This is a genomic window from Actinomycetospora sp. 2LY8.5, assembly GCF_057180585.1.
In genome coordinates this window covers 114404-169974 of record NZ_JBXUHE010000009.1, presented here as the reverse complement: position 1 = coordinate 169974, position 55571 = coordinate 114404, and the positions used below count along the sequence as shown (strand labels likewise).

Below are 55571 nucleotides of genomic sequence, written 5' to 3'. Positions count from 1 at the left end.
GTGGGCGAGCATGCGGGGATAGCCGCCCAGCTCGGCGGTGTAGTCCGCGGGGCCGCCGAACACTTCGACCCACCACAGCGTCACGTGGGCTCGGTGCTCCTCGGAGACGCCGCCCGGGAACAGCGGGCCGAGGAGGTCGTCCTTCTCCACGCGATCGTAGAAGGCGTCGATCAAGCGACGGAACGCCACTCGCTCACCCGCCCACTCGTACAGGGTCGGAGTCATCGCAACACTGTAATCACGCCGCTGGCAGAGCGGCTAGCGTCTGGGTTGCGGGCTTATGAACTCGCACGGGTCCGGCTCGGGGTCTCTCCCTCGGCGGCGCGGGCTCTGCCCTGCCGGGCTGCTCGTGCGGGTGCAAGCGCCCCTGTCCACGCTGGCGGGCGCGGGTGCTGTCAACTGGCGCTTGCGGTCGTGCGGGCGGTCTGGCAGCCCTGGGGCGCGTCGTCGTGGGTGAGACCCCGCCCCGACCACCACCACCGCCCCGCCACCCGTGAGCTCGTCGCTGGAAGGGGCTCTCCTGAGGTCGGTGCCCTGGTCCAGGGCGGAGCGCCTGGCCGCCGGAGGCCGACACCCCTACCGCTCCCGGTCACCCCTGGCGTGGTTGGGTCCGCCGCTTCGCACCGTTCGCGGCCAGGCGGCCGGGTAGCGCCCGCCGCACGGGTCGAAGACAGGAGTGCGGCGAGGCGCGGACCGGCAACGCCGGGCCGCGCCGGCGCGCCAGCGCCGGCCCCGACACTGGCTGGTGGTGCCCGGTGAGCGGGCGGGTTCTCGGTAACTGGCGAACAACTCTTCCGACCGGACTCCGGGACCCGTCTCAAAGCCAGACCCCCGGCCAGGCGGTCGAGGTCGTCGGGGTCGATGAGGTGGTTCGTCGGGAGGGTCGGGCCGCTCGCTGGCGTCGTCGCTCGCAGGTGCAGCGGATCAGCTCGATCGGCCGGGTCCGCCGGTGTGGTCTCCAGCGCGACCCCGACGCGGGGACGGTGCTGGCGGTCTCGCAGCGCCCGGAGGGTCGCCGCGCGGGGATCGAGGGCATGGTCACCTGCGGGTCGGTGTGGGCGTGCCCGGTGTGCGCGGCCAAGGTCGCCGCCAAGCGCGCCGACGAACTCGCGACGGTGCTCGACGCCGTCCATGCGGCGGGCGGCTCGGCGTTCATGGGCACGTTCACGATCAGCCACCAGGCCGGGGACCGGCTCGGGCTGTCTCGCGAGGAGCGGGAACGTCGCTACGTGCTCGATCGGCGCCGCAAGTGGCGCAACCGCCTCGACAAGATCGACCAGCGGCGGATGGGCCGGGAGCTAGCCGAGGAGCGCGGTTGGGACGTCGACGAGCACCAGGCCGAGGCCGACGACATCGAAGAGGCCAGCATCCGCAAGAAGATCGCCGACAAGGACGACGCGTTCATCTCGGTCGGGGCTCAGGCCCGGCAGCAGCGCGAGACCGATACCCGCGACCTCGCCGAGCTGAACGCCCGGCAGGGCTGCTGGGACGCGGTGACCGCCTGCTGGCAGGCGGCCACCGGCGGCCGCGACTGGGGCCCCGACCAGGACGACGCGGGGATGCTCGGGTGGGCGAAGGTCACCGAGGTCACCGACGGCGCCACCCCCACCATCCTGGCCGCCCAGCCGGCCGGGCACGGCTACTCCGGCAACGGGTGGCACGTGCATGTCCACGTCCTGCTGTGCTTCCAAGACGACCTGTCCGAGGAGTACGTGGCCGCGAAGATCGTGAGCGGGATGCACGCCCGCTGGGCGCGCAAGGCCCGCGCGCTCGGGTTCGACTCCTCGGACGAGCACGGCTGGGACCTACGCAAAACCTACCGCGGTGGCGGGGACAACCTGCACTCCTACTTCGTCAAGCAGGCCCACGAGATCACCGGCGCACACCGCAAGGAAGGCCGCCGCCGCGGTGGCCGCACCCCGATGCAGCTCCTCGCCGAAGCCGTCGACACCTACCGGACCGAGGACGTCGCCCGCTGGTGGGAATGGGAGTCCGCCTCCGAACGCCGTGAACAGCTCACCTGGTCCCAGGGCCGCCGCTCCCTGCGCGCGTTCGCGCAGCTCGGCGTCGAGAAGAACGACCAGGAAGTCGCCGACGAAACCCTCGACGCAGAGGAGCGCCTCGGGCTGCCCGACGACACCGCCCGCTGGCTGCGCGCCAACAACCAGTACCCCGCGCTGCTCGACGCCGCCGAGACGGGCGGCCTCGACGCCGCCCGCCACTGGCTCTCCCTGCGTGATCTTGACTGGGACGACAGCCCGCCGCCGCGCGCAGCCGAGACTCCGTCACGGCCTAGGGACCCCTGACTGTCGGTAGACAGTCGGCCTCGGAGTGGGCGTCGTCATGCACTCCGAGGCTTCTCCTTCTCAGCCCGGCCCGCGACAGGCACCGGGCGCGGTTGGATCGGTGCCTGCGTCACGCTCAGCCCACTCGCGCGAGCGGCTATGACGCGTTGCAGCGCCACCTGCCGTCCAGCGACGCTGCGTTGTTGCGATTCGGGTGTGCGGGACATCTGACCAGGGTGCTGTCGGTAGAGCCATGTGACGAGTGGCTCGTGGTAGCCAAAGGCGATCTCTGAGAGTCCCGCGAACATCGCGATGTCATCGTCGCCGTAGGACGCAACCCACCCACCGATGGCGCGGAGGACGGTCGCGCGGAGCATGAGTCCGGCGCAGTGAATCTGCCAGTTCCCGTCGTGCTCGATGGCTTGCGCGTTCACCACACCCGGCGGGAGGACACCGAATGGCAGTGCAGCTGGCCACGACGTGCGGCCGCCGTCGGGGTGGAGATCATCCGCTTGAGCGACAGCCCAATGGATACGCGCGTCGTCAAAGTGTGGGAGCAGAGCGGCAAGTGCTCCAGGCAGCAGGACGTCGTCTTGGTCCAGCACCTGGATTAATGAACCGGACGCCCGCGCAAGCGCAGCGTTCCGGGTGGCTGCCACCCCGAGGTGGCGGCTGTTGCACTCGTACCGGATCGCCTCATGAGTAGGCAGCAGATCGTGGGAGCGATTGACATCGTCGTCCTCTTGGATAATCCACTCCAGCGACCACTCGGCGGGCAGGGTCTGGTCGAGGACGGACCTGGCTGCCTCGATGAGGTGCTCGGGAAGCGGGCGATGGACGGCTGTCAAGACTGAGATGGTGGGCACGTCAGGCGTCCTCGCTCCAAGGCCGCAGCGGCGTGACGAAGTCGAGTCGGGTGCGATCAGCGGGATACTCGGCGTCGGAGATTTCGACACGCCGACCGTGCTGATCAACTGAAATGCGGCGGCAGCGCAAGATCGGCACTCCTGGTTGAAGCTCCCAGAGCTGGGCATCGGCGGTCGTAGGCATCCGAGCAGTCACTTCATCGATCATCTTCATAATCTCTATACCGACGGTGTAGAGCTGATGCTGAGTGCCGCCAGGCCAGGGCTCGTTGCCCGGGTCATACAGCGCGCGGTTCGAGGACACATATTCGTCAGGAATGTGGGAGACGCTCCATGCTTCGCGGCGGCCGGTAGCGGGATCGGCAAGTTCCCACGCGCGACGAAGGACGCGAGTACCGGCCGGGATGCGAAGGGCTGTAGCGACGTCGTCGTTTGCCTCGACAACCGCGTAGTGCGGCCTGAAGTCGAGCGCTTCGATCGGGACTTGTGACTCGACCTCGGCGGTGCCTTGCTTCGCGCGTTCCGTCTCGGGGCGACGGACCATGTCTTTCTCTTCTTGGTGGCGTTCGGAGGAACGGACGACCTGGCGTGGGGGGGTTCGGACCGTTGGAGCCTTCCCGCGTCCACCGGTGATGAGCCCCTGTTGCTTGAGCAGCTCGACGGCAGAGCGGACCGGGTTCATCGAGCAGCCCCAGCGCTGCTGAAGCTCGGCGAGGGTCGGCAGTGCGTCGCCCGGCCGAAGCTCACCGACCTCGATGCGGATGCGGAGGTCGTCGGCGATCTGAACCTGAAGCGGTGGCAGAGCAGTCGTGACCTGGGGTTCCACTCCGCAAGGCTACGAGCGCCACGGTTCGCATGCAAACCCACTACCGGCCCACGTGACGGCGTGCTACCTTGCTCACACCTCGCAGGTTTGCATGCAAACCTGCGAACGACCAACGGGGAGAGGACCCAGTCATGGCTGAGCCGGTGTGGGAGTTCGTGAGCCGGGTGGAGCTGGAGGAAGCCGCCCGGGCGACCGGGCATGTGGTCACGAAGATGGCGTGGGAGGACCGGCCGGACGGTAAGCGGCGTCCGTCGGAGAACCCGGAGCTGGATGAGTTCAACCGCCCGCAGCACGTGCTGGACGTGGTGCTGCCCTTCGGTCGCGACGGGCAGCCGTTGGTGTTCGGGGTGACGGTGGCCTCGCACGAGGTCCCGGCGCCGGAGCCCTACAGCTTCGTGGAGTTCGACGGGCTGCGTGCTCGGGTCAAGCAGCACAAGTCCGGGCGGGGCGTGGAGATCAGCTTCACCGCCGAGGGTGTGCGCCCGGCGGCGGGTGGTCCGCAGCGCCAGTCCCGGCGCCAGGCCGACTCTCAGACCAGCTCTGAGGCCGCCTGATGCCCCCGCAGTCCACGCCGGGACTGGCACCCCGCGGCGGGTCTACCCGTCCGTCGAGCGTCAAAACCGGGTTGACGATGCACCGGCTGCGGCCGGTGGTGGAGAACGACGAGTTCGCCCGCTTCGCCCGCCGGGTCGTGACCGCGCACAGCCGCCGAGTCGCTACCGGCGACATCGAGGGCCTGCGCGACCTCGACGCCCTCGGGAAGGCGTGGGAGACCGCGATGCGCCGCGCCATCGGTGGGCTACGCGAGGCCGGCTACTCGTGGGCCGAGGTCGCCCGCCAGCTCGACGTGACCCGCCAGGGCGCGCAGCAGCGCTGGGGCGGTGAGCGGTGATGGCGCCCAACGGTTCCACGGGGTCCGGTTCGGCGGGCAGTCGGGCCCCGTGGGGGCAACGGACCTGCCGGGACTGCGCCCAGCTCTACCCGCTCACCACCAGCCACCGCGACCCACGGTGGTGCCCGGCCTGCGCCACCGGCCACCTCGCGCGCTGCACCCAATGCACCCGGGCGTTCGACCGCGACGGCCAGAGCCGGCTCTGCCCGTCGTGCCGCGACCAACACGCCCTGTTCGACGTGGTCGAGGTCGTCGGGGGTGGTCGGTGATGGGCGCCCCGACCCGCCCGTCCGGCTCCGCAGTGCGGGTCGACACCACCGCGGCGCTCGATCTGCTGGTGCTGACCTGCCGGGACGGCGACTGCCTGGCCCAGTGGACCCCCACCCCGGTCACCAAGGACGGCCCTGGCGGTCCGCCGGTGATCGCCCTGTCGGTCGAGGTCTGCCCAGCGTGCGGCTCCTCGGTCTGGGAGGTCACCGAGTGCCAGGTCGCCGGCTCCCCCTCCGCGCAGGTGCGCCGCCGCCGCGCCTCGCGCCGTTCCCACCGCTCATCCCACTCCGGAAGAGGTTTCTGACCATGGCCCGTCCGATGCGCGCCCCCGGCCTGTCGACCGGCGGCTACCACCTCTGCACCGCCTGCCAGGGCACCGGCTCCTGCACCACCCGCACCTGGACCCACCGCGGCTGGGAGCGCTCCCACGGCCGCTGCGCGGCCTGCAAGGGCAAGGGCGGCAAGTTCGCCAACCACGCCCCCCGCGAGCGCATCACCCGCGGCGGCCTCGGCAGCCGCGCCCGCACCACCGGCACCGACACCACCAGCCGTAGCGACACGGGGAGGACCCGATGAGAGAGATCAGCACCGCGCGGCTGTGGCGCGGCCAGACCATCCGCACCCGCGCCGATGTGATGCGCACCGAACGCCTCCACGAGCGCTCCCGGCTGGTGCGCTGGGCCCTGACCGCCGGATGGTGGGCCGGCTGGCTCACCCTGGTCACCGCCTGGTTCACCGTCTACGTCCCCGCCGCTGGCGCCAGCCTCGCCGCCGCCGCGCTGGCGTTCCTGGCGCTCGGGCCGTGGGGCCTTCTCGCCGTCCTCGTCGTCGGGGCCCTGGTGGGCCGGCTGTGGTCACGGCTGCGCCCGGCCACCTGGAACCGCGCGGTGGTCTCCCGGGTGGCGCGGTTCGCCCGCCGCACCCGGTATCGCTGGTCGTGGGACGACGTGTGCGCCGCCACCGGGGTGAAGGCCACCGACGCCTCGCACCGCGTCATCGTGCCCCGCCTGTTGTGGGTCGCCCTGGGCGAGCACGCCGACGAGCTGCACGTGCAGCTCTGCCCCGGGGTCACCCCTGGCGTGCTCGCCCGCCAGGCCGACGCGCTGGCGTGTGAGTGGAACGCCCTGGAGGTCCGGGTCCTGGCCCACCCGCATCGCGCCGGCTGGGTGCTGCTGCGCGTGGTCTACCGCGACGTGCTGGCCGACGACCCCACCGAGGACGAGCCGCTGGTGACCCCGGATTTCCGCTGGGTCCGCGTCGGGCGCCGCGAGGACGGCGCCCCGTGGTGGCTGCGCCTGATGGGCACCCACGTCCTGATCGCCGGGCTGACCGGCGCCGGGAAGTCCGGACTGGTCGCCGCGATCATCCGCGCTCTCGCCCCGGCCATTCACACCGGGACGGTGCGGCTGATCGGGATCGATCCCAAGGGCGGCATGGAGTACCGCATGTGCTCCGAGCTGTTCTACATGCTCGCCTACGGCGACGACGAACACCTCGTGGCCGCCCTCGAGTTCGCCGCCGACCTCATGCGTCAGCGCGCCGAAGCCCTGGGTGGCAACGTCCGCAAGCTGCTCGCGCGGATGTTCGGGGACTACCCGCTCTACGTGATCCTCGTCGATGAGCTGCTCGCGCTCACCACCTACATCGCCAACCGCGAGCTGCGCGACCGGGCCAACGCCGCCGTGCGCCGGATGCTCTCCCAGGGCCGCGCGCCCGGGGTCGTGGTCATCGGGTGCGTGCAGGACCCCCGCAAGGAAGTCCTCTCGTTCCGCGACATGTTCGGCTACCGGGTCGGTCTGCGGCTGGACTCCGACGTCGAGACCCGCATGGTGCTCACCGACTCCGCCTACGAGCGCGGCGCGCACTGCGACCTCATCGGTGAGGACTGCCCCGGGATGGGCTTCGTCGTCGACGAGGACGGCGGCAAGCGCCAGCCGGTCAAGGTCCGCGGCAACTGGGTCTCCGACACCGAACTCGGCTACCTCGCCGCCACCTATCCCGCACCCGAACAGGTCGAGGTCCCCGCGCTCGCCACCCGCAACAAGCGCCCCGGCACCAGCAACGGCCGCGGCGAGAGCGGAGGGCAGGCCGCATGAACGCCCCCACTGCGCTGCTGGCAGCTCTCCTGACCGCCGACACGCCGCGCTGGCTCGTGCTCGCCGGGCTCGGGCTCCTCGCCGCCGCCTACGGCCTCTGCGGGCTGCTCACCCTCGCCGGACGCCACCAAGCACGCCACAGATGCCAGTTCGAGTCCCCGCCCACCACCGACCACCGCACCGAACACAACCCCCGACAGGTCGTCGCCACGCGGCCCGAACGCCGGGAGCTCCACCACGTCGCTGCGGCCCGCCTTGATCAACCAACGACCAAACGGGGGCAGAAGTGATCGCCGCCGTGATCATCACCGCCCTGCTCACCGTGATCGCCGCGCAGACCCGCGCCGTCGGTGCCGCGGTCGTCCTCGGCGTCATCACCGTCGCCCTGCTCGCCGCCCTCGCCCCCGACGTCGTCACCGGCGTCGGCCACGTTCTGGCCGCCATCGCCAGCGGCATCGGCGACGCCCTCACCGACGCCAGTACCGGAGCCACCTGATGAACCCCACCCTCACCCGGCACGTCGACCAGGCCTCCGAGTCGATCCGCGTCGCCAACCACGCCGCCCTCGGTCCCGTCACCGGCCACGACGCCTACGTCGTCGTCGGCAACCTGGCCGAGCTCGTCCACCGCCTGCCCCAACTCCTCGACTACCTCGGTCGCGGGCTGCGCCGTGCCGACCCCGCCGCGCACTACGACGACCGCGGCGCCGACCCGATCAACACGCTCCACGCCGCCGCCTACGCGATCGCCGCCGCCACCGGCGACCTCGACCTCGTCGCCTTTCAGCTCGACAACGCCCACAACCACCTCGGCCACCTCGGTCGCCGACTCCCGGAGGACTGATCCCATGGCTGCCAGCGCAAAGGTCGACCGCGACGAGCTGCTGACCGTGCGCCAGGTCCTCGCTGAACTGGGGGACGTCTCGCGGGACACGTTCTACGAGTGGCGGGAGCGCCGAGTCGCCCCGCCGTGCCTGCGGCTCCCGAACGGGCACCTTCGGGTCCGCCGGGGCGATCTCCTCGACTGGCTCGACGCACTACGGGACGACGCCGCATGAGCGAGGAAACCACCTTCCAGGTGCGCTTCTGGTCGATCCGCAAGACCGACAGGGCGTCCCGGCCGTGGCGAGTTCGGTGGGTCACGGCGGGCAAGCCGCACTCGGAGTCCTACATCACCAAGCCGCTCGCCGAAGCGTTCAGGGCGGACCTCGTCAAGGCGGCGCGGGCCGGGGAGGCATTCGACATCGACTCCGGTCTCCCGGCTTCGATGCTCCGCAAGCGAGCGTCGCGGACGTTCCTCGAGCTGGCGGTCGCCTACATCGACCACATCTGGGCGACTGCGCCGCCGAACACCCGGCGGGCCGCGGTGGTCAACCTCGCCGCGATCACCCCGAAGTTCGTCAACCCGCTCGACAACGCTCCCGACGAGACCGACCTCCAGCGCATCGCCAGCACGCATCTTCTGCCGCCGCCCCTGCGGAGCCGTGAGCTGAGCACCCGGGACCGCGCCGTGGCGTCCTGGCTGCGTCGCGCATCCCGACCGACCACCGACCTTGCCGACTCCCTCGCCCTGGGCGCGCTCCTGCACGACCTCGGCAACGCGGCCGACGGACGAGCCGTCACCTCGTCAACTCTGGACAAGCGCCGCGCGGTGCTGCACCGGGTGGCCGGCTACGCGGTGGACACCAGCGTCCTGGCCGCCAACCCCGTCACGGGCCGGCGCACCGGGACAGCGCAGGCCACCGGGGGCGTCGACCCGCGAGTGGTGGTCAATCCTGCCCAGGCGCGTCAGCTTCTCGCCGCGGTCACGTACGTCTCCGGGCATCGGCGCACCGAGCGAGACCGTGGCTGGAGGCTGCGGGCGTTCTTCGCCTGCCTGTACTACGCCGGCCTACGTCCCGGCGAGGCCCAGCAACTCCGCGACACCGACGCGAAGCTCCCAGTCGCCGGCTGGGGCGAGCTGGTCCTCTCCGGGTCGCTGACCGGTGTCTCGGGCGAGCACTACAACGACGGCCTGCGTGACCCCGACGCCCGCCCGCTCAAGCGTCGCCGCCGCGAGGCCGTCCGCCGCGTCCCCGCCCCGCCAGCTCTCGTAGCGATCCTGCGCGGGCACCTCGACCTCTACGGCGCAGCGCCCGACGGCCGGCTGTTCCCGGCGTTGACGACCGGCGGACGCATCCGGGAGTCGGTCTACACACGGACTTGGAAGCAGGCCCGGGAGATCGGCCTGAGCCCGACGCAGGCGGCCTCACCGCTGGCGGCCCGCCCGTACGACCTCCGGCACGCGGCGCTGTCCTCCTGGCTCAACGCCGGGGTGCCGCCCACCGACGTCGCCGAGCGGGCCGGCCACTCGGTCAAGGTCCTGCTCTCGGTCTATGCCGCGTGCCTCGACGGCGAGCGCGACGCCTACAACACCCGTATCCAGAACCTGCTCGACGGGGAGAACTGATGATCACCAACCGCCGAGTGTGTCGTGCCTGTGCCGCGAATCCCGCCGTAGGACCACGCACGACCACAGTGGCTCACAGAGACTTCACATCGGTCATTCAGCGTCGTCGCAGGTCAGAGGCCCGAAGGAGCGGGTCGACGCCCCTACGCGGGGGCCTGTTCGCGAGCACGAAGATCCTTGCGCAGGATCTTGCCCGATGCCGACTTCGGGATCTGCTCGATGAACTCGACGACGCGGACCTTCTTGTGCGGGGCGATGCGGTCGGCCACGAACGCGATCACGTCGTCGCCGGAGAGCTCCGCGCCCTGCTGCAGCACGACGAACGCCTTCGGGATCTCCTCGCCCTCGGCGTCCTTGACGCCGATCACAGCGGCGTCGGCGATGCCCTCGTTGGTCAGCAGCAGCGCCTCGAGCTCCGCCGGCGGGACCTGGTAGCCCTTGTACTTGATCAGCTCCTTGACCCGGTCGACGATGTAGAACACGCCCTCGTCGGTGACGGTGGCGACGTCGCCGGTGTGCAGGAAGCCGTCGGCGTCCAGCGTCGAGGCGGTGGCCTCGGCGTTGTTGAGGTACTCCCGCATGACGTTCGGACCGCGGACCCACAGCTCGCCGCGCTCGACGCCCTCCTGCCCGGTCTCCGGGTCGACGAGCTTGCACTCGACGCTCGGCAGCGCGACGCCGATCGAGCCGAGGTCGATGTCGGGCCGGTCGTCGGGCATGCAGTGGCTGACGGGGCTGAGCTCGGTCATGCCGTAGCCCTGGAGCACCGTACAGTTGAGGCGCCGGCCGACCGCCGCCCCCAGCTCGGCGTCGAGGGCCGCGGCCCCGGAGAACACGATGTCGACGCAGTCGATGTCGTACTGGTCGACCATCGGGTGCTTCGCCAGCGCGACGGCGATCGGGGGCGCGATGTAGACGCGGTCGACGCGGTGCTCGGAGACGATCCGCAGGAACTCGGCCAGGTCGAACTTCGGCATGGTCACGACCGTGGCGCGGGCGTGCAGGCCCTGGTTCATCATCACGGTCATGCCGTAGATGTGGAAGAACGGCAGCACCGCCAGGATCCTCGTGTCCGGCGAGACGTGGGTGCCCATCTTCTCGATCTGCAGCAGGTTCGCGAGCAGGTTGCGGTGGGTCAGCACGACGCCCTTGGCCCGCCCCGTGGTGCCCGACGAGTACGGCAGCGCGGCGACGTCGTCACCGGACAGCGTCACCGAGGGCCGCTCGGCGGTCGTCGCCAGCACGTCGGACAGCGAGGTCTCGGTGATGACGCCGGAGACGCTCGGCGCCCCGTCGATCACGATGATCTCGGTGACCACGAGGCCCTCCTCGTCGAGCGCCGCGCGCGCCCGGTCGAGGAAGGCGGACACGGTGACGAGCACCTTCGACCCGGAGTCGCGCAGCTGGAAGGCGAGCTCGTCGGGCGTGTAGAGCGCGTTGACCGTCGAGACCGCGACCCCGGCGGCCAGCGCGCCGTGGAACACCACGGGGTAGTACGGGTTGTTGGGCGCGAACAGCGCGATCACGTCGCCCGGCCCGAGGCCGCGCTCGCCGATGCCCGCGGCGAAGCGCTCGACCGCGGCGGCCAGCTCACCGAAGGTCGTCTCCGTACCGGAGGGTCCGTCGATGATCGCCACGCGCCCGGCCGCATCACCCAGGTCGCCGAAGAGGAACTCCGGCAGGCCCATGTCGGGGACATCGATGTCGTCGTACGGGCTGCGAACGATCATGCGGGAGCGTCTCCTCGTCGGGCCGCGGGGTGAGGTGCGGTCAACCTAACCTGCCACGACAGACCTCGCGCGCGTTCCCTGAGTGATCGTGGACGACCGAACGACCGGCTTCCTGTCACCCGTTCGACTGCCGACGATGCCTTGTCCTGTGCTTTGCGTGGTGGGAGGCTTCGGAACCGGACGCCGATCCACTTTCGTCGGATCGGTCACGAGTCGGCCGCCCCGAGCGGCTCCCTTACGCCCGTCGCCGGCGTCGGATGCCCCCCGTCCCACGCCGGCGGCGTGGCCCCTGCCTCAGGCCGGGTCAGGCCGGTCGTCCACCAGGTGCGCGAACGCCGACAGGTTCGCCAGCGACTCGCCCCGCGACTCCCGCCAGGCCCATTCGCGGCGGATCGAGGTGACGAAGCCGAGCTCGAGCAGGGTGTTGAAGTCGCCGTCCGCGGCCTCGAGCACCTGGCCCAGGACCTTGTCGATCTCCTCGTCCACCACGGCCACGAGCGGCACCCGACCGACGAGGTGGATGTCGCCGGCGCGGTCGATCGTGTAGTGCACGCCGTAGAGCCGGGCGTTGCGCTGCAGGAGGAAGCGGTAGACCCCCTCGAGGTTCTCGTCCGGGTGCCGGCACACGAACGCCTCGACCAGCAGCGCGTGCGGCGTGAGCACCAGCCAGCAGTGCGTCGCGAGCTTCTTGGTGCCGGGCAGGGTGACGAACAGCCGCCCGGGCCCGCGCCGCAGGTAGGTCAGCTCGCGCTCGTCGAGCGCGGCGACCAGAACCCTCTCCAGCTCGGCGAGGTCCGGTGTCGATGGTCCGGCTCCCTTGTCGGCGTGCTCCCCTGACTGCTCCGCGTCCGGCGCACTCACACCGCCACCCCCGCCGCGCGGTCGCGGGCCAGGGAGCGCGACGCCTCGGCGTAGGTCGCGAGCAGCGCGTCGGCGGTGCGGTCCCACGAGAACATCGCGGCGTGCTCGACGGCGCCGGCCGCCAGGCGCTGGCGCTCGGCCTGGTCGAGCCCGACCCGGGAGAGGGCGTCCGCCCAGCGGTCCGGGTCGTGGTCGCCGACGAGCAGCCCGGAGCGGTCGTGGGCGACGGCGGTCGGCAGACCGCCCACGGCGGCCGCGGCCACCGGCGTCCCGCACGCCTGCGCCTCGAGCGCGACGAGCCCGAACGACTCGGAGTAGCTCGGGACGGCGACGACGTCGGCAGCCCGGTAGACCTGCGCGAGCTCGTCGCCGCCGCGCGGGGGCAGGAAGCGCACGACGTCGGCGATACCCAGCTCGCGGGCCAGCGACACGAGCGACTCCGGCTCGGCCAGCCCGGTGCCCGACGGCCCGCCGACGACGAGGACGGCCAGGCGCGCGCGCAGCTCGGGGCGGCGGGCGATCATCGTTGCGGCCGCGCGCAACAGCACGTCGGGGGCCTTGAGCGGCTGGATGCGCCCGACGAACGCGAGGGTCACGGCGTCCGGGGCGATCCCCAGCGCGGCGCGGGCCTCGTCGCGGTCGCGGGCCGGGGTGAACGTGCGCAGGTCGACCCCGGGGGCGATGGTGCGGACCCGGTCGGGATCGGCGCCGTAGGCGCCGATGAGGTCGTCCGCCTCGGCCTGCGTGGAGGTGACCAGACGGTCCGCCTCGGCCACGACCTGCTCCTCGCCGACCACCCGCGACAGCGGCTCCGGGCGGTCGCCGTCGGCCAGCGAGGCGTTCTTGACCTTGGCGAGCGTGTGCGCGGTGTGCACCAGCGGGACGCCCCACCGATCGCGGACGAGCCACCCGACCTGCCCGGAGAGCCAGTAGTGACTGTGCACGACGTCGTACCAGCCGGGCTCGTGGCGGGCCTCGTCGCGCAGCACTCCGGCGGTGAACGCGCACAGCTGGCTGGGCAGGTCCTCCTTGCCGAGCCCGCCGTACGGGCCGGCGGTGACGTGACGGACCAGCACGCCGGGCGCGAGCTCGGCCACCGGCGGCAGGTCGGACGACGTCGCCCTGGTGAAGATCTCGACCTGGACGCCCCGCTGGGCCATGCGCCGCGCGGTCTCGACCACGTAGACGTTCATGCCGCCGGCGTCGCCGGTGCCGGGCTGCGCGAGGGGCGACGTGTGCAACGAGATGACCGCGACGCGCCGGGGACGTCCCGGTTGATGACGGAGGACCCGATTCTGGGAACGGGCTGTCGATGCCGTCGCCGTCGTCGCCGCCGGGGTCACCCCGCCAGCTTAGGTGCGCGGCCACCGTCCGGCCGCGTCGACGGTGATCCGGGACGTCCTAGGGTGCGGGGCGTGAGCGCGCCGAACCCCGGATCCGACCGCCCCCTCGTCGTCGTCACCGGAGCCAGCTCGGGCATCGGTGCGGCCTCCGCCCGCGCCCTCGCCGCCGACGGCTGGCACCCCGTGCTCGGCGCCCGGCGGGTGGACCGCCTGCAGGAGATCGCCGACGAGACCGGCGGCACCGCCCTGCCTCTCGACGTCACCGACGCCGACTCCGTCGCCGCCTTCGCGGCCGCGGTGCGCGACCTCGTCGCCGGCGGGCAGCTCCTGCGCGGCCTGGTCAACAACGCCGGCGGCGCCCAGGGCACCGAGAAGGTCATCGAGGCCGACGAGGACAAGTGGCGCTGGATGTGGGAGTCCAACGTCCTGGGCACCGTGCGTGTGACCAAGGCGCTGCTGCCGCTGCTCATCGAGTCGGGCGACGGGCACGTCGTCACCATCACCTCGATCGCCGGACTCGAGGTCTACGACGGCGGCTCGGGCTACACCGCCGCCAAGCACGCCGAGGGCGCGCTGCACCGGACCCTGCGGGGTGAGCTGCTCGGCGAGCCCGTCCGCGTCACCGAGATCGCCCCGGGCGCGGTGGAGACCGAGTTCGCGCTGGTGCGCTTCGACGGCGACGAGAGTCGGGCGGCGAAGGTGTACGAGGGCATCACCCCGCTCGTGGCCGACGACGTCGCCGAGGTCGTCGCGTTCGCGATGAGCAGGCCTTCGCACGTCAACCTCGACACCGTCGTCCTCAAGCCCCGCGACCAGGCCACGGGCATGCGGTTCCACCGCACGTGACCGATCAGAGCGCCGACATCCCCTGCCACTGGTCCCACGGGATCGTCCAGTCGTAGATGTCGCCGTCGCGCTCCGAGTAGTCGACCCCGGAGCCGGTGACCTCGACGGGATCGCCGTAGAGCGCCGAGTCGAAGAAGGTCCGCGCGTCGGCCGTCGACAGGTTGACACACCCGTGGGTCACGTTGCTGGACCCCTGCGACCCCACCGAGCCGGGGTTGGCGTGGATGAACTCGCCGTTGTTGCTGATGCGCACGGCCCAGCCCATGACGACGTCGTAGCCGAACTGCGGGCTGACCATCCGCTTGTTCTCGAACTTCTCGGTGACCACGTGGATGCCCGAGCGCGTGGTGCGATCCGGGTCGGAGTCGAGCCCGTAGCTGGCCGGCACGTCCATGACCTGCCGGCCGTCCCTCTCGACCACGAGGCGGAAGCTGTTCACGTCGGCCCGGACGATCTGGGCGCGCCCGATCCGGAACGACGTCGTGAGGTCCTCGCGGCCCCACGCGCCGCCGCCGAACGGGACACCGATCAGGTCGGCGCGCACGTCGACCTGCGTGCCGGCCTTCCAGTACTCCTGGGGCCGCCAGTGCACCCGCGAGCCGCCGTCCTGGTCGGGCAGCCAGGCCCACGACCCCTGCGTGGGCACCGACGTCCGCACCGACAGCGCCCGCTCGACCGCCGCCTTGTCCTGCACCGGCGCCGAGAACTGGATCGTGATCGGCGCGCCGACCCCGACCTCGCGGCCGTCGCCGATGTTCAGCGTGGCCCGCACGGTCTCGCCGGGCGCCACCGTGGCGAACGCGCCGGTGACGGGCGTGGAGCGCCCGTCCGGCGCGGTGGCGGTGCCGCCCCAAATGTAGGTGGCGCCGTAGGCCAGCGGGCCGGCGGGGGTCCAGCGCTTCCGGTCCGGCGAGAGGACGCCCGCGACCGGGCCGCCCGGCGAGGCCGTGAGCGTGACGTCGGCGAACGCGCCGTCGGTGGTGGCCGCGACCTCGGCCCGCGGGGCGACGTCGGCGGCGTTCCCGGTCGGCGTGACCGTGACCTGCAGGGGCGGGGGCGGCGGCGCGGACGACGTCCCCGGCGCCCCCGATCCGCAGGCCGTCAGCACCAGCAACAGCCCGCTCAGCACGGCGACGAGCGCCCGACCCATGGCTCCCCCGATCCCCCGACACGATCGGACCAATCCTCCCACCGGGAACCGACAGCGTCAGGACAGCGCCGACATCCCCCGCCGTTCCGGACCTATCGGCGGAGAGCTACAGGGCGCAGGCCACCAGAACGGGCTCGGGCTCGAGCACGATGCCGAACGCGACGGCCACGTGGTCGCGGACGTCGCGGGCGAGGGCGAGCAGGTCGTCGGTGGTGCCGCCGCCGCGGTGGGTCAGCGCGAGCGTGTGCTTCGTCGAGACGCGCACCGGGGCGTGCACCCCGGGGTGGCCGCGCGGGATGCCGGCGCGCTCGATGAGGGCGGCGGCGGAGAGCTTGACGCGCCCGTCGGGCTGCGGCCACGCCGTGACCGGGACCTGGCCCCGCTCCTCGGTCCGGGCCGCCACCCGCGCGGCGGTCGCGGTGTCGACCACCGGGTTCGTGAAGAACGACCCGACGCTGCGGGAGTCGGCGTCGGCGGGATCGAGGACCATGCCCTTGGCGCGCCGCAGGCCCAGCACGGCCTCCCGGGCGTCGGCGGCCGGCACCCGCGAGCCCGGCGCCACGTCGAGGACGCGGGCGAGCTCGGCGTAGCGGATCGGCGCCGAGAGCCCGTCGGTGGACAGGCGGAACCGCACGCCCAGCACGATCTCGCCGTCGACGTTGCGGGCGCCCTTGAGCCGGCTCGTGCGGTAGTCGAGGTCGAGGTCGGACGCCGCCACGGGACCGCGCCACCCGGTGCGCCGCGCGTAGAGGTCGACACCGACGAGCAGGTCGGCGACCTCCACGCCGTACGCACCGACGTTCTGCACCGGTGACGCGCCCGTCCGCCCGGGGATGCCCGAGAGGCACTCCAGCCCGCCGAGCCCCGCCGCGACGGTGTCGGCGACGAGCTCGTCCCAGTCGTGGCCCGCCTCGACGTGCAGCACGACCGTGTCGTCGGCGGCGCTGTCGCCGTCGACGACGTGGTGCCCGCGGTGGTCGAGCAGCAGCGCCGTCCCGGCGAAGCCGGCGTCGCCGACGACGAGGTTCGACCCGCCGCCGACCAGCAGCAACGGCGCGTCCGCCCCGTCCGCGGCACGGGCACGCTCGACGACCTCGTCCGCGGTCGTCGCCCGTACGAGCCGGCGGGCGGGACCGCCGAGACCGAGCGTCGTGTGCGGGGCGAGCAGCGTCGTCTCGAGGGTCGTCTCAGTGGTCGGGCCGGGTGTCACGACGTCCGACGGTAACCTCCCGCCCGTGCCACGCCGCATCACCCACCGCGCCACCTGGGACGCACCCGCCGAGGAGGTGTACGCGGAGCTGGTCGACGCCGACCATCTGCGCGAGCGCCTCGCCGAGCTCGGTGGCAACGACCCGGCGCTGCTCGAGCACGCCGTCGACGACGCGGGGGCGCGCCTGCGGCTGCGTCACTCGGTGCCGGTCGAGTTCCTGCCGTCGGTGGTCCGTCGGTTCACCGGGAACGACCTCGTGCTCGATCGCGTCGAGACCTGGACGCCGCGCGGCGGGGGTGACTACGACGGGACGTTCGAGGTCACCGTCCGCGGGCTGCCGGGGACGATGAGCGGCACCCAGCGCCTCAGCGACAACGGCGCCGGCTCGGTCACCGAGGTCGACGGGCAGGCGACGGTGAGCGTGCCGATGGTCGGCGGGAAGATCGAGGGCGTCGTCGTCGAACAGGTCGGCAACCTGCTCGACGCCGAGGACGCCTTCACCCGCCGGCGCCTGGCCCGGGGTCGGGCGTGATCCGTCGGGTCGTCATCACCCTGGCCTGCCCCGACCGCACCGGCATCGTCGCCGCCATCACCGGGCGGCTGGCCGCGCTCGGGGCGTCGATCACCGAGGCCGCGTACCACGCGGACACCGCCGCGGGCTGGTTCGTGACCCGCCAGGTCGTCGACGACGCCTCGGTCCCCGGCGGCGCCGACGTGCTGCGCGCCGTGGTCGGCCAGGTGGCCGCCGAGCTCGAGGTACCCGGCGGCGAGCCGGTCCGCTGGCGGGTCCGCGACACCAGCGAGTCCCCGCGCGTCGTGCTGCTCGTCAGCCGGGAGACGCACTGCCTGCACGACCTGCTCGGGCGGGTCTGGGGCGGCGAGCTCGACATGGACGTGCGCGCGGTCGTCGGCAACCACGATGTGCTGCGCCCGATCGCCGAGGCCCACGGCGTCCCGTTCCACCACGTGCCGTTCCCCGCGCGGGCCGACGACGACGAGCAGCGCACGGGCCGCGAGAAGGCGTTCGCGCAGGTCGCCGAGGTCGTCGACGAGCACGACCCGGCGGCGATCGTGCTGGCCCGGTTCATGCAGGTGCTGCCGCCCGCGCTGTGCGACCGCTGGGCGGGCCGCGCGATCAACATCCACCACAGCTTCCTGCCCTCGTTCGTCGGCGCGCGCCCGTACCACCAGGCGCACGCCCGCGGCGTCAAGCTCGTCGGGGCGACCTGCCACTACGTGACGCCCGACCTCGACGCCGGCCCGATCATCGAGCAGGACGTCAGCCGGGTCGATCACGCCGACACCCCGGAGGACATGGTCCGGCGGGGTCGCGACGTCGAGAAGCTGGTGCTGGCGCGCGGGCTGCGCGCCCACCTCGAGGACCGCGTCCAGGTGCACGCGGGCCGCACGGTGGTCTTCCGCTAGACCCGCTCGCCGAGGATCGCCCTCGTGGCCCTTGGGGCGTGGTGGTCACCGAACGCACGCTCGGTGTCGGCCCGGCCATGCCGCGGCGTGGAGGTCGTCGTTCCTGGGCTGAATGTCTCCTCAGCGACCCACGATCGGGCTACTGTGCGCACACAACTGGTTCGGCGCGAGTGCTCACGGGTGGCAGGGGGCGGCCTTGGCGGGCGACGACGACAGCCGGCGCGACGACCAGCACCCGGGAGCGGCGCCCGATCCCGACGCCACCACCGGGAACGCTTCGGAGACCGAGGCATCGGCCGGGACCGGGACGCCCGCTCCGGTGGAGCCCGCCGGATCGGCCGGGCGCCCCGAGCCGACGGCTGAGCCGATCGCGGACGGCGCGAGCGACGGCGCCACGACCGACACCTCGACACCGCCGAGCGGGATCCCGGCCTCGCCGGAGACCCTGGGTGGCACCGACGGCACCGACGGCACGCAGAAGTACGCCGTGCCGGCGCAGGCGCCGGGCCCCTGGCAGCCCGGAGCGGGCGGGGCGAGGCCGTACTCGCCGTGGGGCACCCCACCGGGAGCACCGAACACCGGTCCCGGAACGGGCGGGTTCGCCGCCCCGCCCGGTGCGGCCGCCGGCCCCACGTTCGGCACCCCGCAGGCCGCCGGGGGCGCCGGGCCGTGGGGCACGGCGCCGTTCGCCGGTCAGGGGCAGCCCGGCTACCCGCCGCCCGGGTACGGGTCACCACCCGGACAGCCCGGACAGCCCGGACAGCCCGGGCCGGGCGGCTACACGGGCCCGTTCGGTCCGCCGCCGGGCGCGCCGGGAGCCGGTACGGGCACCTCCGGCCCCCGCCGCACCGGCCTGGTCATCGGGATCGCCGCGGCGGTCGTCGTGCTCCTGATCGTGACCGCGGCCGCCCTCATCGCCGTCCGCCCGGCGTCGCCGTCGGCGACCCTCGAGGCGACGGTCGCCGACGTGCGCGGCTGGGAGGGCGCGACCTACGCCGGCCGGATCCCCGACGGCCACGGCATCCCGACGAACCTCGAGATGACCGTCGACCGGGCCGGCAACGCGGCCGGCACCCTCGTTCGCGACGGCGGCGGGCGCGCCGAGTTCGTCCTGGCCGGGAACGAGCAGGCGATCCGCGGCGACCGCGCCTGGTGGGAGCGCGCCACGCCGCGCCCGGAGCTCGCCGACCGGCTCTCCGGCCAGTGGCTCTCCGACGCCGTCACCGTGCTCCCGCGCGGGCTCACGTCGTGGGAACAGACGCCGGAGTCCCTCGCCAACCGCCTCGCCGCACCCGACGTCACCGAGCAGGACGAGGTGGTCGTGGCCGGGGAGGAGGCGCGCGTGCTCACGCCCGGCAGCGACGGCCGCACGGTCACCGTCGTCGACGGCGAGCCCCCGCGGCTCGTGGGCCTCGACCTCCCGGGGTTCGGCTCGGGTCGGCTCTCACCCGTCACCGTGAACCGGGCGGACCCGGCGGCCCTGGCGAACGTGCAGGACCTCTCCGGGCAGGCGCCGACGATGAAGAGCTACCTCCTGGCGCTCATCGAGCGCCCGCGGCTCGCGCTGACCGTCGAGGGCGGCGAGAGCACCTGCCGCACCCCGTCCTGCACGATCACGGTGCGCCTGGTCAACCAGGGGACCCTCGCGACCAGCGGCACGATCGTCGTCACGCTCAACGGTGCGGAGGTCGCCCGGCACCCGTTCACCTCCGAGCCCGGGTCGAACCTGACGTTCCCGACGACGGCGGCCAACCCGGTGTACGACCAGCCGGGCGCCTCGATCTCCGCGCTCTGGCGGGCACGCGTGGAGGGCGGCCGGTAGGGCTCGGCGGGCGCTCAACGACCCAGGTTCTCCAGGACCTCGGCCGCGGGCAGCTCCGCCAGCACGGCGCCGGGCACGAGCAGCTTGCTCTCGCGCAGTCCGCTGCCCACCACGACGGCGGGCGTCGCGGCCACTGCGGCGTCGACGAGCACCGGCCATCCCGGCGGCACACCGAACGGGGTGATCCCGCCGTAGGCCATGCCCGTGAGCTCGACCGCCTCGTCCGTCGGCGCGAACGACGCCTTGCGGACGTCGAGGCGCTTGCGCACGACGGTGTTGACGTCGGCGCGGGTGGTCGCGAGCACCACGCACGCGGCGAACCGGCGCTCGCCCGAACGCGATCCGGCCACGACGACGCAGTTGGCCGAGGCCTCGAGCGGCGAGCCGTAGGCCTCGCAGAACGCGGCGGTGTCGGCGAGCCCCGGGTCGATGGCGGCGACCAGGCAGTCGGCGGCGAGGTCGCCGGGCAGCGCGTGCAGGGCGCCGGCGACGGGCTCGGCGACGAGGTCGAGCCGGTCGAGAGCGGGCTCGGGCTCCAGTGACCCGGCGACCGCCCGGGCCGCGTCGGCCGCGGCCGTCACCAGCGCGGGCCCTGCTGGATCTCGACGACGCGTGGCCGCACGTCGACGATGTAGATCAGCACCGCGATGATGCCGATGAGCCACAGGAAGCTGTACGGGCCGCTCGTGGAGATCGCGAGGATCGCGAGACCGACACCGGTGATCGCGCACCAGACCGGCTTGGTCAGCTTGTCGGCGGCGGTGAAGGCGTCGGAGCGCTGCATCAGGGCGTGCACGAACGCATAGAGGCCCACGGGAATCCCCAGCAGCCACAGCACCAGCAGCACGTAGCCGTCGAGGTTGTAGAGGACCGACACGCCACCACGATACGTGTCCTCCTCGGCGGGGCGACAGGCGCGCGGTCAACCCCGAACGCACCACGGCCCCGGGACGGCGGAGCGTCCCGGGGCCGTTCGGACCAGCGGGGGTCCGCTGGGGTCAGCGCAGCGTCATGGCCGCGTGACCGGTGTTCAGCTCTTCGGGGCCTTCTTCTCGGCCGCCGCCGTGGTGGCCGCCGACTTCGGCGCGTTCTTCGGGCCCTGCTTCTTCGGGGCCGTGCGCGCCGCGGCCTTGCGGGTCGTGCTCCGGGTCTCGGAGGCGACCTCGTCACCGGCCTCCTTGATGTCCTCCGACAGCTCGGACCCGGCCTCGGCCACGGCCTCGGCGGCCTCGGCGCTGAAGCGCTGCGTCGCGCGGGCGGCACGCTCACCGACCGAGCGGGTCTGCTTGGTGACCTCGGCGAGAGCGCTCTCGCCGCGGACCCGGACGCCCTCGACGGTGTCCTCGAGACGACCCTCGATCTCGGTCGAGACCTGGTCGACGGTGTCCAGCGCCTGCTTGACCTGCGGCTGGCTCTTGATGTCCTGGTAGCTCTTCTCGCCGCGCTTGACGAGGTCGGCGTAGACGCTGCGGACGGCGGCGAGGTAGCTGTCCACCAGGCGGCGGAAGTCCTCGGTCGTCAGCTTGGAGCGCAGCTCCTGCAGCTCGGCCGGCAGGTCCTCGACGCGGGCCTGCACCTCGGTGGCGCCGGCCTGCACGCGGGTGACGGCGTCACGGCCGGCCGCGACGGCCACGTCGCCAAGGCCGAGCACCGCGAGCGCGGGCTGGCGCAGCGGGTCGATGGCCTCCGAGACGACCTTGTTGGCCTGGTCGCGGGCCTCACGGACGTCGAACTTGGTCGGGAAGGTGACAGCCATGTTCGTCTCACTCCTGGTCGGTGCTCAAGCGGTAGGTGTGCGGTAGGTGTGCGTCTCGAACGTCAGGACGACCGGCGGACCGGGGCGGTCCCGCCGACGGCCACAGCGGCGTCGACCACCGCCTCGACCGTGTTCTCGGTGTCCTCGGCCCCGGTTGCGGCGCTGCTCGCGGGTTCGGCGACGTTGCCGCGGCGGAAGGACTCGTAGATGTCGGCGAGCACCTGCTTCTGGCGCTCCGACAGATCCGGGTCGGCGGCCACGGCGTCCAGCACCGGCGACGACTCCCTCGGCTCGAGAATCCCGGCGCGGACGTACAGCGCCTCGGCGGAGATCCGCAGGCCGGTCGCGATCTGGGCCAGGATCTCGGCGGACGGCTTGCGCAGCCCACGCTCGATCTGGCTCAGGTAGGGATTGCTGATCCCCGCGACCTTGGCGAGCTGACGGAGGGAGACCTCCGCGCCCTCGCGCTGCCGGCGGATGTAGGCCCCGATGTCCTCGACGGCCTGGCCGATCTTCTCGACCCCGTCCGTCCCCGGCACCGGAAACCACCTCCTCCGAACTCGCTGACACCCACGCTAACACGAGTGCTAGCTGCTGCAAGCACCCTGCTTGCGCTGGTCACGTGGGCTGTCGCACACACGAACGGGGCACAGGGATAGGCTTCGGGACGATGGCGGTGGGGCCCGCCGACAACCGCGCGCCGGTGCGCCAACGGTCCCTGGAACCCGCAGTACGCGTGTGCCCAGGGAGGACGAATGACCGATCCCGACGCCGAGGACGTGATCGCCGGCCGCCCGCCCGGCGCCGCGGTGCTGCGCGGACAGGGCCCGGCGGTCGCCGTGGTCGCCCTCGGCGGCATCCTCGGCTCGCTCGCCCGCTGGGCCGTGGGACTGCTCGTCCCGGTCGCGCCCGGCAGCTTCCCGTGGGGCACGTTCGGCATCAACGTGCTCGGCAGCCTGCTGATGGGCGTGCTGGTCGTCGTGGTCACCGAGGTCCGCGCGGCCCACCCGCTCGTACGCCCGTTCCTCGGCACCGGCGTCCTCGGCGGCTTCACGACGTTCTCGACGTTCGCCGTCGACGCCGAGACGCTCCTGGACGGCGGGCACCGGGCGACGGCGCTGGCCTATCTCGGCGCCACGATCGTCGGCGCGGTGGGGGCGTGCACGCTCGCCATGGCCGTGTCCCGGCGGGTCGCCGGCATCGGGGGTGCGCGATGACCGTCCTGCTCGTCGCCCTCGGCGCCGCGATCGGCGCGCCCACCCGCTACCTCACGGACCGCTGGCTGCAGTCCACCCACGGCACCGGCTTCCCCTGGGGCACCTTTCTCGTGAACGTCGTCGCCTCGTTCGTGCTGGGCCTCGTGGTCGGCGGCCCGGCCCCGCACGTCGCGGTCGCCGCGATCGGTGTCGGTTTCTGCGGGAGCCTCTCGACCTGGTCGACGCTGGCCTACGAGACCGTCCGCCTGGCCGAGGAGCGCGCCCGCACGACGAGCGTCATGAACGTCGTCGCCTCGACGCTCGCGGGTCTCGGCGGCGCGGGCCTCGGCCTGACCCTGGGCGCGACGCTCTGGGGCTAGCTACACCAGCAGCTCGCCCACCGAGTAGATGATCAGGCCCGCCAGGGCGCCCACGAGCGTGCCGTTGATGCGGATGAACTGGAGGTCGCGGCCGACCTGCAGCTCGACCTTCCGCGACGTCTCCGGGCCGTCCCAGCGCGCGACGGTGTCGGAGATCAGCGTGGAGATCTCGCTGGAGTAGCGGCCCACGACGTACGACGCGGCCTCGACGATCCAGCCGTCGATCTTGTCGCGGAGGTCCTCGTCGCTGTCGAGGCGCTGTCCGAAGCGGGCGATGCCGTCGGTGACCCGCAGGCGCAGCTGCGACGACGGGTCCTCGGCGGCGTCGAGGAGCATCGCCTTGCCGGTGGCCCACGCCCGCGAGATCAGCGCCTGGACGTCGGGGTGCTCGAGCAGCTGCTGCTTGATCGCCTCGACACGCTCGCCGGTCTCGGGGTCGTCCTGCAGGTCGCCGGCGAAGGAGACGAGGAAGCGGTCGATGGCCTTGCGCAGCGGGTGCTCCTGATCGGACTTCACCGCCCACGCGAACGACAGCGCCTCCGCGTAGAGGCGGTCGGCGATGATCCCGTCGACGAACCGCGGCGACCAGCTCGGCGCCTGCTTGCTGACCAGCGCCATCACGGTCTCGTGGTTGTTGCGCACCCAGTCGTAGGCGCGGTCGCAGACGAGGTCGACGAGCCGGCGGTGCGAGCCGTCGGACAGCACGCCCTCGAGCAGCCGGCCCAGCGGCGGCCCCCAGGGCTGGGCGACCACCCGGCGCGTCACGGCCTGGTCGACGACGGCCTGGATCTCGTCGTCCCGCAGCACGGTGACCGCGCCGCGCACCACCGTGGCGAGCTCGGCGGTGACGCGCTCGGCGTTGCCGGGCGTCGAGAGCCAACCGCCGAGGCGCGCGGAGATCCGCGCGGCGCGCAGCTTCTCCCCGACCACCGTCGGCGCGAGGAAGTTCCCGCCGACGAAGTCGGACAGGCTCGCCCCGAGCTGGTCCTTCTTGCGCGGGATGAGCGCCGTGTGCGGGATCTTGATGCCGAGCGGGTGGCGGAACAGGGCCGTGACCGCGAACCAGTCGGCGAGCCCACCGACCATCCCGGCCTCGGCGGCGGCACGCACGTAGCCCGTGAAGGCCGGCCCCCCGTTGTTCTCCCACAGCAGGAAGACGACCCACACGACCGCGGCGCCGAGCAGGAAACCCAACGCCACCGCCTTCATACGGCGCAGGCGGGCGCGCTTCTCGGGGTCGTCGACGAAGCCCGTGGGCGTGAACGCGCCGCCCGACGAGGGCCGCGACGACGGTGACGGTCCCGGGGGCGGTGGGGCATCCTCGTCGGCACGCGCGGCGGGCACCGGCCGGACGAGGGGGTCCGTCGGTGGGTCCAGCCCCGGATCGAGGTCCGACGCACTCCGACCGGCACCGCGGTCCGGTCCCTGGGCGGTCTGCACGTCCTCCAGTGTCCCACCGGCGGCGTGTGGCGCAGGGGCGCGCGCGGCGCCGCCGGCCCCGCCACCGAGGACCGATGAGACGTGAGTCACGCCGGATTCGTCCCTCGCTTCGGTGAACCGAGCCACCGTCCGGCGCGAATCGCGAGCAGGACGGCGAGAGTGCGTATCGCCCGGGCGACTTCGCTCGTTGGACTGATGCCGTTGTCGCCGCCGTTCGCGCCGGAGTCGCCGCACGGTCGTCTCGGTCGTCGGTCGCCCCGGGGTGACGTGGCCGTCAACCGACCCCCGAGCCGTCCCGCTGGGGACGACCCGGTCCCCCCTGCGACCGACCGCGCCCGGCCGCAGGGGGTCTCGCGTCCCCCGGTCGCCGTGCTGCCCCACGGTGACCGGGGGGCGCCCCTTCGGCCGTGATCTCGGACGTGATCTCGGACGTGATCTCGGACGGTCGTCCGATTCGTAGCCGACACCCACGGAGCGGGGCGCCTACAGCGCCAGCGTCGGGCGGTACCGCCTCAGCCACGAGTCGATCTGCAGCACCGACTCCATCCTCGCCCGGTCGGTGTCGATGCTCGGGCCGTCCTGCGGGGCGTCGATCACCGAGCGCAGGGCGTCGACGTCGACGAGCTCGCGCACGGGGGCGTCGCGGTCGGACACCACGTCCGCGATCGCGGCCCGCAGCGCCTTCTCGTAGCCCGGGTCCTGCGTCGACGGGTACGGGCTCTTGACCCGGTCGGCGATCGACGCCGGCAGCAGGTCGCGGGTCGCCGCGCGCAGCAGGCTCTTCTCCCGGCCGTCGAAGGTCTTGAGGGCCCACGGGGTGTTGAAGACGTACTGGACGAGCCGGTGGTCGCAGAACGGCACGCGCACCTCGAGCCCGCTGGCCATGCTCATCCGGTCCTTGCGATCGAGCAGGATCTGGACGAAGCGCGTCAGGTGCAGGTAGCAGACCTCGCGCATCCGGCGCTCCCGCGCGCTCACGCCGTCCGCGGTGGTCGAGCTCCGCGTCGCTGCGTCGGAGTCGACGTGCGGCACCTCCGCCAGCGCGTCCCGGTACGAGGCGTCGACGTAGTCGGCCAGGTGGAGCTCGTCGCGCAGTCCGGGCGCGAAGTACGAGGTCGAGTGGTCGAGCGGCCCCATCCGCCTGGCTGCCATCCACGGGAACGTGTCGGCGTTCACGGCGTCGGCGTCGTGGAACCAGCGGTAGCCGCCGAACACCTCGTCGGCCGACTCCCCGGACAGCGCCACGGTGGAGCGCCCGCGGATCGCCTTGAACAGCAGGTAGAGCGAGGTGTCCATGTCGCCGATCGACACGGGCACGTCCCGTGCGGCGAGCACGGCGGCGCGGGCGTCGGGGTCCATGAGGTCGTCGTTCGACAGCGTGATCGCGGAGTGGTCGGCGGCGACGTGCTCGGCGAGCTCGCGGACGTAGGGCCCGTCGGGCGTGTCGCGCATGGGGTCCGCGGCGAAGGAGTCCTCGTAGCCGACGAAGTCCACCGAGAACGACCGCACCGGGCCGGCGTCCCGCGCGCGCAGCTTCTGCGCCGCGAGCGCGGTGATCGCCGAGGAGTCGAGGCCGCCGGAGAGCAGCGCGCACAGCGGCACGTCGGCGACGAGCTGGCGGTCGACGATGTCGTCGAGCAGCTCGCGGACGTGCGCGACGGTCGTCTCCTGGTCGTCGGTGTGCTCGAGCGCCTCGAGCTGCCAGTACCGGTGGACGTCGACGCCCTCGCGGCGCACGCGCACCCACGAGCCCGGACGCACCTCGAACATGCCCCGGTAGATCCCGTGCTCGGGCGTCTTGACGTGCGCCAGGAGCTCGCGCATTCCGTCGATGTCCAGCACGGCCTCGCTGCGCGGGTGGGCGAGGATCGCCTTGGGCTCGGAGCCGAACAGCGCCCCGTGCGGCGTCGGGTAGTAGTACAGCGGCTTGACGCCCATGCGGTCGCGCACGAGGAAGAGCTCCTCGCGCCGGGTGTCCCACATCGCGAAGGCGAACATGCCGTTGAGGCGTTCGACCACCGCGGAGCCCCACTCGAGCCAGCCGACCAGCACGACCTCGGTGTCCGACGCGGTACGGAACGTGTGCCCGCGGTCCTCGAGCTCGCGCCGCAGCTCGCGGAAGTTGTAGACCTCGCCGGAGAACACCAGCGTCAGCAGCGTCTCGCCACCGTGCTCGACGGTCATCGGCTGGTGCCCGCCGGGCACGTCGACGACGGCGAGCCGGCGATGACCCATGGCGGCCGGGCCGTGGTCGCCCTCGGAGAGCCACAACCCCGCGTCGTCCGGGCCGCGACAGCTCATCGTCTCGACCATCGGCTCGACCTCGGCGCGGTCCACCCCACGCGCCAGATCCACCGCTCCCGCGATGCCACACATGGCCACGACCTCCTCGTCGACGGTGACGGAGGAGGACTGCCCAGATACTTAGCTTGCGTAACTAAGTAGAGGCCATGACGATGTCACCCGGCCTCGGCGGCGTCCTCGGCCGGTGCGTCCTCGCGGGCCGGCCCCTCGAGCGGCAGGCAGACCTCGAAGGTGGTGCCGCCCGGGCCGGTGCGGACCCGGATGTCGCCGTGGTGCTTCTTGACGACGATGCGCCACGAGATGTCCAGGCCCAGCCCTGTGCCCTCGCCGACGTCCTTGGTGGTGAAGAACGGCTCGAAGATGCGCGGGCGCACGTCGTCAGGGATGCCGGGGCCGGTGTCGCCGATCTCGACGATCGCGTGCGGGCCGTCGCGGCGGGTGCGGATCGTCAGCGTCCCGGTGCCGTCGCCGTGGGTGTGCATGGCGCCGACGGCGTTGTCGATGATGTTGGTCCAGACCTGGTTCAGCTCGGCGGCGTAGGCCGGGATCCTCGGGAGGTCGGGATCGAGCTCCTTGACCAGCCGGATGCCCTCGAGCTTGCGGTTCATCATCACCAGCGTGGACTTCAGCAGGTCGCGCAGGTCGACCTCCTGGAACGGCGCGCGGTCGAGCTGCGAGTACTGGCGGGCCGCCCCGACGAGGTTCGCGATGCGTGCCGTGGCGTCGGTGATCTCGCCCATGAGCGTCTCGGTCTCGACGGCATAGGCGATCCAGCGCACCGCCGCCTCGATCGACCCCTCGGGCACCGCGCGCTCGACCTTGTCCAGCCACTCCGCGTCCAGACCGCCCGCCACCAGGACGGGGGCGAGGTCCCACGCGCCGCCGACGCCGCGCTCGTCCAGCCAGTCGCCGAGCTCGTCCTCGGCGTCCGAGGCCTCGAGCGCCGAGAGCTCCGGGGCGGTCTCCGCGCGGTTGACCGCGTCCTCCTGCAGCTCGACGAGCTGCGCGACGGTCGGGCCGTCGAGCTTGCCGCAGGCGAGCAGGCCGAGCTTGTGGCGCATGCCGGCGACGCGGCTGCGCAGCGACTCCGTGGCGCGCTGCGCCGCGGCGGCGGGGTTGTTGAGCTCGTGGGTCAGGCCCGCGGACAGCGAGCCCAGGGCGAGCAGACGCTCGCGCTCGCTCTGGATCGTCGAGGTGCGGCGCATGCCGACGACGAGGCCCTCGAGCAGGTGGATCGGCAGCGGGAACCAGGTACGCAGCGCGTCGGCCCACTCGGCGGCGGGCAGCGCGAGGAACGTCGCGTCCGTGGTGGCGCGCAGCGTGTGCTTGTAGGTCTGGTCGGCGTCCGGGATGTAGGCCTGCGTGGAGCCGCCGTACGAGCCTCGCTGCGACGTGCGCGTCGTCTCGACCTCGTCGCCGCGCATCGCCTGGAGCATCGCCAGCTCGCCGGTCAGCAGCACCCAGAAGCAGCGCGCCGGCTCGCCCTCGCGGCACACCGTCTCGCCGGCGGAGAACGCGACGACGTCGCCGTGCTCGGCCAACCAGTCGAGCTGGGCGTCGTCGAGCTTCTCGAACAGGAACAGCCCGCGCAGCTCGTCACGGGTGAGCTTGTCGGAGATCTGCTCTGTCGTACTCATCGGTTCTCCAGCCATCGGTGCACCAGGCTCACCGCCATCGCGCCCTCACCGACCGCGGACGCGACGCGTTTGACCGAATCGGCCCGGACGTCGCCGACGGCGAAGACCCCGGGCACGGACGTCTCCAGGTGGAACGGATCCCGGTCCGGTTCCCATCCCGCCGGAGCCCGTCCGTTCTCCTCGCGGGGCAGGTCGGGCCCGGTGAGGACGAACCCGCGGCCGTCGCGGGCCACCACGCCGTCCAGCCAGTCGGTGCGCGGGGCGGCGCCGATGAACACGAACAGCCAGGACGCCTCGACCGTCTCCGCGGCGCCGGTGTTCCTGTCACGCAATGTCAGCTTCTCGAGGTGGTCGGTGCCGGCGGCCGCGCAGACCTCGGTGCACGTGCGCACCTCGATGCGGGGGTTCGCCTCGATCTGCTCGATGAGGTAGTGCGACATCGACGCCGTCAGCGAGGGGCCGCGCACCAGCATGATCACCCGGGAGGCGTGCCGGGAGAAGTTCATCGCCGCCTGGCCCGCGGAGTTCGCCCCGCCGACGACGTAGACGTCCTGCGCGGTGCACGAGGCGGCCTCGGTCGCGGCGGCGCCGTAGAAGACGCCCTGCCCGGTGTGGTCGTCGAGGCCGGGGCACTCGAGCATCCGGTACGAGACGCCGGTCGCGAGCACCACGGCGTGCGCGGTGATCTCCGAGCCGTCGTCGAAGCGGACGACGCGTGCCCGGCCCTTCGGCTCCAGGGCCGTGACGGTGCGGGTGGTGAGCACCTCGGTGCCGAACTTCTCGGCCTGCAGCCGCGCACGGGTCGTCAGCTGGTCGCCGGAGACGCCGTTGGGGAAGCCGAGGTAGTTCTCGATGCGGCTCGACGTGCCGGCCTGGCCGCCGGTGGCCCGGGACTCGACGAGCACGGTGCGCAGGCCCTCGGAGCCGCCGTAGACGCTCGCGCCGAGCCCCGCGGGTCCGCCGCCGACCACCACGAGGTCGTAGACGTCCTCGGACGCCGTGGTCGCGAGGCCTGCCGCCTCGGCGACCTGCGCGTCGGTGGGCTGGACGAGCGCGCGCCCCTCTTCGGTGACGACCACGGGCAGCAGGTCGGGGTCGGCGCCTGCCGCCTCGAGCAACCGGGCGCCCTCGGGCTCCTCCGCGCGGTAGAAGTCGTAGGAGACCTGGTTGCGGGCCGCGAGGTCCCGCAGCTCGTAGGAGCGCGACGACCAGCGGTTGCCGACGATGCGGATGGTCGCCGACGGGCGGTCCGAGGACTCACGCCAGGCGGCGAGCAGCGAGTCGACGACCGGGTAGAGCTTCTCCTCCGGCGGGTCCCACGGCTTGAGCAGGTAGTGGTCGAGATCGACGACGTTGATCGCGGTGATCGCCGCGTCGGTGTCCGCGTAGGCGGTGAGCAGCACGCGGCGGGCCCGCGGGAACAGGTCCATGGCCTGCTCGAGGAACTCGACGCCGGACATCCGGGGCATCCGCTGGTCGGCGAGGACCACGGCGACCTGCTCGCCCCGCAGCGCGATCTCGCGCAGCGCGTCGAGGGCGGCCGGCCCCGACTCCGCGCGCACGATGCGATGGTGCTCGCCGTACTCGCGCCGCAGGTCGCGGGCGACGGCACGGGACACCGCGGGGTCGTCGTCGACGGTCAGGATCACCGGGCGGGCCACGCCGTCCAGCGTAGGCCCCGCCCGGTCGCTTCTCGATCGATTGAGCGGACGGCGAAACCGTCAGTCACTGCTGGTACTGCCGCTGTCGCTCCCGGTGTCGGAGGGGCTGTCCCACCAGGACGAGTCACCGCTGTCGACGGCACCGTGGCCGCCACCGGTCAGCGGAGCGTCGCGGGCGGCCCGGATCTTGCCGTCGAGCTCGGCCACGAACCAGACGACGAACGCGGCCGCGGCGGGCGAGAGACGTTCGGGCACGCGCCCGGACGGGTGGACACGCCCGCGCCGGGCGCGGCCGACCCGCACGAGCCACGCCGTCCCGTCGTCGTCGACGAGCGTGCGGCGCGGCACCGGGAAGGTGCCCCGCACCTCGCAGCGCAGCCGGACGCCCTCGACCGTGATCTCCCAGCGCCGGTGCCCTGCGCGGCCGAAGCGGCGCGCCACGAGCACCGGGCCGGTGGACTCGCTCGCGGTCATGGACCCGGACCGCGCGCGCAGGCGCAGCCGCCGCTCCCCGTCGTCGAGCCAGGAGGAGGGCCCACCGCGCTCCCGACGGTCGCGGACGACCACCGCGCCGGGCACGTGGTCGACGTCGACGAACCAGCGCACCCGGTCCTCGCTGCCGCCGGTCGAGGCGGGGTCCGGCGGCCGCACGGCGACGGGCTGACCGACGCCGTACTCGCGGACGTCGTCGCGCACCCGTCGGCGCACGGCCGAGACGATCTGGTGGATCAGCCCCCACAGGAGGATCGGGGTGATCACGATGACCGCGGTCAGCACGTTCACCGCGCCGTCGTCGGCGATGCCGGGCGCGGGGTCGGGGTCGGACGTCACGGCGATGGCCGCGACGACGCCGGCGAGCACGAGCGCGCCGAGCCACCACAGATACCGATGGTGACCGAGCCGCCGCGGCGACCAGCGTGCCGCCAGCCCACCGCCGGGCGGCCGGCCGTCGCGCGTGGTCGTCGTCGCGGTCATCGTCCCTCCCTGATCAGCTTGGCGGCTACGGAAAGAGACGACAAGCCAGGTACTCTAGACCATGAGAGTGAACATCTCGGTGGATAGCTGCGCGCCGTTGCCACCGAGGGCCACCGATCGCCTCGCCGCGCCGGAGCGAGGGACACCCCGGCTGCGTCCCACGCAGCGAGGGACGCCCTCGCGCCCCGCCCGGGCGGCGATTCGTCGCGCGAAAGCGCCCACCCGCGCCTCGCGCACCTCCTACTGTGCGAACGGTGATCCTCGGTCGGCGGGCGGCCCGCACCGTCGTCGCGGTGGTCGCCGCCGCGCTGGTCGCCGCCACGCCGGGGGTCGCCTCCGCGGACGCGCCCGTGCCGCCCCCGCCCGATCCCGCGGCGCTCGCGCGCCTCGACCCGGACCCACGCCCGCTGCCCGGTGTCGACGCGCGCGTGCCGTGCGTGCGCTCCGACGGCGGCGGGACGATCCCCGGGGCGCCGTGGTCCCAGCAGCGCCTGCGCTTCACCGACGCCTGGCGGTTCACCCGCGGCGCGGGCCAGACGGTCGCCGTGATCGACACCGGCGTGAGCAGGCACCCCCGCCTCGCGGGCCGTCTCGTCGACGGCGGCGACTTCGTCGGCGCCCAGGGCGGCCTGCTCGACTGCGACGGCCACGGCACGCTCGTGGCCGGGATCATCGCCGCGGCGCCCGATCCGGGCACGGGCTTCGTCGGCGTCGCCCCGGACGCGCGCGTGCTGTCGATCCGCCAGTCCAGCGCCACCGTCCGGACCACGGCGCCCGACGGCTCACCCACCGACGGCGGCGGCAACGTCGACACCCTCGCCGAGGCGGTCCTGCGCGCGACGAGTCTCGGCGCGACCGTCATCAACATCTCGGAGGCCGCCTGCGTCCCCGCCGGTGACGCGGCCCGCGGGCTCGCTCCGCTGCGCGCCGCGGTGCGCGCCGCGGTCGACGCGGACGTCGTCGTCGTCGCAGCCGCCGGCAACGCCGGGTCGGGCGCCTGCACACAGAACCCGGACGGCCAGAGCTCCGGGCAGGTGGTCGCGCCGGCGTGGTTCGGCGACGACGTGCTCTCGGTCGGCTACACGCGCCGCGACGGCCTGCCCGCGCCCCAGAGCATCCGGGGCCCGTGGGTGTCGCTCGCCGCGCCGGGCTCGGAGATCGTCTCGCTGGATCCGGCCGGGCCGGGGCTGGTCGACACGATCACGCCGATCGGGGCCGGCCGCGCGATCCCGATCGAGGGCACGAGCTTCGCGGCGCCCTACGTCAGCGGGGTGGTCGCCCTCGTCCGCGCGCGTTACCCGGGGCTCGACGCGCGTCAGGTGATGGCGCGCGTGATCTCGTCCGCCGACCGCGGGGGCCAGGCCGGGGGCCGCGACGACGCGGTCGGCGCCGGCACCGTCGACCCGGTGGCCGCCGTCGCCGACGTCCGCCCGGACGAGTTCGCCGGCCCCGGGCCGGCCTCGGTCTCCCCGGCCGGGGCGGGTCGGGTCGACCTGACGGATGCACGCGATGCACACTCCGGATCGCGCACCGTGGCGCTGGCCGGGTCGGCAGCAGCGATGGCGCTGCTGGGTGGAGCCGGCCTGATCGTTCTCGTCGCGCGACGGGCACGTCGGTCGCGCTGAGGCGGCCGGGGTGACCCGGAGTCGTCCCGTCCTCTTCGCCGCCCGCGGCGCCGACCCCGAGGAGCCCGCGTGCGCATCACGCTCGCCCAGACCGACGCCGCGCTCGGCGACCTCGACGGCAACCTCAAGCGCGCCGAGCGGGTGGTCGCGGAGGCGGTCGACAACGACTCCGACCTCGTCGTCTTCCCGGAGCTGTCGCTGTCGGGCTACCAGATCGGCGACGTGCCCCAGGATCTCTCGCTGGCTCCCGACGACCCGCGACTGCTGCGCATCTCGCAGCGCGCCGGGGGCGCCGGCGTGCTCCTCGGGTTCCCCGAGGCCGGCGGGCACGGCCTGCACACCTACAACAGCGCCGGCTACTACGAGGGCGGCCAGCTCGTCCACACCCACCGCAAGCTCTACCTGCCGACGTACTCGACGTTCGAGGAGCGCAAGCACTTCCTGCCCGGCCAGCACTCCCGCGCGTACGGCGTCCGGGGCGGGCGCCACCGCGCGGCGACGCTGATCTGCAACGACGCCTGGCAGCCGCAGGTGGCGTTCCTGTCCACCCAGGACGGGGCCCACCTGCTGCTCGTGCCGGCGAACTCGGCGCAGTCGATGTCGCCGGAGCGCTACGACTCCAAGGAGTACTGGCGCAACATCACCACGTTCTACGGGCGCATCTACCAGCTGTTCGTGGTGTTCGTGAACCGCGTGGGCGTCGAGGGCGGGCTGAGGTTCTGGGGCGGGAGCCACATCGTCGACCCGTGGGGCGAGGTCGTCGGCGAGTGCGGCGAGGGTCCCGAGGCCGAGGAGACCGCCACGTTCGACATCGACCTCGCCGACGTGCGCCGTCGCCGCCGCGACATCCCGCTGGTGCGCGAGGCACGGCTGGGCCTGCTGCGCCGCGAGATCGACCGGCTGCTCGACGAGGGCGGCGACCTCTGACTACGTGACGAGGTCGAGCACGACGAGCACGGCCCCGAGCACGGCCAGCGCCGTGCCGCCCCAGGCGAACCAGCGCTGAGAGCCCACGGTGTCGTCGCGGAGCTCCTGCTCGGAGCGCGTCGAGACGATGAAGCGGTCCGACGAGGACTCGGGCTTCCCGATCACCAGCGGGCCGATCCGGTCGTGCACCTCGCCGAGGATGTAGAGGCGCTGGCCGGGCCGGAGGACCCACTCCGTGTAGGTCATGCCCAGCGACTCGCTGCCGCGGTCCCAGATGCCACCACCACCGTCGGGCTCGAACCGCTCGTGGATCTTCTCGGGACGGTCCGGGGCGGTCCCGTTCGGGTCGACGCCGATGATCCCGGTGTCGTCGACGAGGGCGTAGCCCTGGCGCGAGGTGTCGTCGAGGACCGTGTCGTTGCGCTCGCGGCGGCGCCAGTCGCCGTCGGAGTCGCGGTAGGACTCGCTGAACTTGTGGACGACGGTCTGGCGGTACCAGACGCACTCGACGCCGCTCTGGGGCGCGCGCAGCGGGCCGTCGGGGTGCGGGTGCGCCGCGCCGACGACCTCGCAGACCTTGCGGAAGCCCCCGGTGGTCCCGAGGTCGGAGAGCGTGCGCCGGTGCTCCTCGAGCTCGGCGATCGGCAGCGTCTCGGCCGCGATCATGGCGTGACGGCGCTGGCGGGTGCTCTGCGCGGCGAAGAAGCCCGCGACACCGAGCGCGACCAGTACGAGGCCGACGATCCACATGATGGGGGGACTCCCTGTGCCGACCGACGAGTGAGCACTACAGAAAGTAGGCGAACGTCGGTCAAAGCACCAGCCGCGGGGCCCGCCTCAGATCTTCGTGGCCGCCGGGAGCAGCTCGCCGCGACTGACGGTGACCGCGTCGCCCCGCAGGTACACGCGCTCACCCGCGAGCTCGACCCCGACCTCTCCGCCACGCGGGGAGAGCTGGGCGCCCACGAGGCGTTCGCGCCCGAGCCGCTTGGCCCAGAACGGCGCGAGGCAGCAGTGCGCCGACCCGGTCACCGGGTCCTCGTCGATGCCGACGGCGGGAGCGAAGAACCGCGAGACGAAGTCCGGCGCGCCGGGGCTCGGGTCGTCGCCGGCCCGGGCGGTGACGATCACGCCGCGACCGCTGGCCGCCTTGAGCACCGACAGGTCCGGCTCGAGGTTCCGCACCTCCTCGGCGGACGGGATCTCGACGAGGATGTCGTAGCGGCAGCGGGCGAGCTCGACGACCGCCGCACCGAGGGCGTCGGCGAACTCGTCGGCCATGTGGCCGTCGGGTAGCGCCGAGACCGGCTCGTCGACCGGGAAGTCGAGCTGGATGCCGCCGCCGGCCAGCGCCTCGGCGAGCAGCACGCCGGAGGCGGTGCGGAAGGCGATCGGCGACGTCGCCAGGCCCTGCTCGAAGAGCGCGTGCGCGCTCGCCAGTGTCGCGTGCCCGCAGATCTCCACCTCGACGGTCGGCGTGAACCACCGCAGGCCCACCTCGCCCGTGCTCGCGAGCGTCGAGAGGTCGACGAACGCGGTCTCGGAGACGTTGACCTCCGCCGCGACCGCCTGCATCCAGGCGGCGTCGTCGGCGTCGGTGAGACACACCCCGGCCGGGTTGCCGGTGAAGGGCGAGGACGTGAACGCGTCGACGAGATGGAGCTGCACGACCTCCATCGTGCCGTGCGCGACGCGTGGGAGGCAGCCACGCGGCGAACGGATCGGCCGAACGGCCGCGAGCCCCGGGGCGTGGGCCACCCCACCACGCCCCGGGAGTCACCACAGAAGGTCACATTCATCCTATGCGTCGGCCAAGCAGCGCCACACGGACGGCGTAGTATCACTACCTGTAGCGACCGCCAGGGTACCGAGCGACGGCACAGCCGCAGCTCCGTGACCCCGTCGGGGTGATGCGGAGGGACTGCGCCGACGGGGTGATCCGCGGGCCTCGCTACTGTGATCCCGCCATGAGCACGGTCTTCCTGGTCAGCGGCGCCTCCTCCGGGGTGGGGCGCGCGCTCGCGCAGTTCCTCACGCGTCACGGCGTGTCCGTCGTCGGCCTCGACCGGCGGGAGCCGCCCGACCGCGAGATCGCCCACGTCACCTGCGACCTCGCCGACCCGGGCTCGATCGACGCCGCGGTCGACCGCCTCGACGGGCAGGTCGACGCGCTGGCCAACGTCGCCGGCGTCCCGGGCACCGCGCCGGCCGAGACCGTGCTCTCGGTCAACTTCCTCGGCATGCGCCACCTCACCGAGAGCCTGATCGGACGCATCCGCCGCGGGGGGTCCGTGGTCAACGTGTCGTCCTCGGAGGGGCGGCACTGGGTCGCCCATCTCGCCGAGCTCCGGCCGCTGCTCGCCACCCGCACCTTCGCCGAGGGCCTGCGCTGGTGCCGCGAGCAGCGGCCCGACCGCTCGGTCTACGACGTGTCGAAGGAGGCCGTGCTCGCGTACACGACGGCCTCGTCGACGCTGACGTGGGGCGACGGCGTCCGGATGAACGCGGTCGCCCCGGGCACGGTCCGCACGCCCTCCCTGCCCGAGGTGGAGCGCTCCACCGATCCCCGCCGCCTCGCCCGCCAGCGCACCGCCGCGGGCCGGGACGCCGAGGCCTCGGAGATCGCCTCCGTCGTCGCCTTTCTCATGTCGAACGAGAGCCGGTGGGTCAACGGCCAGGCCCTCGCGGCCGACGGCGGCGTCGCCGCGGCGACCACCTGGGCCGCGCTCCAGTCACGCTGAAGGTCCTTCCACACCGATCGTCACCCGACTGTGATCTGTCCGTTGAACGAGTCGGACGTGCACTCGGCTCGCGGGAGATCACGCAATGGGAGCAGGACGCATGACGCGTCGCACGATGGCCGCGCTGGCGACGGGAGTCGCCGTCGCCGCCGTCGCCTGGCTGGGCGCCGCGACGGCCGTCGCCGCCCCGGGCGATCCCGCGGACCCCGGGAGCCAGGGGCCGACCCCGACCGCGCCCGGTGTGCACCCCGGTGTGCAGACCCGCACCGACGGCGCCCAGTGCACCGCCAACTTCCTGTTCACCGACGGGGAGGACACCTTCATCGGCCAGGCCGCCCACTGCTCGGGCACCGGTGCCTCGACCGAGACCAACGGCTGTGACTCCGCGTCCCTGCCGCTCGGCACCGAGGTCGAGGTCGGGGGCGCGAGCAAGCCCGGCGAGCTCGCCTACAACTCCTGGCTCGCGATGCAGGAGGCGGGCGAGACCGACGAGGACGCCTGCAACGACAACGACTTCGCCCTGGTGAAGCTGGCCCCCGAGGACGCGGCGACCGCGTCGGGGGTGGTCCCCTTCTTCGGCGGACCCAGCGGCGTGGACACCGACGGCGCCGGCGTCGGCGAGGTCGTGCACAGCTATGGCAACTCCGAGCTGCGCGGCGGCGTCACGCTGCTCAGCCCGAAGATCGGCACCGTCGCCGGGGAGACCGGCAACGGCTGGAGCTACGACGTCCTGACCGTCTCCCCTGGCATCCCCGGCGACTCCGGCAGCGCGTTCCTGTCGGCCGACGGACGCGCGCTCGGCGTGCTCTCGACGGTGCAGTTCGCGCCCGTGCCCGCGAGCAACGGGATCAGCGACCTGAGCAAGATGTTGGACTACGCCCGCGACCACGGTGCCGGTGACGTCGTGCTCGTCACCGGCTGACCCGTCAGGGCTGGAGGACCTCGCGCGTCCGCCCGCTCGTCGTGCTCGACGAGCGGGCGGAGCCCGCCCGTCGGCGGGCCTCCGCGGCCCGACGGTCGGACCGCCCGGTCCAGGACCTCATCGCGAGGTAGAGCGGCACCCCGATCACCAGGACCGACACCACCGCGAACACCGCCAACGCCACGATCCACTCCACGCCCGAACCCCCTGCGCGCACGCCGACATCCGCGGAGACGTCGCTCGATCGGGTGACGTCGTTACGTGCGCGTGCGCACGGATTTCCGAACGGTCCGGGCTCCTCGCCGTCCGGCGCGGCGGGCGGGCCGAACGGTCCGGTGGCGACCGCGAGCCCGGCGTCCCACCCGGGCGCGCGCCCGCACCCCGGCGGGACCGGTGTCGTGTCGAGCCCGGACGTCGCGAGCAGCCAGGCGACCAGCGAGTTGGAGTTCCACATGTCCCCGTCCACGGCGTGGCCCCAGGTCAGGACGGGCACCTCGCGAACTCGCTCGAGCATCGCCCGGGCCGTCGCGTCGTCGTCGGTGACGAGCATCGGCGCGCCCACCGCGAAACGGCGGTCGGGCAACACGCCGTCGCGCCAGCACCGCACCTCGTAGCGGAAGAACCGCGACCTCCCGAGCACCGCGACCGCGACCGGCCCGGTTCGCACGACGCCCCGGTCCGGTGTGCTCGGCCCGCCCCAGGCAGGCGCCATCTCGACGACCCACCGCGCGCCGTCGACCTCGATCTCCAGCACGGCGTGGAACAGCCGCTGCGGCGCCCGGTGCTCACGGGCGGCCGCGAACCGCTCCCACCAGCGGCTCGTCCGGCGGACGACGTGCCCGCCGGCGCCGACGGGGATCCACAGCAGCCGCACACCCGCCGTCATCGCAGGACGGCGTCCAGGCATCGCCGCGGGCTCGGGTGCGCGAGACGGGTCGGGTAGCCGACCCGGAAGGTGACGAGCGGCGCCGCACCGTCCGGGAGCAGGGCCGCGAACCGCGCGGCGAGCTCGCCGTCACGGCCGAGGGTGCGGTCCCGGTCGATCCGCTCGGTGGCCTGGTTGAGCGGCTGCAGGGCCAGGCCCTCGGCGGTCGCCGCGAGGTGCACACGCTGCAGGAGCCGGCCGGCGAGCAGCCGGGTGTCGTGGTCGTCGGGGTCGGCTGCGGTGACGACGCCGTAGGCGGCGGCCGTCCGCGTGTGCACGGTCCTCGTCCGGCGCACCCAGAAGCGGTCCGCGGCCCGGCGTCGCGTCGCGGGCAGCAGGGTGGCCGCGCGGAGCATCGCGGGGGCCATTCCCTGCCCGGCGAGCGTGAGACCGTCGCGATGCTCCCCGATCTCCTGGCGCGAGCCCCGGAACCACGCGAAGGACGCCCGCGACTGCTCCTCGTCGCGGGTGACGGCGACGGCGGCGTCGACGAGGAGGGCGCCGAGGCGCCGCTTGTCCTCGAGCGTGGTCACCCAGTGCACGGCGACGCCGGGGAGATCGCTCATGTCGACGAGGCCGTCGAGCGTGGCGCGGTGGATCGGCCGGGGCAGGTAGGGGCCGCGATCGGTGTGGCGGGACCCGATCGCGGCGTGGAGCGGGGACGTCTCGACGACGCCCGGTCGGAGCTCGACGCGGGCGGCTCCGGGGGCGGGCAGCAGCGTGACGGCGGTGTCGTGCCCGCGGGCGTGGCAGGCGAGGACGAGGTTCTCGAGGGCGCAGCCCAGGCCGACCGCGGTCTCGCGCCCCAGGGGGTCGAGGGCGTCGATGCGCCGCTCCGGGTCGATCGCGAGCTCGATCACGGTGCCGTCGATCCGGAACGTCCAGGGCTGCGTGTTGTGGGGGTTCGCGGCGAGCACCGCGGCCGCCACGGCACCGTGCAGATCGGGGTCGCGCCACGTCGACCACGCCGCGAACGCGCGACCGCCCACGGGGTCGAGCACGCCGGAGTCGAGCACTCGCCAGACGGCGAGCCCCGCCAGGACGGTCGCGGCGGAGCTCGCCCCGAAGCACCGGAGCGGCGGGATCGGGGCGCCGGGGTGCGTGGTGTCCACGACGTCCAGGGTCGTCCGCCGCGGGCCTCGAGCGCCTGGGGCCGAGGTCCCGGCGTCCCGGGCCCATCAGGCCGGTTCAGTCCAGCGGTGCCTCCGCGCTCACCCGCCGCCGTCGTCGGGCGGGCGGTCAGCGCGGCGGTGGGGGTGGCGTCAGCCGGGATCCGGCTGGCGCTGCGAGAGGTCGAGGTCGAGGGCGCGTGGAGGAATCCGCGGAACTCGACGTCGAACGGCTGCTGCGACGTGGAGGTCTGCGCGACGGAGGCGCCCCTGCACCCGATACGAGCAGCGCGGTCGCGCTCAGCAGCTTCCCCACGGGTCCAGCGCGTGGTGGGACCAGACGCCGGTGAGCACCTCGCAGGCGAGCTCCACCATCGTCATCGCGCGGGAGGACGCCTCGTTCCGCAGCATCTCCGCTGCGGCCTCGATGTCCACGCCGAGCCTCTCGGCCACGACGCCCTCGGCGCGGTAGACGTCGGCGGGGATCATCAGACGGTCGTTCTCGGCCGGAAGCATCATGGCTGCTCCTCGGAAGTCCTCGACGAGACCTCCGCGTCGGCCGTGCGGTCGACCACCGGAAGCGTCCAGCAATCACTACCCGTCCGACCACGAACTGTCCATCGGGCACGCGGCGGAACGGCCTGCGACGACCCGACGCACGACGAAGCCCACCGAGCGTTTCCGCTGGTGGGCTGGGGTGGCCAGGGGCGGGGTCGAACCGCCGACCTATCGCTTTTCAGGTGCCGTGGACGGTTCCCGATCCGTCTGGATCGGTCTCCTGAGCAGGGGAAACGTCTCCGGCGGACGCCGACGGACGGCCCCGAGTGCACCAACGCTGCTGTAGGGCTGCAGCAGTTCGCCGACGACCCACGGGCCGGCTTCGGGGTCTCTCCCTCGGCGGCGCGGGGTCGTCCCGGACGGGCCGGGCGTGGAGGTGCAACTTCCCGACCGTCCTCGTTCCCGCCGGCTGTGTTCGTGTCCGGCCTCGGGCGGGTGGTTGCACCGGAGCGGCCGGGCTGTCAGACCCCGGAAGCGCCGCCGAGGGAGAGACCCCGATCCCACCGCTCCCCCACGCACTGCCACACCGCCGTCCACGGGGCTGCCCCTCTCCTGAGCGTGGTGCCCGGTTGTAGGGCGGAGCCCTGCCCGCCGGAGGCCGTACGCCTCCCGTCCACTCGTCCCTGTCTGCGTCGTGCTCCTGGCTGCTGGCTGGCCCGGCGGCCGGGTCGCGGACGCACGGCGATTTATCAGAGTGGCGGGAGCGGCCCGGCAACGCCGGGCCGCGCCGGCGCGCCAGCGCCGGCGCTGACCTTGGACGGTGCCCGGTGAGCGCGCGGTCCTCTCTCGGTAATGGGCGAGCAGTCCTTCACCACCGGCGCCGCCGTCGTCAGGAGTCGGGCGCCCCGACGGTCGAGCGGGTGGCCCAGGCGCGGGCCAAGCGGGCTCATCGGTGGTCTCGTCGCGCGCAGCTCCGGAAGATCACCAGCATCGGCCGCGTCCGCCGGTGCGGCTACTGCACCAACCCCGAGGCCGGCCCGACCCTGGCGGTGACCGAGAACGCCGACGGGACCCGCACCGCCGGCTACGGCGGCCTGGTCACATGCGGCTCGGTCTGGGTGTGCCCGCAGTGCGCAGCGAAGATCGCGACCGGTCGGGCCGACGAGCTGTCCCAGGTGATGCGCGCGGTCGACGCCGCCGGTGGCTCGGCGTTCATGCTGACGCTGACGATGCGCCACGGCGCCGGTGACCGGCTCGGGCTCTCGATGGCCGACCGGGAGCGGTTGTCGCTGCTGGAGAAGCGCCGCAAGAGCCGCGAGGCCGGCCGGCTGAGCAAGAAGGACGCCGACCGGCTGGCCCGCCTCGAGGAACGCGACCGCGAGCGCCTCGAGGAACTCGGCGAAGCCCAGGCTGAACGCGACGACGCCGAGGCCCAGGGCTGGCACGTCGACGAGCGCCAGGCCGAGGCGGACGCGATCGAGGAGGCCGAGATCAGGGCCCGGCGTGGCTGCTGGGACGCCTGCGCCGACGGGTGGAAGGCGGTTACCGAGGGCGCGCAGTGGCAGGCCGACAAGGAGATGTTCGGCGGGCTGCTTGGCTGGGCCAAGGTCGTCGAGGTCACCGACGGCCTCCAGGTCTGCGACGACCCCGACTGCTCCCAGCGCCGCCACGGCAACGGCTGGCACGTCCACATCCACGCCCTGCTCTGCTTCGGCCGCGACGTCCCGGTCGCGCTGGTCCGCGAGACCGTCTGCGCCCTCGCCTTCGGCCGCTGGTGCCGCGCGCTGGAGCGCAACGGGTTCGACGCCTCGGAGGAGCACGGCTGGGACGTCCGCAAGGTCCGCCTCGGCGACGGCGACCTTGCCGACTACTTCACCAAGCTCGCCCACGAAGTCACCGGCAGCCATCACAAGGAAGGCCGACGCAAGGGCGTCCGGACCCCGATGCAGCTCCTCGCCGACGCCGTCGACACCTACCGGGTCGAAGACCTAGCCCGCTGGTGGGAATGGGAAGCAGCTTCCCAACGTCGACAGCAGCTCACATGGTCACGGGGACGACACGACCTCCGGAAGCTCGCCGACCTCGGGCAGGAGCGCAGCGACGACGAACTGGCGGAAGAGGACCTCGGAGGGGAGGTCCTGCTCGTCATCGAACGCGAGTCTTGGGAGTGGATCGAGTACACCGGTCGGCAATGCGAGCTCCTCGACTACAGCGAGGAACACGGGCTCCGCGGCGCCGGAGAGTGGCTACGTGTACACGGTCTCCGCTGGCTCGAAGCCACCACGGTGGCGCTGCCTGAGAACGGTCGCATTGTCAAACACCCACAATGAGCCACCGCCGTCGTGATCGGCTCACGCGCCTAGAACACTCCCGCAACCTAGATCACGAGCTCCCGGCTGGCGGGTGCCGCCGTCTCTTGGTCAGCGGCCGTCTGGTGCCTCTGGTCCGCGGGAGCTCTCCTGGGTGTCGCGGCGACGCTTGCTGTCTCCCCCGTCACGGTATCGGGAGCTGCTGGAGCGCCGTCCCTCCCGGTCTCGCTGTTCGTCACCATCATCGAAGCCCTCGAAGGGGTCGATGACCAGCTCACTGAGGCGCATGGCGACCGTCCCTCATCCTCGTCCCCACCGGGGGTTCAACTCTGGCGAGAAGTAGTGTACCCGATGGATCCAAACTAGGCCCTCCGACCGAGACAGCACCGCAACATCGATCGGTTCGCCTACCGACTCGGCCGCGAGAGACATTTTAAGACGAAAGGCCGTAAACGCAATAAGAGAACGCGCGAATTCCGCCAAGTCTGCCTTCGGCAAGAAACGGACTGCGTCAATTACTGGCCGGCCATGTGCGTCGATGTGATCATCAAGTCGACGCTCAAGACGCTTCGTGTGGACCTCGTCGAGTCCGAGGTCCACAAGCTCGTCCGCAATCCAATCTTTCATAGATGGATGAATGCCCTCCATAAACATCTTCACCTGATCGTTTTGGGCGAAGGGTGCGATCAGGGCCGGCGCTCTTGCTGAAACCGCCGACCGCCTGCTTGCGTACCTCCTAGTATGTGGCCCGACGGGTACACCGATCAGGTACGGCTTCATCGAAGGAAGGCGCTCCTTCTGGCCGAAGCCAGCGAAGACAAGGCCCGTATGGGCGGGCTCGCGTTCAGCTAGATGAGTCCAAGCTTGTTGCGCTGCGTCGCGAAGCGCCTGCTTCCCGGCTTCCTCGAGTCCTCCGAACTCCTCGGAAAGAGTTGAAATCTCGCCGTCGAGCCACTCAAGAAGTTCGGACGCGGCGAGTAGGTTCTCGTCGTCGATCACTCGACGAGTCCGGCCTTGAGTGGACCTCCATCGACTAATCTCGTCCGTGATCACTATTGTCGACGAGGCCGAGGACCGCTCGAGAGCTCGACTAACGCTGCGCAGCAGGTCTTCAACGACTATCGCAGCAGTAGGCTTGTCTCGCTGCAAATTCGGTGCCCATGCGGGAACTTCCTCGTCAAGGTATTTCATAAACGCCGCCGAGTAGCCCTCTAGCGTGTCGGAGGCTTCTGGACGATCCCGCCTGAAGTCTTTGATTATCAGCTCCCAGGGCAAGCCGAGATAGCTTGGGCTGCCGTACCACATAGCGGCAACGGGCTCAGTATCGTGAAGAGCAACCAGCTTGCTGGCACCGCGGTAATGTTTGAGACCCCCGCCATAGTCGATCTCAACTGCACTATCTGCGGCGATAGCAATTGCACCGCTGTTCATGACAACGATACCCGCCGTCACCTCGTACCGCTCTCCCCATAGATGGGGACATTCTCGAACAGGTCGTCGTCTGACTCTCGCTGACGACTAGCGAATTCATCACTGAACGTGGCCCGCAGTTCGACGCGCCCTGAGAACCACCGTCTCTTGACGCGATAAGCACGAAAGAGCGGCGTAGAATCGCCAGCCCCAACGATAGACAACTGCATCGCGCGGCTTGAGACCGACCTCAATCCTACGTTCGCCGTAAGCAGCTCGATGCCGCCTGCCTCCACGTCGGCCGAGATTGCAAACTCCATGCCCGCACCTGCGTCCTGCGAGATCAACGCCGTCGTTGACGATGCGTGGAGAACGTACGTTACTACGACCCAATCGCGATCCCACTGGCCTTGATTGATTAGCGAGACGATCTCGTCCTTCAATTTCGGCAAGTCGGGAAGCTGATAGTGAGTCACGTCATCGGCGTAGAAAACGACCGCGTTGTCGCGGGAGAATTCCACACTGACCCCCGCTTCGGCTGATGGCACGTTCGGCAGTGCGTCGGAGGTCTTCCCCTTTGCTTTGAACTGAAAGTTCACTGAGCCAGCACTCGCGTAGCGGTATGTCTCTGTGGACCGGCCTTTGTCAGGCGGTCCCATGGAAATACCGAAATCGCCGAGCGTCTTCTCCCGGGCGAAGACACCCTCGTCGTCGACCTTCCCAATGTCTCCTAGTGCAACACGAACGCCTGGAGGCCAGGTCGGTGTGAACCTGAAGTTCGGACCAATCTCTTTGACATACTGCTCAGCGGCACTTGCCACCCGGCATCCCCCCCAATGTCTCGTCGGCCACGGGCATGTGGCCGCCGACCCGCCGTGACGCGCACCACAATAGCGCCCCTCGGGTGGCTGCGGAAGTGTCCTCCTATTGCTGAGCGCCTATACGGTGGGTGCTCGGATGGTTACATAACGTGCTCGCCGCCCGGTTGCTGCGTTGCCCGGCTGCGTCTTCTTCTTGAGTGATAGCGTGATAACGGCGCGGCGTTTGACCGGCAACAAGCGCGAGGGGCGCGATCAGTTGGAGCGAAGCAGCTTTGGCTGAGCCTGAGGCTCGGCGGGGATGACATGTAACAGCGTCCAGAGACGACGGTCGCCGAGCCGGTCGGGCCGGTAACGACGGCCGCTGAGTAACTGAGGCTTCGGTGGTCCATCGTGTCGCTCTGGTTGTGGCACCGACTACGAGACCTACCCGCTCACTCATAGTCCAACGCGAAGGGCCGGCGTCGCTTCAGGAGCGTCGAAAACTCAGTCGGCAAGATACAGAATTCGTTTTGCCAGGGGTCGTGGAGCACCCAGAAGTCGTGGCCTCGTTCTTGTTGGTGGTCCCATCGGGTGGCGCCGAGGGCTTCGATGCGTTGGACCTCGGCTTCGACGTCGGTGGTTTCGAGGTCGAGGTGCATGCGCTCCTTCGACGTCTTGGGGTCGTCGGTGCGTTGGAGCAGGATGCGGATGTCGGAGTCGGGGAGCTTGAGCCGGCGGTAGACGGGCTGACTGTCGGCGCGCAGGGTCTCCTCGGTGGCGTCGAGCACGGCGGACCAGAAGGCCACGCCCTCGTCGAGGTCGCCAACATCGATGACGAACTGGGCGACGCGGCTGCGTAGCTCGGTCATCGGGCCTCGTCCTCGTCGATGAGGTCCTGGACGATCTGCGCGGAGTGCTCCTGCGTACGCGCAAGGGAGCCCCAGCCGGTGATGACGGCGCCGTCGTAGCTCATGCCGACCCAGCGGCCCCAGGCGTGGGTGCCGTGACGGTGCAGGACGAGGTACATCGTCCCCTTCGATCGGACTGCGGCGTCGGTGGAGCGGTACCAGCCCATGAGGGCCTCCTGGTCCCACAGGCGCAGTTCGCCGTGCCACTGGTAGCTGCCTTCGGCGACCGCGATGGCGCGCTCGGCGTCGAGGTGGAGCAGCTCCCCGCGCTGCTCGACCTCCAGCGAGTGGGTGTCGACGCGCGGCTTGCCCTCCTTCCAGGTCTGCCAGGAGCACCACCACTGCCCGGAGAGGTCGAGCCCGTAGTCGACCTGCCCGGCCAGGCGGGCCAGCGAGATGCCGAGCGCATCTGCAAGCGAGACGGCCGCGGAGAGGGTCGGCTGCTGCTCGCCGGCCTCGTATCGGGCGAGCTGCCGGACGCTCACGCCGGCCGCCTTGGCCAGCTCCCCCTGCGAGAGCTGCAGCGCCGCGCGCTGCGACTTGATCACCTCCGACACATCCACGCGCGACATCCTCCCCGGTCAGACGAATAAGGCAAGAGACCTGCCGTATGCGGCTTGACACGTCGGACGTAAGAGGCGCACTCTCTGCCGTACTAGTCATGCCGTATCAGTCCTGCATCCTGACGGAGGAGACATGTACTCGTGCTCGCTGGCGATCGACGCCACCCGCACCCGAGTGATCGCGACCGGCGACGTGGTGCAGCCACCGCGCTGGGACGACACCCCCAACGGCCGCCGCCCGGTGGCCGGCTCCACCGCTATCGACGAGGAGACCGGCCAGCCGATCAACCTCATCGGCGTCCTGCTGCCCACCGGGCAGAACGGCGAGAAGGAGACCCACACCGTCCGCGTGTGCTCCTACGAGGTCCCCGAGCTGCCCGAGTTCGAGCCCGTCGAGTTCGACGGCCTGGAGGCCTTCATCCGGCCCGCCAAGACCGGCAAGGGCATCGAGCTGTACCTGTCCGCCGACGCCGTCCGCGTCCCCTCGGCGCCCAGCAAGCCCGCCCCGGCACCCAAGGACACCGCGCCCAAGGACGTGGCCTGATGGGCGCCCCGGTGCGCGTCGCGACGCGCTCGTTGTTCGACGTCCTCGTGCTGACCTGCCGGGCTCGCCACTGCACCGAGCAGTGGGAGCCGGCTCCGATCAACGACGACGGGGACGGCGTGGTCCAGCTCTCCCAGGAGCGTTGCCCGGCCTGCGGGTCGAGCACCTGGGAAGTCACCCAGGTCGAGGTGTCCGGCTCGCCCACGCGCGAACAGCGCCGCCGTCGCGGCCCGCGCCGCTCCTCCTCCGGCAGTGGTGGGCGATGAGCGCGACCCTGTGGCGCGGCCAGACCATCCGCCGCCGCGCCGACATCCAGCGCACCCTCATCGAGCGCGACCACGGCCCGCTCGCGACCGCCCTCTACTGGACCCTCGCGCTGCTGCGCTGGGCGGTGTGGGCCACCGTCATCGGCCTCTGGGGCCTCGTCTACGTCCCCCCGCTCGGCGCCGTGGTCACCCTGCTGATCGTGACCGGGCTCGTGCTCGGCCCATGGGGCGTCTCCGGCGTCGCCGCCCTGGCGGCCGGCGGCGCGTGGGCCTGGGCCCGCTGCTCACCGGGGACCTGGACCCGCCACCTGGTCCGGCGCGGCGAGCGCTTCTGGCGGCGGCTGCGCTACCGCTGGGTCTGGGACGACGTCATGGCCGCCTGCGGCATCAAGGCCACCGACGCCGCCCACCGCATCGTCGTCCCCCGCCTTCTCTGGGTCGGGCTCGGCGACCACGTCGACGTCCTCACCGTCCAGCTCTGCCCCGGCGTCACCCTCGACACCATCGCCGCCCAGGCCGACGGGCTCCGCTCCGAGTGGGCCGCGCTCGACGTCCGCGTCACCCGGCACCCGCGTGTGCGGACCTGGGGCCTGCTGCGCGTCGTCCTGCACGACACCCTCGCCGAGCAGCAGCACCACGCCCGCAACCGGGTCGACCTCACCCGCCTGGCGATCGGACGTCGCGAGGACGGCCAGCCCTGGGCGCTGCGGCTGCTCGGCCGGCACCTGCTCGTGGCCGGCGCCTCCGGAGCCGGCAAGGGCTCGATCGTCACCGCCCTGCTCTGGGCCCTGTCCCCCGCCATCGCCGACGGCTGGGTCCGCGTCATCGGGGTCGACCCCAAAGGCGGCATGGAGTTCGGGATGTACCCCGAACTGCTCCACATGTTCGCCTGGCGCTCGGAAGCCGAGCTCGTCGCCGCCCTGGAACACACCGCCGCCCTCGTGATGGCCCGCTGCACCTTGCTGCAGGGCCGGACCCGCCTGCACCGGCCCACCATCGACGACCCGTTCCACATCATCATCATCGACGAGATCGCGTCCCTCACCAGCTACATCGTCGACCGCGCGCTCAAAGAACGCGCCCGCGTCGCCCTCGGCACCCTGCTGAGCAAGGGCCGCGCCCCCGGGTTCTCCGTGGTCGGGCTCGTCCAGGACCCCCGCAAGGAAGTCCTCGAGCTACGCAACCTGTTCACCGTCAAGGTCGGCCTGCGCCTCGACAGCCCCACCGAGGTCGCCATGGTCCTCGGCGACACCGCCCACGACCGCGGCGCCCGCTGCCAGGACATCGACCTCGACACCCCCGGCATGGCCTACGTCGTCGACGACGAAGACCGCCACGAGCCGATCAAAGTCCGCGCCGACTTCCACGACGACGCCGGCATGCGCTGGCTCGCCACCGAGTACGCCTCCCCCACCCACGAAGACGTCCCCGAGCTGGTCACCAAACAGCGCGACACCACCCGGAACGACAGGCGCCCCGACAAGCGCACGGACGCGTCATGAGCAGCGTCCTGAGTGCCGCGCTGCTGACCAGCGACACCCCGCGCTGGCTGTTCCTGGTCATGGCCGGCCTCGTCGCCACCGCCTACCTCGCCTGCGGGCTGCTGGCCCTGATCGGCCGACTCCGGCGGCGGACGGCGACGCAGCGACAGCCCATCCGACGCCCGGCCCCGGTCCGAGCCGGCGTCCGGCAGGAGGTGACCTCGTGATCGCCGCCGTCATCATCGCCGGCCTGCTGACCGTCATCGCTGCCAAGAGCCGCGCCGTCGGTCCCGCCCTCGCACTCGGCGTCATCACCGTCGTCCTGCTCGGCGTCGTCGCCCCCGGCTTCATCGCCGGCGTCGGCGACGTCCTCGCCGCCATCGCCGGCGGCATCGGCGACGGCATCACCCGCGCCGCCTCCGACTGATCCCAAGGAGAAACCACCCGTGACCGCCCTCGCCCAACACATCGACACCGCCAGCAACGCCGTCCGCGCCGCCAACCACGCCACCATGCGCGGACCGCTCGACGGCCCCGAGTCCTACGCCGTGCTCGGCGGACTCGCCGAACTCGCCGGCCGGCTCCCGCAGCTCCTGGACTACCTGTCCCGCTCGCTGCGCCGCGCCGACCCCACCGCCCACTACGACGACCGCGGACGCGACCCCGCCGCCGCGCTCCACACCGCCCACGGCCACCTCGACGACGCCCGCGCCGCCGTCGCCCAGGCCCGCGATCACCTCACCACCGCCCACAACCACCTCGGCCACCTCGGCCGCCACACGGCACCGGAGGACTGATCCATGGACGCACTGCTGTTCACCGCGGAGGAGGCCGCGGAGGTCCTCAAGATCAGCCGCTGCAAGGTCTACGACCTGCTTCGCAACCAGGACCTTCGGTCGGTGAAGATCGGCGGCTCCCGCCGCATCCCGCGGGCCTCGCTGGAGGAGTACGTCGCACGGCTCCTCGACGCCCAGGCGGTCGTGTGATGGCCGGGGAGCGCAAGAAGGGCCGGAAGGTCAACGGCGAGGGCTCGATCTACCAGCGGTCCAGCGACGGGCTGTGGGTCGCCTCGGCCTACGTCTACGTCTCGTCGGGACGCATCGAACGCCGCTCCCGGTACGCCCGCAGCTTCGAGGAGGCGCGCGCCAAGCTCGTCCGGCTGCAGTCGAACAACGAGCAGGGCATCCCCGTCCCGGACCGGACCATGACCGTCAGCGAGTACCTGGATCACTGGCTGTCGGTCGTGAAGGAGGAGAAGCGGCTGACGACGTTCCACGGGTACGAGTCGGTGGTCCGGCTGCACATCGTCCCGGCGCTGGGCAAGAAGCGTCTCGACCGGCTCACCGGCGCCGACGTCCGGCACTTCATGGGCGTGGTCCGGGCCAAGTGCCTGTGCTGCACCAACGGGCGCAACGCCCGCCGGAAGGCCGGCGCCGACCCGTGCTGCCGTGACGGACACCCGTGCTGCGGTCGGCACCCGTCGCCCCGGCAGGTCCAGTACATCCACGCGGTGCTGCGCAACGCGCTGAGCAACGCCGAGCGCGAGGAGCTGGTCAGCCGCAACGTCGCCAAGCTGGTCAAGGTCTCGACGCCGAAGTACAAGATCGGCAAGGGACTACGGGTCAACCAGGCCAAGGCGCTGCTCAAGGAGGCCGAGGGGACACGCTGGTACGCCCTCTACGCCACCGCGGCCACGCTCGGGCTGCGCCACGGCGAGCTGCTGGGCCTGCGCTGGGAGGACGTCGACTTCGAGCGCGCCACCCTCACCGTCGCCCAGACCGTGGCGCGGGCCGCCGGGCAGCTCTACGTCGGTCCGGCCAAGTCCGACGCCTCGGAGAGCACCATCCCGTTGCCCAAGGTCACCCGCCGCGTCCTGGAAGCCCATCGCGAGCGGCAGGAGAAGGAGCGCTCCGACGCCGGAGAGGCCTGGCAGGACCGCGGCCTCGTGTTCCCCTCGACCATCGGCACGCCCATGGAGCCGAGGAACCTCAACCGGCACTTCGCGATCCTCCGCGAGCGGGCCGGCATGCCCGACGTCCGGCTCCACGACCTGCGGCACACGATGGTCAGCCTGCTGCTCGACCTCGGCACCCCGCCGCACGTGGTCCAGGCGATCGCCCGCCACGCGCACGTCGACATCACGATGGCGATCTACGCCCACACCAACCTCGACGCCATGCGCCAGGCGCTCGACGCGATCGAGTGGGAGGACCTGTGAGACCCATCGCTACACGGGCTGCTGTAGTGGATCACTCAGCGGAGAGCCTCACCGGCGTCGATGCTGGTGAGCGGGGTGGCCAGGGGCGGGGTCGAACCGCCGACCTATCGCTTTTCAGGCGATCGCTCGTACCAACTGAGCTACCTGGCCGGGCGGCCGAGGGACCACCTCGACCGGAAGAGCGACCCAGACGGGACTCGAACCCGCGACCTTCGCCGTGACAGGGCGACGCGCTAACCAACTGCGCCACTGGGCCTTGATCGTGCTCGTCCTACCGTACCCCCAACGGGATTCGAACCCGCGTTGCCGCCTTGAAAGGGCGGAGTCCTAGGCCGCTGAACGATGGGGGCGCGACCCTCTGGCTGAGGACCTTACCCGCCAACGGCGTACCCGTTGGGAGCACGCCAAGCATAGGTGACGGGTCTCAGATGCCCGGCACCCACCCCCTGCCGTCGGCGACCCCCAGGACCAGGTGCGGCCCGAGCACGGCGCGCATGCCCCCGTCGGCGTGCCACGCCTCGAGCCAGGCGGGATCGGCGGCGGTGCCGAGGAGCAGCTCCCAGTTCGCGCAGACGCGGTGGGCGAGATCGGTGAGGCCGCTGACCGCCAGCGACGCGGCGAACGCGCCGCCGGAGACGTCGACGATCGTGCGGGCGAATGCCGACGGATCGATCGACGGGACGAGCAGCTCGGCCGCGGCCGCTCGCTCGAAGAGGTCGGTGAAGACCTCCTCCCAGAAGCTGAAGGGCCATCCCGGGCGCTCGGGACCGGCGAGCCCCTCGGCGCAGAGCCGCTGACCGGCGCGCAGGGCCGGGCCCTCGAGGGCGTCCTGCATCTCGCGGGCGATCTGCGTCGCGGTCCGCAGCGGGTCGAGTCCGAGCCCGGCGCAGCGGTCGACGAGCTCGCGGCACAACCGCTCCATCTCGTCGACCACTGCGGTCGCGATGCTCTCCTTGGAGACGAAGTGGAAGTACAGCGCACCCTTGGTGACCTTGCTGCGCTCGAGGATCCGCGACAGCGAGGCCTCGTGGTACGAGCGCGCGGCGAACTCCTCCGCCGCCGCGGCGAGGATCGCGCTGCGGGTGGCCACCGCTCGCGCCTGGCGCGGGGGATCGCCGCGCGCCTCAGGTGGGTGACGCGGTGGATCAACGGTGTCCGACATCGGCGGCCACGGTAGCGGCCCGCCCTTTCACGGACGGGGCCCACACCGGAGTCGTCCGAACTCCGACGACTTCGGTGCGAGACCGCCGCCGTCAGCGCCGGACCGGTGGCGGGTCGCCCCCCTCGCCGATCAGGCCGAGCATGTCGAGCAGTTCGCGGCAGTCGTCGGAGTCGAGCGAGTTGCGGGCCACGGCGATGCGCGCGCGGTGCACCTGCTCGTCGCTGACCCCGTAGACGTCCGCGGCGGTGCGCTGGGTGGGCACCGACGGCTCGTCCGCCGCCGCCCGCTCAGGATGAGGTCCGTTCGGTCGTCGCCGAGGTCCTGACGTCGCATTCATGCTGGCTCCCGGTGGCCGCCTGGTCCCGACCCGCTGCATCACCTCGCGCGGCGGGATCACCCGGACAAGCGACACCGTCGGTCACGCTTCGTGCCCGCCGCCATCCCTCGTCCGAGTCGAGGCGACGCTACCCACACGGCCGCGCTGATGCAGCCCCCTTCCCGAGTGACGCCTGTGTCGTGCACGGGCCGCTCACTTCGTCGCCGCCCGGTCACGGAGCGCGACAATGAACGTCCGAGACGGTCGTCGCGGGACGGCACCGGGCGTCCGCGTCCGGCCCGCACACACGGAGCGAACGGCTCAGTCGACGAGGGCCTGGTAGACGAGCCCGCGCAGCTGGGTGCGGATCGGGTGCGCGCTCGACGGGAGCAGCTGGGTGAAGAACATCGCCGTGATGCGCTCGGCGGGGTCGACCCAGAACGCGGTGCTCGCGGCCCCGCCCCAGGACATCTCGCCGACGCTCGCGTGCGTGCGGTAGCGCACGGGATCGGTCACCACGGCGACCCCGAGCCCGAACCCGACACCGTCGAAGGGCATCTCGGCGAACAGGGGTCGCCCGACCTGCTCGAGGTCGAGACCGCCGGGCAGGTGGTTGCGGCCCATGTAGTCGACCGTGCGGCTGCCGAGCAGGCGGACTCCGTCGACCTCGCCGCGGCCGGCCAGCATCTGCGTGAAGCGGTGGTAGTCCGCCGCGGTCGAGACGAGCCCGCCTCCGCCGCCGAGCCACGTCGGTTCCAGCACCTCGCGGGCCATGGCGCCCATGCCGGCCGCGTCGGCGGCCAGGAAGCCCCCGGTCGCCGGATTCTGGACGTAGAGCTGGGCCAGCCGCTCGGCGTCGTCGACGACGAAGCCGGTGGCGGTCATGCCGAGCGGACCGAAGACGTTCTCCGCCAGGAAGGTGTCCAGCGGCTGTCCGGAGACGACCTCGATCAGCCGGCCCAGCACGTCCGTGGCATGGCTGTAGTTCCACTCGGTGCCCGGCTGGAACACCAGCGGCAGCCGCGCCCACGCCTCGACGATCCCGGCGAGGTCGAGCCCCGCGGGCGCGGACCACTCGAAGCCCGCCGCGCGGTACAGCTCGTCGACGGGGTGGGCGTGGTGGAAGCCGTAGGTCAGCCCGGCGGTGTGGGTCAGCAGGTGCCAGACGCGGATGGGCTCGGTGGCCGCCTCCAGCAGCGGCTTGCCCGACGACCCCTTGACGTAGACGCGCGGTTCGGCGAACTCCGGCAGCCAGCGGCTGATCGGGTCGGTGAGCTCGAAGCCGCCGCGTTCCCAGAGCATGAGCGCCGCCACCGACGTGATGGGCTTGGACATCGAGTAGATGCGCCAGCGCGTGTCGTCGGTGACGGGCAGGCCCGCCTCGGCGTCGCGCTGTCCCACGGTGGACGAATGGACGACCTTCCCCTCGCGGGCGACCACCGTGTGCCATCCGGCGAGGCGGCCGTCGTCGACGTAGCGGGCGAAGTGGTCGTCGATGCGGGCCAGTCGCGCCGGGTCGAAGCCCAGCTCCTCGGGATCGGCCTCGATCTTCAGGGGGCTGCTCACTTCCGCCACTATGCCGCCGCGAGGAAGGCGCGCAAGTCCTCGATGACCTCCTGCGGCCGCTCCTCGGGCACGAAGTGCGCACACCGCTCGATCGCCCGGCCCGACACGTCGTCGGCGTACTCCCGCCACAGCTCGAGCATCGGCAGCGTCTGGCCCATGACGCCCTCGGCGCCCCAGAGCGCGCGCAGCGGCTGGGTGACCCGGCGGCCGGCGGCGACGTCCTCCTCGTCGTGGCGGGAGTCGACGGCGTCGGCGCGGTAGTCGTCGAACCCGCAGCGCAGGGCGCCGGGCTGGGAGAACGCGCGGACGTACTCGGCGATCGCCGACGGTTCGAGGCCCTCGCGGGCGTAGGTCCACTTCTCGAGGAAGTACCGCAGGTAACCCTCGACGTCGGCGCCCGCGAGGCGCTCGGGTAGGTCGGGCTGCAGGTGGAAGAGCCAGTGCCAGTACCTGGCGCCCAGCTCGGCGTCCATGCGCTGCCAGGTGGCCCGGGTCGGGGCGATGTCGAGGACCGCGAGCCGGGTGACCTCGTCGGGCCGGTCGAGCGCCCAGCGGTGGGCGACGCGCCCGCCACGGTCGTGCCCGACGACGGCGACCCGCTCGTGGCCGAGCAGCCGCACCAGCGCCGAGATGTCGGCGGCCATCGTGCGCTTGTCCATGCCGCCGGTGGGCTTGTCACTGGCGCCGTAGCCGCGCAGGTCGGGGACGATCACGGTGTGGTCGGCGGCGAGTGGCGGGGCGACGTGGCGCCAGCAGTGCCCCGTCTGCGGCCAGCCGTGCAGCAGCACCACCGGCGGGCCGGAGCCCCCGCGGCGGTAGTGCAGGCGCACCCCGTTGGCGACCAGGGTGTCGGGGACGAACGCGGGTCCGGGAGCAGCAGCGGTCACGGGCGGGAATCCTGCCCGTCGACTCCGCCGCGCGTCAGCCGGCGATCGGCCCGGCCGGCCCCTCCGGCCCCGGAGGCGCGTGCGGGCCGGGGGCGTGGCCCGGGCGCGACCGGACGACCGGCTGGATGAGGACGCCGGGACGGTGGCCGTCGCCGGTCGGCGGGCCCCCGGACGACGGTCCTCGCGCCGCGTCGACGATGGCCGCGGTGGCGTCGACGGACGTGGTGCGCCACAGCCGGTCACGCAGACGCCGGACGAGGCCCTCGGCGTGGCAGAGGGACGCGAAGTCGTCGGCGCGGCGGGCGACGGCGGCCCGCGGCTGGGCGCGCACGTGGGCGTACTCCTCCAGCGCGGGCACGATCCGCCCGTCGGCGTGGTCGAAGGCGCGCCCGAGCGTCGCGGCGTCGAGGACCTCCAGCGCCACCGCCTGGGCGGTGTGCGGCAGCATCGGCTGCGCCGCCCCGCCGACGACGGACAGCCGGTGCCGCGCGCCGCGCTCGAGCGGGGCGTGGTGGCGGTGGACGTGCGGCGGTGCCCGGACGACGGCGTCGCCGACGACGTCACGCACCTCGGGGGCGGTGCCCGCGAGCAGGCGGCCGACGACGTTCGCGACGCCGTCGCGGTGCATGTCCTCGAGGGCGTCGACGCGCACGGTCATCGAGACCTCGCCGTGCCCCGTGCCGTCACCGCGGACCACGGACTGCGTGACGTGCAGCGTCGGCGACGACCAGAGCCGCAGCACGTCGTCCGGCGGCGCCGGGCCGGGGCCGCGGTGCACGAGGTAAGGGCTGGAGAGCGCGTGCCCGCCACCGAGCAGGGCGCGCACGCGGCTGCCCGGGCCGTCGGCGCCGACGACCGCCTCCGCCCGGTAGCGTCCGCCCGCGTCGTCGGTGACCAGTACCGCGTCGCCGAGGTCCTCCACCCCGGTGGCGCTGCGCCCGTAGACGACGGTGATCATCTCGTCGGCGTCGCACG

General features: G+C 72.4%; 62 protein-coding genes and 3 tRNA genes (2 of these 65 running past the window's edge). 31 read left to right on the top strand and 34 right to left on the bottom strand.

The window, feature by feature from the left end:
* Positions 1-225: the 5' portion of a group II truncated hemoglobin gene (locus tag AC2A1K_RS13830; protein WP_483896878.1), read on the bottom strand. The gene continues 234 nt to the left of window position 1, outside the view; 225 of the gene's 459 nt are visible here — the first part of the coding sequence; the start codon lies at positions 223-225; its stop codon lies off the left edge, out of view.
* 689 nt (positions 226-914) lie between these two features.
* Between AC2A1K_RS13830 and AC2A1K_RS13825 the strand changes: the two genes are divergently transcribed.
* A complete protein-coding gene (locus AC2A1K_RS13825; RefSeq protein ID WP_483896877.1) occupies positions 915-2306 on the top strand; it encodes a hypothetical protein in 1392 nt (463 codons plus the stop codon).
* Between the two features lie 35 nt (positions 2307-2341).
* On the opposite strand, the gene AC2A1K_RS13820 is transcribed toward AC2A1K_RS13825, so the two are convergent.
* Positions 2342-3151 carry a glycosyltransferase gene (locus AC2A1K_RS13820; protein ID WP_483896876.1) on the bottom strand — a complete coding sequence of 270 codons (810 nt, stop codon included), beginning with the start codon at positions 3149-3151 and terminating at the stop codon, positions 2342-2344.
* Between the two features lies 1 nt (position 3152).
* On the bottom strand, positions 3153-3977 hold the full coding sequence (locus tag AC2A1K_RS13815) for a GntR family transcriptional regulator (RefSeq protein ID WP_483896875.1): 825 nt from the start codon (positions 3975-3977) through the stop codon (positions 3153-3155).
* Between the two features lie 131 nt (positions 3978-4108).
* Between AC2A1K_RS13815 and AC2A1K_RS13810 the strand changes: the two genes are divergently transcribed.
* The 11 genes from AC2A1K_RS13810 (at position 4109) to AC2A1K_RS13760 (ending at position 9683) form a co-directional block, all read left to right on the top strand.
* A complete protein-coding gene (locus AC2A1K_RS13810) occupies positions 4109-4531 on the top strand; it encodes a hypothetical protein (protein ID WP_483896874.1) in 423 nt (140 codons plus the stop codon).
* A gap of 77 nt (positions 4532-4608) precedes the next feature.
* Positions 4609-4869 carry a hypothetical protein gene (locus tag AC2A1K_RS13805; RefSeq protein WP_483896873.1) on the top strand — a complete coding sequence of 87 codons (261 nt, stop codon included), beginning with the start codon at positions 4609-4611 and terminating at the stop codon, positions 4867-4869.
* Positions 4869-5138, top strand: a complete 270-nt coding sequence (locus tag AC2A1K_RS13800) for a hypothetical protein (protein WP_483896872.1) — start codon at positions 4869-4871, stop codon at positions 5136-5138. The genes AC2A1K_RS13805 and AC2A1K_RS13800 overlap by 1 nt, the downstream gene beginning before the upstream one ends.
* Entirely contained in the window at positions 5138-5443 is a 306-nt protein-coding gene (locus AC2A1K_RS13795; protein ID WP_483896871.1) for a hypothetical protein, read from the top strand. The genes AC2A1K_RS13800 and AC2A1K_RS13795 overlap by 1 nt, the downstream gene beginning before the upstream one ends.
* A 2-nt stretch (positions 5444-5445) precedes the next feature.
* Positions 5446-5715, top strand: coding sequence for a hypothetical protein (locus AC2A1K_RS13790; RefSeq protein ID WP_483896870.1), 270 nt, complete (start codon positions 5446-5448; stop codon positions 5713-5715).
* Positions 5712-7235, top strand: a complete 1524-nt coding sequence (locus tag AC2A1K_RS13785; protein WP_483896869.1) for an FtsK/SpoIIIE domain-containing protein — start codon at positions 5712-5714, stop codon at positions 7233-7235. Before AC2A1K_RS13790 ends, AC2A1K_RS13785 begins: the two co-directional genes overlap by 4 nt.
* Entirely contained in the window at positions 7232-7525 is a 294-nt protein-coding gene (locus AC2A1K_RS13780; protein WP_483896868.1) for a hypothetical protein, read from the top strand. The genes AC2A1K_RS13785 and AC2A1K_RS13780 overlap by 4 nt, the downstream gene beginning before the upstream one ends.
* A complete protein-coding gene (locus tag AC2A1K_RS13775; RefSeq protein ID WP_483896867.1) occupies positions 7522-7731 on the top strand; it encodes a hypothetical protein in 210 nt (69 codons plus the stop codon). Before AC2A1K_RS13780 ends, AC2A1K_RS13775 begins: the two co-directional genes overlap by 4 nt.
* A complete protein-coding gene (locus tag AC2A1K_RS13770; RefSeq protein ID WP_483896866.1) occupies positions 7731-8078 on the top strand; it encodes a hypothetical protein in 348 nt (115 codons plus the stop codon). Before AC2A1K_RS13775 ends, AC2A1K_RS13770 begins: the two co-directional genes overlap by 1 nt.
* A gap of 4 nt (positions 8079-8082) precedes the next feature.
* Positions 8083-8292 (top strand): helix-turn-helix transcriptional regulator, encoded by a 210-nt coding sequence (locus AC2A1K_RS13765; protein ID WP_483896865.1) that lies wholly within the window; start codon positions 8083-8085, stop codon positions 8290-8292.
* Positions 8289-9683 (top strand): tyrosine-type recombinase/integrase, encoded by a 1395-nt coding sequence (locus AC2A1K_RS13760; RefSeq protein ID WP_483896864.1) that lies wholly within the window; start codon positions 8289-8291, stop codon positions 9681-9683. Before AC2A1K_RS13765 ends, AC2A1K_RS13760 begins: the two co-directional genes overlap by 4 nt.
* Positions 9684-9826: 143 nt before the next feature.
* On the opposite strand, the gene AC2A1K_RS13755 is transcribed toward AC2A1K_RS13760, so the two are convergent.
* The 3 genes from AC2A1K_RS13755 to mshA form a co-directional block, all read right to left on the bottom strand.
* Positions 9827-11413: an AMP-binding protein gene (locus AC2A1K_RS13755; protein WP_483896863.1), complete on the bottom strand. Its 1587-nt coding sequence runs from the start codon at positions 11411-11413 to the stop codon at positions 9827-9829.
* Positions 11414-11707: 294 nt separating this feature from the next.
* Positions 11708-12196, bottom strand: coding sequence for a type III secretion system chaperone family protein (locus tag AC2A1K_RS13750; RefSeq protein WP_483896901.1), 489 nt, complete (start codon positions 12194-12196; stop codon positions 11708-11710).
* Positions 12197-12270: 74 nt separating this feature from the next.
* Positions 12271-13521 carry a D-inositol-3-phosphate glycosyltransferase gene (gene mshA, locus AC2A1K_RS13745; protein WP_483896900.1) on the bottom strand — a complete coding sequence of 417 codons (1251 nt, stop codon included), beginning with the start codon at positions 13519-13521 and terminating at the stop codon, positions 12271-12273.
* 168 nt (positions 13522-13689) lie between these two features.
* Here mshA and AC2A1K_RS13740 point away from each other — a divergent pair, with 168 nt between their 5' ends.
* Positions 13690-14463 carry an SDR family NAD(P)-dependent oxidoreductase gene (locus AC2A1K_RS13740; RefSeq protein ID WP_483896862.1) on the top strand — a complete coding sequence of 258 codons (774 nt, stop codon included), beginning with the start codon at positions 13690-13692 and terminating at the stop codon, positions 14461-14463.
* A 4-nt stretch (positions 14464-14467) separates the two neighbouring features.
* Here the strand turns inward: AC2A1K_RS13740 and AC2A1K_RS13735 are convergent, their stop codons facing one another.
* Positions 14468-15613 (bottom strand): L,D-transpeptidase, encoded by a 1146-nt coding sequence (locus AC2A1K_RS13735; RefSeq protein WP_483896861.1) that lies wholly within the window; start codon positions 15611-15613, stop codon positions 14468-14470.
* A 106-nt stretch (positions 15614-15719) separates the two neighbouring features.
* A complete protein-coding gene (locus tag AC2A1K_RS13730; RefSeq protein ID WP_483896860.1) occupies positions 15720-16823 on the bottom strand; it encodes a UDP-N-acetylmuramate dehydrogenase in 1104 nt (367 codons plus the stop codon).
* A gap of 25 nt (positions 16824-16848) precedes the next feature.
* Between AC2A1K_RS13730 and AC2A1K_RS13725 the strand changes: the two genes are divergently transcribed.
* The 3 genes from AC2A1K_RS13725 to AC2A1K_RS13715 all read left to right on the top strand — a co-directional run bounded on the left by AC2A1K_RS13725 (position 16849) and on the right by AC2A1K_RS13715 (position 20070).
* Complete coding sequence (locus tag AC2A1K_RS13725) at positions 16849-17355, top strand: DUF2505 domain-containing protein (RefSeq protein ID WP_483896859.1); 507 nt, start codon at positions 16849-16851, stop codon at positions 17353-17355.
* Entirely contained in the window at positions 17352-18248 is an 897-nt protein-coding gene (gene purU, locus AC2A1K_RS13720) for a formyltetrahydrofolate deformylase (protein WP_483896858.1), read from the top strand. The genes AC2A1K_RS13725 and purU overlap by 4 nt, the downstream gene beginning before the upstream one ends.
* 196 nt (positions 18249-18444) lie before the next feature.
* The gene (locus tag AC2A1K_RS13715; RefSeq protein ID WP_483896857.1) at positions 18445-20070 is read left to right on the top strand and encodes a hypothetical protein; all 1626 of its coding nucleotides are present in this window, start codon (positions 18445-18447) and stop codon (positions 20068-20070) included.
* 14 nt (positions 20071-20084) lie between these two features.
* Here AC2A1K_RS13715 and AC2A1K_RS13710 read toward each other — a convergent pair whose 3' ends face one another.
* The 4 genes from AC2A1K_RS13710 to AC2A1K_RS13695 form a co-directional block, all read right to left on the bottom strand.
* The gene (locus tag AC2A1K_RS13710) at positions 20085-20651 is read right to left on the bottom strand and encodes a YbaK/EbsC family protein (RefSeq protein ID WP_483896856.1); all 567 of its coding nucleotides are present in this window, start codon (positions 20649-20651) and stop codon (positions 20085-20087) included.
* The gene (locus tag AC2A1K_RS13705) at positions 20648-20947 is read right to left on the bottom strand and encodes a DUF2516 family protein (protein ID WP_337704444.1); all 300 of its coding nucleotides are present in this window, start codon (positions 20945-20947) and stop codon (positions 20648-20650) included. The genes AC2A1K_RS13710 and AC2A1K_RS13705 overlap by 4 nt, the downstream gene beginning before the upstream one ends.
* A gap of 153 nt (positions 20948-21100) precedes the next feature.
* Positions 21101-21826 carry a hypothetical protein gene (locus AC2A1K_RS13700; RefSeq protein WP_483896855.1) on the bottom strand — a complete coding sequence of 242 codons (726 nt, stop codon included), beginning with the start codon at positions 21824-21826 and terminating at the stop codon, positions 21101-21103.
* A gap of 62 nt (positions 21827-21888) precedes the next feature.
* Positions 21889-22365 (bottom strand): helix-turn-helix domain-containing protein, encoded by a 477-nt coding sequence (locus AC2A1K_RS13695; RefSeq protein WP_483896854.1) that lies wholly within the window; start codon positions 22363-22365, stop codon positions 21889-21891.
* Positions 22366-22581: 216 nt separating this feature from the next.
* On the opposite strand from AC2A1K_RS13695, the gene crcB reads away from it, so the two are divergent.
* Both crcB and AC2A1K_RS13685 read left to right on the top strand, forming a co-directional pair.
* Positions 22582-23043, top strand: a complete 462-nt coding sequence (gene crcB / locus AC2A1K_RS13690; RefSeq protein ID WP_483896853.1) for a fluoride efflux transporter CrcB — start codon at positions 22582-22584, stop codon at positions 23041-23043.
* On the top strand, positions 23040-23402 hold the full coding sequence (locus AC2A1K_RS13685) for a fluoride efflux transporter FluC (protein ID WP_483896852.1): 363 nt from the start codon (positions 23040-23042) through the stop codon (positions 23400-23402). Before crcB ends, AC2A1K_RS13685 begins: the two co-directional genes overlap by 4 nt.
* Here the strand turns inward: AC2A1K_RS13685 and AC2A1K_RS13680 are convergent, their stop codons facing one another.
* From AC2A1K_RS13680 to AC2A1K_RS13660, 5 genes are all read right to left on the bottom strand, one after another.
* The gene (locus AC2A1K_RS13680) at positions 23403-24611 is read right to left on the bottom strand and encodes a DUF445 domain-containing protein (RefSeq protein WP_483896899.1); all 1209 of its coding nucleotides are present in this window, start codon (positions 24609-24611) and stop codon (positions 23403-23405) included.
* 714 nt (positions 24612-25325) lie between these two features.
* Positions 25326-27218, bottom strand: a complete 1893-nt coding sequence (gene asnB, locus AC2A1K_RS13675) for an asparagine synthase (glutamine-hydrolyzing) (protein WP_483896851.1) — start codon at positions 27216-27218, stop codon at positions 25326-25328.
* Between the two features lie 83 nt (positions 27219-27301).
* On the bottom strand, positions 27302-28783 hold the full coding sequence (locus AC2A1K_RS13670; protein ID WP_483896850.1) for an ATP-binding protein: 1482 nt from the start codon (positions 28781-28783) through the stop codon (positions 27302-27304).
* Complete coding sequence (locus AC2A1K_RS13665; RefSeq protein WP_483896849.1) at positions 28780-30444, bottom strand: NAD(P)/FAD-dependent oxidoreductase; 1665 nt, start codon at positions 30442-30444, stop codon at positions 28780-28782. The genes AC2A1K_RS13670 and AC2A1K_RS13665 overlap by 4 nt, the downstream gene beginning before the upstream one ends.
* Before the next feature lie 60 nt (positions 30445-30504).
* Complete coding sequence (locus AC2A1K_RS13660; RefSeq protein WP_483896848.1) at positions 30505-31419, bottom strand: hypothetical protein; 915 nt, start codon at positions 31417-31419, stop codon at positions 30505-30507.
* A 254-nt stretch (positions 31420-31673) separates the two neighbouring features.
* Between AC2A1K_RS13660 and mycP the strand changes: the two genes are divergently transcribed.
* Entirely contained in the window at positions 31674-33044 is a 1371-nt protein-coding gene (gene mycP / locus AC2A1K_RS13655; protein WP_483896847.1) for a type VII secretion-associated serine protease mycosin, read from the top strand.
* 69 nt (positions 33045-33113) lie between these two features.
* Entirely contained in the window at positions 33114-33971 is an 858-nt protein-coding gene (locus AC2A1K_RS13650) for a nitrilase-related carbon-nitrogen hydrolase (RefSeq protein WP_483896846.1), read from the top strand.
* Here the strand turns inward: AC2A1K_RS13650 and AC2A1K_RS13645 are convergent, their stop codons facing one another.
* Positions 33972-34721 carry an E3 ubiquitin ligase family protein gene (locus AC2A1K_RS13645; RefSeq protein WP_483896845.1) on the bottom strand — a complete coding sequence of 250 codons (750 nt, stop codon included), beginning with the start codon at positions 34719-34721 and terminating at the stop codon, positions 33972-33974. It abuts the gene before it with no gap.
* Between the two features lie 87 nt (positions 34722-34808).
* Positions 34809-35648 (bottom strand): PhzF family phenazine biosynthesis protein, encoded by an 840-nt coding sequence (locus AC2A1K_RS13640; protein WP_483896844.1) that lies wholly within the window; start codon positions 35646-35648, stop codon positions 34809-34811.
* A gap of 290 nt (positions 35649-35938) precedes the next feature.
* Between AC2A1K_RS13640 and AC2A1K_RS13635 the strand changes: the two genes are divergently transcribed.
* The gene (locus AC2A1K_RS13635; RefSeq protein ID WP_483896843.1) at positions 35939-36712 is read left to right on the top strand and encodes a coniferyl-alcohol dehydrogenase; all 774 of its coding nucleotides are present in this window, start codon (positions 35939-35941) and stop codon (positions 36710-36712) included.
* 100 nt (positions 36713-36812) lie between these two features.
* Positions 36813-37634, top strand: coding sequence for a serine protease (locus tag AC2A1K_RS13630; protein ID WP_483896842.1), 822 nt, complete (start codon positions 36813-36815; stop codon positions 37632-37634).
* A 4-nt stretch (positions 37635-37638) separates the two neighbouring features.
* Here AC2A1K_RS13630 and AC2A1K_RS13625 read toward each other — a convergent pair whose 3' ends face one another.
* The 3 genes from AC2A1K_RS13625 to AC2A1K_RS13615 form a co-directional block, all read right to left on the bottom strand.
* The gene (locus AC2A1K_RS13625) at positions 37639-38520 is read right to left on the bottom strand and encodes a hypothetical protein (RefSeq protein WP_483896841.1); all 882 of its coding nucleotides are present in this window, start codon (positions 38518-38520) and stop codon (positions 37639-37641) included.
* Positions 38517-39671: an Acg family FMN-binding oxidoreductase gene (locus tag AC2A1K_RS13620; RefSeq protein ID WP_483896840.1), complete on the bottom strand. Its 1155-nt coding sequence runs from the start codon at positions 39669-39671 to the stop codon at positions 38517-38519. The genes AC2A1K_RS13625 and AC2A1K_RS13620 overlap by 4 nt, the downstream gene beginning before the upstream one ends.
* Positions 39672-39968: 297 nt before the next feature.
* Positions 39969-40187 (bottom strand): ANTAR domain-containing protein, encoded by a 219-nt coding sequence (locus AC2A1K_RS13615; RefSeq protein ID WP_483896839.1) that lies wholly within the window; start codon positions 40185-40187, stop codon positions 39969-39971.
* 899 nt (positions 40188-41086) lie between these two features.
* On the opposite strand from AC2A1K_RS13615, the gene AC2A1K_RS13610 reads away from it, so the two are divergent.
* Entirely contained in the window at positions 41087-42496 is a 1410-nt protein-coding gene (locus AC2A1K_RS13610) for a hypothetical protein (protein ID WP_483896838.1), read from the top strand.
* 279 nt (positions 42497-42775) lie between these two features.
* Here the strand turns inward: AC2A1K_RS13610 and AC2A1K_RS13605 are convergent, their stop codons facing one another.
* The 4 genes from AC2A1K_RS13605 to AC2A1K_RS13590 form a co-directional block, all read right to left on the bottom strand.
* Positions 42776-43927 carry a hypothetical protein gene (locus tag AC2A1K_RS13605; RefSeq protein ID WP_483896837.1) on the bottom strand — a complete coding sequence of 384 codons (1152 nt, stop codon included), beginning with the start codon at positions 43925-43927 and terminating at the stop codon, positions 42776-42778.
* On the bottom strand, positions 43924-44706 hold the full coding sequence (locus AC2A1K_RS13600) for a hypothetical protein (RefSeq protein ID WP_483896836.1): 783 nt from the start codon (positions 44704-44706) through the stop codon (positions 43924-43926). The genes AC2A1K_RS13605 and AC2A1K_RS13600 overlap by 4 nt, the downstream gene beginning before the upstream one ends.
* A gap of 431 nt (positions 44707-45137) precedes the next feature.
* Positions 45138-45554 carry a VOC family protein gene (locus AC2A1K_RS13595; protein WP_483896835.1) on the bottom strand — a complete coding sequence of 139 codons (417 nt, stop codon included), beginning with the start codon at positions 45552-45554 and terminating at the stop codon, positions 45138-45140.
* A complete protein-coding gene (locus AC2A1K_RS13590; RefSeq protein ID WP_483896834.1) occupies positions 45551-46156 on the bottom strand; it encodes a helix-turn-helix domain-containing protein in 606 nt (201 codons plus the stop codon). Before AC2A1K_RS13590 ends, AC2A1K_RS13595 begins: the two co-directional genes overlap by 4 nt.
* 133 nt (positions 46157-46289) lie before the next feature.
* Here AC2A1K_RS13590 and AC2A1K_RS13585 point away from each other — a divergent pair, with 133 nt between their 5' ends.
* The 8 genes from AC2A1K_RS13585 to AC2A1K_RS13550 are packed head-to-tail and all read left to right on the top strand — an operon-like array spanning position 46290 to position 50665.
* Positions 46290-46700, top strand: a complete 411-nt coding sequence (locus AC2A1K_RS13585) for a hypothetical protein (protein WP_483896833.1) — start codon at positions 46290-46292, stop codon at positions 46698-46700.
* Positions 46700-46966 (top strand): hypothetical protein, encoded by a 267-nt coding sequence (locus AC2A1K_RS13580; RefSeq protein ID WP_483896832.1) that lies wholly within the window; start codon positions 46700-46702, stop codon positions 46964-46966. Before AC2A1K_RS13585 ends, AC2A1K_RS13580 begins: the two co-directional genes overlap by 1 nt.
* Complete coding sequence (locus tag AC2A1K_RS13575; protein WP_483896831.1) at positions 46963-48468, top strand: FtsK/SpoIIIE domain-containing protein; 1506 nt, start codon at positions 46963-46965, stop codon at positions 48466-48468. Before AC2A1K_RS13580 ends, AC2A1K_RS13575 begins: the two co-directional genes overlap by 4 nt.
* The gene (locus AC2A1K_RS13570; RefSeq protein ID WP_483896830.1) at positions 48465-48674 is read left to right on the top strand and encodes a hypothetical protein; all 210 of its coding nucleotides are present in this window, start codon (positions 48465-48467) and stop codon (positions 48672-48674) included. Before AC2A1K_RS13575 ends, AC2A1K_RS13570 begins: the two co-directional genes overlap by 4 nt.
* Positions 48671-48874, top strand: a complete 204-nt coding sequence (locus AC2A1K_RS13565) for a hypothetical protein (protein WP_483896829.1) — start codon at positions 48671-48673, stop codon at positions 48872-48874. The genes AC2A1K_RS13570 and AC2A1K_RS13565 overlap by 4 nt, the downstream gene beginning before the upstream one ends.
* Before the next feature lie 19 nt (positions 48875-48893).
* On the top strand, positions 48894-49244 hold the full coding sequence (locus tag AC2A1K_RS13560) for a hypothetical protein (RefSeq protein ID WP_483896828.1): 351 nt from the start codon (positions 48894-48896) through the stop codon (positions 49242-49244).
* 3 nt (positions 49245-49247) lie between these two features.
* On the top strand, positions 49248-49433 hold the full coding sequence (locus tag AC2A1K_RS13555; protein ID WP_274280164.1) for a helix-turn-helix domain-containing protein: 186 nt from the start codon (positions 49248-49250) through the stop codon (positions 49431-49433).
* A complete protein-coding gene (locus AC2A1K_RS13550; protein WP_483896827.1) occupies positions 49433-50665 on the top strand; it encodes a tyrosine-type recombinase/integrase in 1233 nt (410 codons plus the stop codon). Before AC2A1K_RS13555 ends, AC2A1K_RS13550 begins: the two co-directional genes overlap by 1 nt.
* A gap of 76 nt (positions 50666-50741) precedes the next feature.
* Here AC2A1K_RS13550 and AC2A1K_RS13545 read toward each other — a convergent pair.
* The 8 genes from AC2A1K_RS13545 to AC2A1K_RS13510 all read right to left on the bottom strand — a co-directional run.
* Positions 50742-50815 (bottom strand) — tRNA-Phe (locus tag AC2A1K_RS13545).
* A gap of 32 nt (positions 50816-50847) precedes the next feature.
* Positions 50848-50921 (bottom strand) — tRNA-Asp (locus tag AC2A1K_RS13540).
* A 21-nt stretch (positions 50922-50942) separates the two neighbouring features.
* Positions 50943-51015, bottom strand: a tRNA-Glu gene (locus AC2A1K_RS13535).
* Between the two features lie 74 nt (positions 51016-51089).
* Positions 51090-51755, bottom strand: a complete 666-nt coding sequence (locus AC2A1K_RS13530; RefSeq protein WP_483896826.1) for a TetR family transcriptional regulator — start codon at positions 51753-51755, stop codon at positions 51090-51092.
* A gap of 163 nt (positions 51756-51918) precedes the next feature.
* Positions 51919-52089, bottom strand: coding sequence for a hypothetical protein (locus tag AC2A1K_RS13525; protein ID WP_483896825.1), 171 nt, complete (start codon positions 52087-52089; stop codon positions 51919-51921).
* A gap of 375 nt (positions 52090-52464) precedes the next feature.
* On the bottom strand, positions 52465-53709 hold the full coding sequence (locus tag AC2A1K_RS13520) for a serine hydrolase domain-containing protein (RefSeq protein ID WP_483896824.1): 1245 nt from the start codon (positions 53707-53709) through the stop codon (positions 52465-52467).
* Between the two features lie 8 nt (positions 53710-53717).
* Positions 53718-54596: an alpha/beta fold hydrolase gene (locus tag AC2A1K_RS13515; RefSeq protein ID WP_483896823.1), complete on the bottom strand. Its 879-nt coding sequence runs from the start codon at positions 54594-54596 to the stop codon at positions 53718-53720.
* Positions 54597-54630: 34 nt separating this feature from the next.
* Positions 54631-55571, bottom strand: partial view of an FAD-dependent monooxygenase gene (locus AC2A1K_RS13510; RefSeq protein ID WP_483896822.1) — the 3' portion only. 349 nt of this gene lie beyond the right edge of the window; 941 of the gene's 1290 nt are visible here — the last part of the coding sequence; its start codon lies off the right edge, out of view — the gene reads right to left on this strand; its stop codon occupies positions 54631-54633.

Coding starts and splice junctions, on each gene's coding strand:
- asnB (WP_483896851.1), bottom strand. CDS start 27,218: ATGTGTGGCATCGCGGGAGCGGTGGATCTGGCGCGTGGGGTGGACCGC.
- AC2A1K_RS13645 (WP_483896845.1), bottom strand. CDS start 34,721: ATGTGGATCGTCGGCCTCGTACTGGTCGCGCTCGGTGTCGCGGGCTTC.
- AC2A1K_RS13580 (WP_483896832.1), top strand. CDS start 46,700: ATGGGCGCCCCGGTGCGCGTCGCGACGCGCTCGTTGTTCGACGTCCTC.
- AC2A1K_RS13685 (WP_483896852.1), top strand. CDS start 23,040: ATGACCGTCCTGCTCGTCGCCCTCGGCGCCGCGATCGGCGCGCCCACC.
- AC2A1K_RS13670 (WP_483896850.1), bottom strand. CDS start 28,783: ATGAGTACGACAGAGCAGATCTCCGACAAGCTCACCCGTGACGAGCTG.
- AC2A1K_RS13595 (WP_483896835.1), bottom strand. CDS start 45,554: ATGACCGAGCTACGCAGCCGCGTCGCCCAGTTCGTCATCGATGTTGGC.
- AC2A1K_RS13810 (WP_483896874.1), top strand. CDS start 4,109: ATGGCTGAGCCGGTGTGGGAGTTCGTGAGCCGGGTGGAGCTGGAGGAA.
- AC2A1K_RS13735 (WP_483896861.1), bottom strand. CDS start 15,613: ATGGGTCGGGCGCTCGTCGCCGTGCTGAGCGGGCTGTTGCTGGTGCTG.
- AC2A1K_RS13755 (WP_483896863.1), bottom strand. CDS start 11,413: ATGATCGTTCGCAGCCCGTACGACGACATCGATGTCCCCGACATGGGC.
- AC2A1K_RS13630 (WP_483896842.1), top strand. CDS start 36,813: ATGACGCGTCGCACGATGGCCGCGCTGGCGACGGGAGTCGCCGTCGCC.
- AC2A1K_RS13635 (WP_483896843.1), top strand. CDS start 35,939: ATGAGCACGGTCTTCCTGGTCAGCGGCGCCTCCTCCGGGGTGGGGCGC.
- AC2A1K_RS13770 (WP_483896866.1), top strand. CDS start 7,731: ATGAACCCCACCCTCACCCGGCACGTCGACCAGGCCTCCGAGTCGATC.
- AC2A1K_RS13575 (WP_483896831.1), top strand. CDS start 46,963: ATGAGCGCGACCCTGTGGCGCGGCCAGACCATCCGCCGCCGCGCCGAC.
- AC2A1K_RS13790 (WP_483896870.1), top strand. CDS start 5,446: ATGGCCCGTCCGATGCGCGCCCCCGGCCTGTCGACCGGCGGCTACCAC.
- AC2A1K_RS13760 (WP_483896864.1), top strand. CDS start 8,289: ATGAGCGAGGAAACCACCTTCCAGGTGCGCTTCTGGTCGATCCGCAAG.
- AC2A1K_RS13625 (WP_483896841.1), bottom strand. CDS start 38,520: ATGACGGCGGGTGTGCGGCTGCTGTGGATCCCCGTCGGCGCCGGCGGG.
- AC2A1K_RS13640 (WP_483896844.1), bottom strand. CDS start 35,648: ATGGAGGTCGTGCAGCTCCATCTCGTCGACGCGTTCACGTCCTCGCCC.
- AC2A1K_RS13585 (WP_483896833.1), top strand. CDS start 46,290: ATGTACTCGTGCTCGCTGGCGATCGACGCCACCCGCACCCGAGTGATC.
- AC2A1K_RS13795 (WP_483896871.1), top strand. CDS start 5,138: ATGGGCGCCCCGACCCGCCCGTCCGGCTCCGCAGTGCGGGTCGACACC.
- AC2A1K_RS13805 (WP_483896873.1), top strand. CDS start 4,609: ATGCACCGGCTGCGGCCGGTGGTGGAGAACGACGAGTTCGCCCGCTTC.
- AC2A1K_RS13765 (WP_483896865.1), top strand. CDS start 8,083: ATGGCTGCCAGCGCAAAGGTCGACCGCGACGAGCTGCTGACCGTGCGC.
- AC2A1K_RS13550 (WP_483896827.1), top strand. CDS start 49,433: ATGGCCGGGGAGCGCAAGAAGGGCCGGAAGGTCAACGGCGAGGGCTCG.
- AC2A1K_RS13555 (WP_274280164.1), top strand. CDS start 49,248: ATGGACGCACTGCTGTTCACCGCGGAGGAGGCCGCGGAGGTCCTCAAG.
- AC2A1K_RS13615 (WP_483896839.1), bottom strand. CDS start 40,187: ATGATGCTTCCGGCCGAGAACGACCGTCTGATGATCCCCGCCGACGTC.
- AC2A1K_RS13660 (WP_483896848.1), bottom strand. CDS start 31,419: ATGACCGCGACGACGACCACGCGCGACGGCCGGCCGCCCGGCGGTGGG.
- AC2A1K_RS13780 (WP_483896868.1), top strand. CDS start 7,232: ATGAACGCCCCCACTGCGCTGCTGGCAGCTCTCCTGACCGCCGACACG.
- AC2A1K_RS13700 (WP_483896855.1), bottom strand. CDS start 21,826: ATGGCTGTCACCTTCCCGACCAAGTTCGACGTCCGTGAGGCCCGCGAC.
- crcB (WP_483896853.1), top strand. CDS start 22,582: ATGACCGATCCCGACGCCGAGGACGTGATCGCCGGCCGCCCGCCCGGC.
- AC2A1K_RS13785 (WP_483896869.1), top strand. CDS start 5,712: ATGAGAGAGATCAGCACCGCGCGGCTGTGGCGCGGCCAGACCATCCGC.
- AC2A1K_RS13570 (WP_483896830.1), top strand. CDS start 48,465: ATGAGCAGCGTCCTGAGTGCCGCGCTGCTGACCAGCGACACCCCGCGC.
- AC2A1K_RS13800 (WP_483896872.1), top strand. CDS start 4,869: ATGGCGCCCAACGGTTCCACGGGGTCCGGTTCGGCGGGCAGTCGGGCC.
- AC2A1K_RS13680 (WP_483896899.1), bottom strand. CDS start 24,611: ATGAAGGCGGTGGCGTTGGGTTTCCTGCTCGGCGCCGCGGTCGTGTGG.